A 56,766-nucleotide genomic window follows, 5' to 3' on the forward strand; every position below is an offset into this window, starting at 1 on the left:
CATTGCCACCGCTTACACCGACTCCATCCCTCTGGTAGTGATCAGCGGCCAGACCTCCACCAATTACATCGGTACCGACGCCTTCCAGGAATGCGACACCGTGGGCATCACGCGCCCGGTGGTCAAGCACAACTTCCTGGTCAAGGATGTGCGCGATCTGGCGGCCACCATGAAAAAGGCCTTCCACATCGCCCGCACCGGCCGTCCCGGTCCCGTGGTGGTGGACATCCCCAAGGATGTGTCCTTCAAGAAGGCGACGTACACCGGTTACCCGCAGAGCGTGGAGATGCGCTCCTACAACCCGGTGAAGAAGGGCCACTCCGGTCAGATCCGCAAGGCGCTGCAACTGCTGCTGACCGCCAAGCGCCCCTATATCTATACCGGTGGCGGCGTGTTGCTGGGCAATGCCTGCAACGAGTTGCGCCAGCTGGTGGACCTGCTGGGCTACCCCGTCACCCACACCCTGCTGGGCCTGGGGGCTTATCCGGCCAGCGACCGCAAGTTCCTGGGCATGCTGGGCATGCACGGCACCATCGAAGCCAACAACGCCATGCAGAACTGCGATGTGCTGCTGGCCGTGGGCGCCCGCTTCGATGACCGCGTGATTGGCAATCCCAAGCACTTCATGTCGGTGGAGCGCAAGATCATCCACATCGACATCGATCCTTCCTCCATTTCCAAGCGCGTGAAGGTGGATGTGCCCATCGTGGGCGACGTCAAGGATGTGCTGACCGAACTGATCGCCATGATCCGCGAAGGTGTTGCCAAGCCCGATGCGGCGGCCCTGGGACAGTGGTGGAGCACCATCGAAGGCTGGCGCGACCGCGACTGCCTGAAGTACGACCGTGGCAATGGCAACGTCATCAAGCCCCAGTACGTGGTGGAAACGCTGTGGAACCTGACCAAGGATGCCGACGCCTACATCACCTCCGATGTGGGGCAGCACCAGATGTGGGCTGCACAGTACTACCGCTTTGACGAGCCGCGCCGCTGGATCAACTCCGGTGGCCTGGGCACCATGGGGGTGGGCCTGCCCTACGCCATGGGCATCAAGCTGGCCAAGCCCGAATCCGAGGTGTTCTGCATCACCGGCGAAGGCTCGATCCAGATGAACATCCAGGAGCTGGCCACCTGCTTCCAGTACAACACGCCGGTGGTCATCTGTGCGCTGAACAACCGTTTCCTGGGCATGGTGCGCCAGTGGCAGGAGATCGAATACTCCGGTCGCTACAGCCACAGCTACATGGATTCGCTGCCCGACTTCGTCAAGCTGGCCGAGGCCTATGGCCACCGCGGCATGCTGATCGAAGATCCGGCCCAGGTCGAATCCGCGCTGCAGGAAGCGCGCCGCATCGTGCGTGAAGAGGGCAAGACCGTGTTCCTGGACTTCCGCACCGATCCGACGGAAAACGTCTTCCCCATGGTCCAGGCCGGCAAGGGCATCACCGAGATGCTGCTGGGCGCCGACGACCTGTAAGCCCTGCTCCGGAAAACCGGGTGGCTGCACACGCAGCGCCGGTTCCTGGAGGATGGCAGCGTGCCGCTACGGCAAGCCACTTTTTATTGACGAATCTATTGTCCGCCAAGCCTGGCACTTACCGGTGTCGGGGGAGGGCGGCGAAAAGAGGAATCTGGACCTATGAAACACATCATTGCCGTGCTGCTCGAAAACGAGCCCGGAGCCCTGTCGCGCGTGGTCGGCCTGTTCTCGGCCCGCGGCTACAACATCGAATCCCTGACCGTGGCGCCGACGGAAGATCCGTCGCTGTCGCGCATGACCATCCAGACCACCGGGTCGGACGACGTCATCGAGCAGATCACCAAGCACCTGAACCGCCTGATCGAGGTGGTGAAGGTGGTCGATCTGACCGAAGGCGCCTACACCGAGCGCGAGCTGATGATGGTCAAGGTGCGCGCCGTGGGCAAGGAGCGCGAAGAGATGAAGCGCATGGCCGACATTTTCCGTGGCCGCATCATCGACGTCACCGAAAAAAGCTACACCGTGGAGCTGACCGGCGACCAGTCGAAGAACGATGCCTTCCTGCAGGCCATCGACCGCACCGCCATTCTGGAAACCGTGCGCACCGGTGCCAGCGGCATCGGCCGCGGCGAACGCATCTTGCGCGTCTAAACCCTGTATTCCTGTATCTGTGGAGCGCTGCTGACGCGGCCATGACCGGGTTGTAAGCCTGGTCGTACACAATCCCCTTTTTTCGACCCAACACCTACCCCAACAAGCAACTGGAGCCAACCATGAAAGTTTTCTACGACAAAGACTGTGATCTGAGCCTGATCAAGGGCAAGACCGTGGCCATCATCGGCTATGGCAGCCAAGGCCATGCACATGCGCAAAACCTGAACGAATCCGGCGTGAACGTCGTGGTCGGTCTGCGCAAGGGCGGCGCCTCCTGGGACAAGGTCGGCAAGGCCGGCCTGAAGGTCATGGAAGTCAACGACGCCGTGAAGGCCGCTGACGTGGTCATGATCCTGCTGCCCGACGAGAACATCCCCGAGGTGTACAAGAACAACGTCGAGCCCAACATCAAGCAAGGCGCCATCCTGGCGTTCGCCCACGGCTTCAACGTGCACTACAACCAGGTGGTGCCCCGTGCCGACCTGGACGTGATCATGGTCGCCCCCAAGGGCCCAGGCCACACCGTGCGCTCCGAATACCTGAAGGGTGGCGGCGTGCCTTCCCTGATCGCCATCTACCAGGACAAGTCCGGCAAGGCCCGTGACGTGGCCCTGTCCTATGCCATGGCCAACGGCGGCGGCAAGGGTGGCATCATCGAAACCAACTTCAAGGAAGAAACCGAGACCGACCTGTTCGGCGAGCAGGCCGTGCTGTGCGGCGGCGCGGTGGAGTTGGTGAAGATGGGCTTCGAAACCCTGACCGAAGCCGGCTACGCCCCCGAAATGGCGTACTTCGAATGCCTGCACGAGCTGAAGCTGATCGTCGACCTGATGTACGAAGGCGGCATCGCCAACATGAACTACTCCATCTCGAACAATGCCGAGTATGGTGAGTACGTGACCGGCCCCGAAGTCATCAACGAAGAATCCCGCAAGGCCATGCGCAACGCCCTCAAGCGCATCCAGAGCGGTGAATACGCCAAGATGTTCATCAGCGAAGGCCGTCTGAACTATCCTTCGATGACCGCACGCCGTCGCCAGAACGCAGACCATGCCATCGAGCAGGTCGGTGGTCAGCTGCGTTCCATGATGCCTTGGATCTCCAAGAACAAGCTGGTCGACCAGTCCAAGAACTGATCGCGCTGCACCCGCCTGCTGCCGCAAGGCAGCGGGCGATCCGGTGCACGGCCAAGCCACCTGCAAAGGTGGCTTTTTTTATGCGTATGGCAGGCTGCGGCCATGGGCTGCTGCGGGCTGCCGCAGCACGGGTACACTGCACTCCGTCGCGCGCTGCCACAGGCATGCGCCTAAAATACTATGGTTTTGATAGCTGCCCGTGAAAGCGGTTGTGGCGTAGGAGATCAGTTTGATGCAAAACGAGAACGAATCCGGCGACGCCGTGGCCGTCAAGCCGCGCAGGCTGCGCAAGGGTATTTATGTGCTGCCCAACCTGTTTACGCTGGCTGCGCTGTTTGGAGGCTTTTATGCCATCGTCATGGCCATGAACAACCAGTTCGAATTGGCGGCCGTGGGCGTGTTCTGCGCCATGGTGCTGGACAGCCTGGACGGCCGCGTGGCGCGCATGACGCACACGCAAAGCGCGTTTGGCGAGCAGATGGATTCGCTGTCCGACATGGTGTCCTTCGGCGCTGCACCGGCGCTGATCGCCTATGAGTGGGCGCTGCGCCCGCTCGGCCGCTGGGGCTGGATTGCGGCCTTTGTGTACTGCGCCTGTGCGGCGCTGCGCCTGGCGCGCTTCAACGTGAACACGGGTGTGGTCGACAAGCGCTACTTCCAGGGCATGCCATCGCCTGCTGCCGCGGCCCTGGTGGCGGGTTTCATCTGGCTGACCAGTGCGCTGATGGTGTCGCACCGCGATGTGCCCATCTTCGGTGAGGTGATTTCCTGGTTTGGCGGCTACCCCACGGACCGCGCCGACCTGTCGTGGATCATGTTCGCCATCACCCTGTTCGCCGGCCTGACCATGGTCACCAACATTCCCTACTACAGCTTCAAGGACATCGGCGGCGCCAAGAGCGTGCCGTTTGTGAGTCTGGTGGTGGTGGCCTTGCTGATCGGGGTGGTCAGCATCGAGCCTGCCACCATGCTGTTCCTGATCTTCGTGGGCTACTCGATCTCCGGCTATGTGATCTACGTCTGGCGCCGCTCGCAGGGCCACCAGGTCAGCATCGTCTCCACGTCCAAGGACGAACCGGACGAGCGCGGTCTGCACCAGGATGATTGATCGTTACCAAAAAAATGCGGCTGTGCCGTGCCAGTTGTGCTAAAGTGACTCGCATGCAAAACCTGTCGCTAGCTCTACTAATCTTCATGTCCAACGGGCAGAGCCAGTAGCGCGCGCGTACAACCACCTACTTCCACGGCCCGTCAGCACCAGCGACGGGCCGTTTTGTTTTTTGAAGTCGCTGGGAAGCAGGCCACTTTTCTTGAGTCACTAAAGAAAGATCTCTTCGATGTTGCAGAATCCCGCCACCAAATACCGCCCCTTCGCTCCCGTGCGCTTGACCGGCCGCACATGGCCTGATGCGGTGATCTCCAAGCCACCGGTCTGGTGCAGCGTGGACCTGCGTGATGGCAACCAGGCGCTGATTGAGCCCATGGACATCGAACGCAAGATCCGCATGTTCGAACAGCTGGTGAAAATCGGCTTCAAGGAAATCGAAGTGGGCTTCCCTTCGGCTTCGCAGATCGAATTCGACTTCATGCGCAAGCTCATCGAGGAAAACCGCATCCCCGATGACGTCACCGTGCAGGTGCTGACCCAGGCGCGTGAACACCTGGTGCGCCGCACCTTTGAAGCGCTGGAAGGCGTGCCCCGTGCCATCGTCCACCTCTACAACGCCACGGCCCCCGTGATGCGCCGTGTGGTGCTGAACATGAGCGAAGACGAAATCGTCGAACTGGCCACCACCAATGCGCAGATGTTCTCGGACATTGCCGCCACCTACCCCCAGACGAAGTGGACCTTCCAGTACTCGCCCGAGATGTATTCGGACACCGAGCTGGAATTCTCCAAGCGCGTGATCGATGCCGTGACCGCCGTGTGGAAGCCCACACCGCAGAACAAGTGCATCATCAACCTGCCGACCACGGTAGAGCACTCCACGCCCAATATCTTTGCCGACATGGTGGAGTGGACGCACCGCCACATCGAGCGCCGCGACAGCGTGGTGCTGTCGGTACACCCGCACAATGACCGCGGTACCGGCACCGCCACGGCGGAACTGGCCCTGATGGCGGGTGCGGATCGCCTGGAAGGCTGCCTGTTCGGCAATGGCGAGCGCACCGGCAACCTGGACGTGGTGAATGTGGCCCTGAATATGTACATCCAGGGTGTGAACCCGGGGCTGGATTTCTCCGACATCGACGGCATCCGCGCCACGGTGGAGCACTGCAACCAGCTTCCCGTGCACCCACGCCACCCGTATGTGGGCGATCTGGTCTACACCTCGTTCTCGGGCTCGCACCAGGATGCCATCAAGAAAGCGTTCGCCGCATACCGGGATGGCGAGATCTGGGACATGCCTTATCTGCCCATCGACCCCAAGGACCTGGGCCGCAGCTACGAAGCCGTGATCCGCGTGAACAGCCAGTCGGGCAAGGGCGGCATCGCTTACCTGCTCGAAAGCGAATACGGCCTGCAATTGCCCCGCCGCCTGCAGATCGAATTCAGCCAGGTGGTGCAGCGCGAGATGGACGCTTCGGGCAAGGAACTCACCGCTGCCGACCTGTGGTCGCTGTTCCAGCGTGAATACGGTCTGGGCGATTTCCGTACCCCCCAGTACCGGCTGCAGGAAGACGATGGTGTGGTGACCCTGTCGGCCGCTATGGACTGGGAAGGCCAGCGCCTGGAGCTGGAAGGTGAAGGCACCGGCCCGATCGATGCCTTTGTGCAGGCACTGAGCAATGCCGTGGGCCGTTCCGTGCGCGTGCTGAACTACAGCGAACACGCTGTGGGTGAGGGTGCCAATGCCCAGGCCATTGCCTATGTGGAAGTGCGGGTGGATGACTCCGAGGTGGTGCACGGCGTGGGCAAGGATGCCAACATTGTTTCCGCCTCGATCCGCGCCATTCTGTCGGGCCTGCGCCGTGCCCCCCAAGGGCAGCCTGTGGCCGCCTGATCCTGTTGAGATGGGCCCCGGACGGAGGGAATGGCCAGTGGTCTATAACCCTCTGTCAAGCCCTGCCATTTTTGCCTGGCAGGGCTTTTTTACGTGGGCAACCAGTCTGTATGCGAAGTGTGCGCTTCGGTTTTACAAAAAAACAGGATGCAAAAATTTGTACCAAGAATATAATTTGATAAACGTCATGCGGACTTGAGTGCAAGTTACTGATTTACTTGTATTTTTGCGCTGCAGCATCCCAATTTCTTAGCCGCCTGGAGCATTGAATGCATCCCCCCAGCCGATCCGCACACGGCCGTATTGCCCAAGCACTGGCTTTTCTCACCATTTCCTGTGCGTTGTCCGTACAGGCGGCCCCCAGCAAACAGCCTGCCAAGAAGCAAGTGTCTACTACGGCTTCCAAGCGCGCCGCAGCCAAGGACGAGCCCCGCAAGCGTGTGGTGGTCAAGGTCGAACGCCAGAAGGCCGTGGTGGCCAAAGCTGCTCCGCGTGGCAAGGTCGCCCGCAGCGCCAAGGCCCCGGTGCGTGCCGCTGCCGCGACGGCTGCCGTGGCCACGGCCGCCGCAGTGGCCCGTCCTTCCTTTGGCCAGATTGCCGGCCTGCACATGGTGAACGATCCACTGGACCTGAAGTCCAGTGTGGCCCTGGTGGTGGACCAGGACACCAAGGAAGTGCTGCTGAGCAAGAACGACCATGCGGTGCTGCCCATTGCCTCGCTGACCAAGCTGATGACGGGCTTGCTGATCTCCGAAGCCAAGCTGCCCATGGACGAGCAGATCACCATCACCCAGGATGATGTGGACACCGAAAAGCACAGCAGCTCCCGCCTGCGGGTGGGCACCACGCTGACGCGTGGCGAGATGATGCACCTGGCGCTGATGTCCAGCGAAAACCGCGCTGCCCATGCCCTGGGCCGCAGCTATCCCGGTGGCCTGCAGGCTTTTGTGCGCCAGATGAATGCCAAGGCCAAGCTGCTGGGCATGAACGATACCCGCTATATCGAGCCGACCGGCCTGTCCAGCAGCAACCAGTCCAGTGCCCATGATCTGGCCGTGCTGGTGAATGTGGCCCATGCCGATCCGCTGCTGCGCGAGCTGTCCACGTCGCCCGGTTTCGAGGTGGCGGTGGGCAACCGCATGATGCAGTTCAACAATACCAACCGCCTGGTCAAGAGCGACAACTGGGACATCGGTCTGCAAAAGACCGGTTACATCTCGGAAGCGGGCCGCTGCCTGGTGATGCAGGCCAGGGTCTCGGGGCGCAAGCTGATCATGGTGTTCCTGGATTCGGCCGGCCGTTTCAGCCGCCTGGGCGACGCCGAGCGCGTGCGCAGCTGGGTGGAGTCCATGGGCCCCCACGCAGCACGCACCACCACGGCCGCCCACATCAAGGGCTGAGCCAGGCGCCCGTGCTGCAGTGCACGGGTAGCTCCTCCGAAAAGGGACCGCAAGGTCCCTTTTTTGTGCGCTGCACAACGGTACTGGAGAGCGTTGTGTTGCTGCCCGATTCGGCCTTTACCCCAATCCATGAGGTGGTTGGCTGCTCTTGATTTGGGAGTGTGGGGGCGTTCAAAGGGATGCACAGCCTGCCCGTGCACTTACCACCACCACCCGCAGGTGCGGGCGAGCGTGCGAAAATAGGGCATTAGTGCGCTGCAGGCACACAACCAGACGAACAAGCCGTCCTGCATGCCCATCCCCGGCGTCCGCGCCGGGGCCAACACGGACCGAACATGACAAGCTACAACGCCCCTTTTGAAATTCACGTCCACGGCCAGGTGGTGGTGCGTGCCGATGTCACATTCGAGCAGCTGCAAGAAGCGCTCAAGCCGCTGTGGGCCTATGCCGGCGCACGCTCGCTGACCGATGGCGCCAGCAGTTCCTATGACGAGGAGCCCGGCATCCAGTTCAATGCCAAGGAGCATGTGCTGCAGATGTGCTGGACGGTGTCGGGTGACGAGGATTTCCGCCAGGCGCTGGACGATATGTGCATGGGCCTGAACGAGCTGGCCGAGCAGGGCGCAGCCATCGAGGTGACGTTCTATGACGCCGAGTTCGACGAAGAGGAAGAGGCGCCCGGCACCCAGTCGCGCGACGACTTCGTGATGCTGTTCGTCGGCCCCAACCCGGCCGCCATCATGCAGGTGCAGCGCGATCTGCTGGTGCAGGACGTGATCAACATGATGGAGCGCCACTTTGACGCCAGCGAGCTGGGCGGCGTAGTGGGCGAGATCGACAAGCTGTTCACGCAGCGCTTTGACAGCTTGGTGAACTCGCTGGAGCTAGGCAAGCCACCGCGCGGCCCTGGCAGCGGGGGCGCCGCAGGCGGTCATGGTGGCAACGGCCGCCGTCCGCGCCACCTGCACTGATCTTTCGTTTTTTTGTCTTGGATCCACCGGCTGCATGGCGCCTGTACCAGGTGCCCTACAGCCGGTGGCCGTTTGTGAGATGACCACTTCCGCATTCACTCCCTTGCCCTATCTGTCGGCCTACCCGGCGACGCTGCAGGACCAGGTGCGTGCGTTGATGGCCCAGCCCCAGGGCGTGCGCGACTGGTTGCTGCGCCGGCATCCGCACGCCCACCAGCTGCGTACCGACAAGGCCTTGTATGGCTATGTGGACGATCTGAAGAATGACCATCTGCGCAAGGCCGGCACCATCCACAAGGTGGTGTACGACAACAAGGTGCACATCGTGCGCAATGCACTCGGCACGCACACGCGCCGCTCCGTGGTGCAAGGCAGCCGGTTGAATACCCGCCATGAAATCCGCATCGCCGCGCTGTTCCGCCAGGCTCCCGAGGCCTTTCTGCGCATGATCACCGTGCACGAGTTGGCCCACTTGCGCGAGCTGGACCATGACAAGGCCTTCTACAAGCTGTGCACCTACATGGAGCCGAACTACCACCAGTACGAATTCGAGGTGCGTGTCTATCTCAGCCATGTGGAGGTGGGCGGTGACAAGCTGTGGGGTGGAGAAACCGACCTGGCTTGATCGCAGCCGTTCCAGCACCTGATGCCGCGGTGCATGCCGCAGTCCGGGCTGGCGCCATGGACGGCGTGGCGTGTGGGGCCTGCTGCAGGCCATCGACAGCCTGAATCTTCACTACAGGCGTGTGCCCTCCGCCGGCAGGGCCATCACTCAGCGCGTCGGCAGGGGCTGCGTATGCAGCGGCACATCGACCGTGCGGCAGCAGTGGGCCGGCAGGTCCAGCCAGCGCAGGGCAGCGGACTGCAGTGCACCCAGCTGGCCGGTGGTCATCAGCTGGATCTGCGCGGGGCCGGCCAGTGCATCGGGGTGGGCGCTGGCCGGCCCCGGTGCCAGCGTGCCGGCCTGGGCCAGGATGCGGCGGGTCTGCCGTGCCACGGGGGCGCCGGTGTCCACCAGCTGCACCTCGGGCCCCAGCAGGGCGCGCAGATCGTCCTTGGCAAAGATGTAATGGGTACAGCCCAGCACCAGGGTGTCGATCTGCCCGGTCTTGACGCCAAAGGTGCCGAGGGCGCCGGTGTAGCGCGCGCACAGGGCTCTGATCTCGGTGGCGCTGGCATCTTCGGGGGGCGGTGCTTCCGTGCTCACTTCGATCGCGCGGGCCAGACCGTCGCAGGCCTGCACATGGAACTGGGCGCGGCCGCCGTGTTCGGCCACTAGGCGGGCAAAGCGCTGGCTGTTGACGGTGCCGCGCGTGGCGATCACCCCCACCTGGTGGGTCTGGCTGGACAGCGAGGCGGGCTTGAGGGCCGGCTCCACCCCAATCAACGGCAGATCGGGCATTTCGGCGCGCAGCAGCTCCACCGCAGCCGCCGTGGCGGTGTTGCAGGCTATCACCAGCGCCTTGATGCCGTAATGCCGCCGCATGTGCTGCGCCACGGTGCGGGTGCGGGCGATGACAAAGGCATCGCCGCGCTCGCCGTAGGGGGCATTGCCGCTGTCGGCCAGGTAGACGAACTGTTCGTGGGGCAGCTCATGGCGCAAGGCCTGCAGCACGCTGAGGCCGCCAATGCCGCTGTCGAACACACCGATGGGGGCGGGGGAGGTGGAAAGCGGGGAGGAGACCATGGTGGGGGACGGTGTGCGTGGCGTTCGGAACACGGCAGTATGCACGCTTGCCGAGGGGGATGAAGACAAGGCTGGCCCATGGGCCGGTGCGCAGGGCGGACTATGTCTGGCCTGCGGGTGGTGAGTGGGTGCTGGCGTGCGCTTACCGCGGACCGCTGCCCGGTGCCTGCAGCCGGTACAGCACATGGGTGCGCAGCGGGTGGCCTATCGCCAGGGCCGGGTGTTCGAACGTGGCGGCATCGCGCTGCATGCCCAGGCGTTGCATCAGCGCCTGCGAGCGCTGGTTGCCGATGGTGGTGAAGGCCACCACCTCGGGCAGGTGCAATGGGCCAAAGGCAAAGTCCAGTACGGCGCGGGCGGCCTCAGCGGCCAGGCCTTGGCCCCACCAGGGGCGGGCCAGGCGCCAGCCGATTTCCACGCAGGGCGCAAAAGGCAGGTCTGCGCTGGGAACGTTCAGTCCCACAAAACCGATGAACTGGCGCGTCTCCAGGTGCTCGACGGCCCAGAAGCCCCAACCCTGGCGCGCGATGCGCCGGTTGATCTCATCGGCCAGGGCATTGCTTTGCGCGGTGCTCAAAGGGGAAGGAAAGTGGCGCATCACCTCGGCATCGGCCGTCAGCGCCGCAAAGGCCGGCCAGTCAGCCGGTTGCCAGGGGCGCAGCCGCAGGCGTGCGGTCAGCAGGACCTGGGGCTGTTGGGCAAAGCGGGCAGTGTGCGGTGGCATGGGGCAAGGCTTACGTCGGGGTGTCGGGATCGTCTGGCACGCTGGCGCCGCAGCTGGGGCAGAACTGGTGCTGGTGGTCGACGGCATGGCCGAGAGGGCACTGGCGCAGCCGCAGCAGGTGCGGCATGCGCCAGGCGGAATAGAAGATGCACAGCGCCACGGCATAGAACAGCATGCCATGGCCGGTGAAAGCGCGCAGACTGCCCCATTCGGATGTCTTGTCCTTTGCAATGCTGACAAAGAAGTTGGCAAAGGCATAGGCGAACAGCAGGCCAATGGCGACACGCATCCACAACGGGCAGCCCGCCAGCACCCGCTGCCACGAAAACTGCTTGCGCCCACCGGGGCTGATGCGCTGGGCAATCAGCACCGCCGGAACCCAGGCCGCAAACATGCCGCCGATCAGCAACTTTGCATGTTCCCGGGCCAGGGGCTGGAGCAGCCCGGGCATGTGGCCTGTCCAGGCGGCCAGGTGCAGGGAAAAGCTCAGTACCAAGCCGGTGGCGGACAAGGCCATCAAGGGCCACAGAAAAACATGCATGGAACAGTGAGAGGACAAACGGGTTGGGATGGTGCCGGCAGTGCTGCCATTGCCGCCAGCGCGGTCTGCGCGGCCGGCATGCGCCCGAAAAAGATCAAAACAGGTGGAGCGTCCGAGTATGCGGCATGACGCTCCACGCCACATGCATGTGGCTGCGGCCTAGGGAGCGCTGTCGGGGTGTTCCGGTGCGTGCAGCCGCACGGCATAGACATAGTCCCCCAGGGCGGTGCGGCGGCTGAGCACCATGGCGGGCAGCGGCCCTTCGGGCAACTGGTCGAATGCATCGCTGTCCACGCAGAACTCGAACAGCCAGAAACGGGTGTCGGCCAGCTGCAGCTGGTGGTGGCAGCTGCGGCGGCCGGAGCCACGCTTTTTCTGAACCTGTGTGCTGCGGCTGGCTTCCTCACCGGTCCAGCGGGTCAGCAGCATAGGGGCCGTCATGGCCAGATCCAGCCACAGCACCAACAGAAAGAATCCCACACACAACGGGGCCATGGTCCAGCGCTTGACGGGGCTGTAGCTGAGCCAAGGGCCCGCAGGCGTCCACAGACCTAGCCGGAACCAGTACCACAGCAGACCGCATGCCGCGCTGGTGCACAGCACGGCCAGCAGCAAGGCGGTGCGCGACCAGCCGGAGGCGGGCACAAAGCTGCGCGAGAAAATGGGGATGAGGGCACTGAGCATCACCAGCAGGAACACACCGATCAGCCATCTCTGCCGCGTGGGGGTTCCGGGGGCCCAGAGTCCGTGTCTCATGCCAAAAATGCCTCTCTATGCTGTGCGCTACCAAGCAGATGCTATGGTTTTATTATCCAGCAGCCAAGGCCCAGACCCGGCGCTCGCCCGCCTGAACAGGGGGCGTGCGCCACTGAGGAATGGACCGAGTCGGAACAGCGGGGAAGCCGCAGCGGTGCACAGCCATGTCGGAAGGCGCTCAGGAACCTCGGTATGACCTGCGAGATCAGCATGACCTGCATGGGTGCATCAGATCACGATGCCGTGCTTGTCCATCAGTCGGTACAGCGTCATGCGCGATACGCCCAGATCGCGCGCCGCCTGGGTGATGTTGTGGCCGGCTTTGGTCAGCGTGCTCTGGATGATTTCACGCTCTGCCTGGGTGCGGGCATTTTCCAGGCCAATGCCCACCAGCGGTTCCGGGGTGGACAGGCCCAGATCGGCGGCACTGATCCAGCGGCTGTCGCTCATCACCACCGCGCGCTGCACGCGGTTGTACAGCTCCCGCACATTGCCGGGCCAGTCGTACGCCGCCATGGCGGCCAGTGCGTTCTGGGCAAACCCATGCAGGCGGGTGCTGCTGTGGCCACCGCACAGCGCAAAAAAATGCTGGGCCAGCACCACCACATCTTCCCTCCGTGCGCGCAGCGGTGGCACATCGATGGGCAGCACATTCAGGCGGTAGAACAGGTCTTCCCGAAAGCGCCCCTGGCTCACCGCATGCTGCAACTGCACATGGGTGGCGGCCACCACGCGGGCGTCCACCGCCACGCTGTTCAAGCCTCCCACGCGGTAGATGCTGCGTTCCTGCAGGAAGCGCAACAGATTGGCTTGCAGCTCCAGCGACAGATCACCGATCTCGTCCAGAAACAGGGTGCCGCCATGGGCCGCTTCGATCAGCCCCTGCTTGCGGGCCGTGGCTCCGGTGAAGGCCCCTTTTTCGTAGCCAAACAGTTCGGACTGGATCAAGGAGGGGGCAATGGCCGCGCAGTTCACCGCCACAAAGGGGGCGGTGCAGCGGTCGGAGCTGTCGTGGATGGCACGTGCTGCAAGCTCCTTGCCACTGCCGCTTTCGCCGCTGATCAGCACCGGTGCATGGTTGGCGGCCACCTTGCGCAGCTTGAGGCGCAGCTGTGCCAGCACGGCGCTGTGGCCGACCATTCCCAGCGTGGCTTCCCCGGCGGCGGGCGTGGATGGTGCTTGCAGGCTGCGCCGCAGCTCGCTGCGGCGGTACAGGTAGTCCAGCACGCGGGCCACTTCGGTCCAGTTGGGGGGCGTCAGCTGGTAGTCGAAAAAGCTCTCCAGCAGCAGGGTGCGCAACGCGGCCGATTCCAGTGCGCTGGCATCGCACAAGGCCACCCATTCCAGCGGCTGCAGGCGCTGGATGCTGGTGACGGCCGATTCCAGATGCGTCCAGGACAGCGGGCCATGCCCTGTGCTGCTGCCGGTGTGCGGGCCGAGCAGCAGCAGCCCCGCCTGGATGGGCTGCTGCGCCAGCGCCTGCCGGGCATCGGACGCATTGCTGACCCAGACAGCCTCCCATCCCAGATGGTGCAGTGCACACAGCAGCGGGGACGGGTCGGGCAGTCCCCAGGTCAGGGTAAGAACTTTTTTAACCTGCATGCTCCATCACTTAAAACGACATGGGCACGCGTACGCTCAGGGACAGGTCGGGGGTGTCGCGGGTCAGGCCTGCGCCCACCGATACATTGATCGTGGTGCGTGGGCTGTAGCGGTAGGAATAGCCCAGCAGCAGCGAGGCCAGCTGGATGCGCACGGCATTGGCCAGGGCTGTGCCGTTTTGCTTGGTGCGGCCCACGGTGTTCAGCTCCACCCCCAGGCTGAAGGACGAGCGATCATTGAGCGCCAGGCCCATGCCGAAGTTGATGCCCAGCACATCGCCGGGCTTGACCGAACCGATGTATTCCTTCTCGCCATTGAGCACGGTGCGCGAGACGCCGCTGCGCCCGAAGTTGTGCGTGTAGCTGACGCTGCCGAAGAACACGGCGGGGTCCGATGGCAGCAGCCAGGTCAGGCTGGTCTGCAGGGAGTTGAAGCCGGAGCCCGTGGGCAGCTCCAGCGGCATGCCGGTACCGGTGGTGTTGCCGATGCAGCGGGTGACGCAGTCGGTCACTACATCGAAGGGGTCTTTGCCGGTGCGGGTCTTGAAGCGCAGGCCGGCGATCAGATAGGGCTTGTTGGCCTGCGGTTCGTTCAACTGGTAGCGCAGTGCCAGTTCCACGTCGCCGATGGCGTTGCCACGGTTGCTGAACGCGCGTTCCGACGCGGAGCCGGTGAAGATTTCGCGGCTGATGGAGTCATCGCGCCGCGACACATAGGGGATGCGGATTTCGCCTTCCAGGCGCTTGGTCAGACCGAAGCGGCCCGTCAGCGCCATGGTCAGCGTATTGCGTTTGACTTCACGCACATCGACCAGGCCAATCAGCAGAGCGGGAATCACGGTATAGCCCACCAACGCCACCCGGTTGCTGGAGGAGTAGCCGTATTGGACCGAGGGCTCCAGCACGTAGTGGCCGGGTTGGGTCAGGATGCCGGGCTGCTCGAAGATCTGGGCCACCTGCAGCGGCGCTTCTGGCTCCGGTGGCGCAGTGCCCACCCGCACGGCGCGGCCCCCGGGATCGGGTGGTGCCATGCCGACGGCGGCGGTGGCGGCAGGTACCGCATTGGCTGCCGATGGCGACCGGTAACCGCCCTCGGCGACCGCGGTGGCGCCGCCTTGCTGGGCCTGCATCTGGCGCTGCAGCTCATCGTGCTGGGAAACTTGTGTGTCCAGTCGTTCGCGCAAGGCCTGGATTTCCTGTGCCTGTGCCTCCAGCCGTGACTGCAGCAACTGCACCTGCTGCGTCAGTGTCGGAGCACGTGTCGGTGCAGGCGCGCGGCTTTTGGTGGCACGTGGTTTGCTGAAGTTTTCAGACGTGGAGGATGCCGGTGCATCGGTGCTTTGTGCCAGGGTGTATCCCGGCGCCAGACTCAGCAGCGGCAGCAGACATGCCGCACCGTAGATGCGCGGTTTCAGCGCGGAATGCAGGCTCGGCATGGATTGTCTCCTCGGTACGCAATCGACTTGCTCGGATGCCTTGTGCAGCGGCCACCGCCTTTTCCGTCCAGGCATTTCGAAGGCAGTGTGGAAGACGTCCCGACAAGCGGCAAGCTGCCTGCTGCAAGCGAACGTAACGGGTGTTCAGGAAATCTTTGCATGCTGCACCGCGGTGTCGCAGCCGTGCAGCACCGGGGCCTGGCGAGGGCTCCTGAGAAGCGCAATTTCGGGCCCAGCGCAGGTCGGATGTCACATGCACGTGACGGTGTGGTTTATGTGATTTTCCTATCGATATGGCGTATCCATAAAGGGAAATGCATGGGCTGAATGCGGGCCGTGCGGGGTGCTGTGCCATGCCATTGGCATGCAGGAAAAGTCGGGTGGCTGGCATGCCATGTCACACCCATGTGACAGACCGGAACGGTGGTGCGCGCCCTTGTGGAAGGCTGTTGTGGGTGCGGGAATCTTCTACAACCAGAAACAAAAAAGATCGAACCTGCATCAGGCTATACAAGCAATTTCAGCGCAGTGAGTACTGGCATAGAAGCTGCTAAGCGACCTTCGATCTGCGCCTGCGCAAATCACTCCTAGTCGGTTTTCATTCCTTTTTCCCTATTTCGGAGGACGTATGCAAAAGACACTTATGGCCACTGCTGTGGCTGTGCTGCTGGGTGCCAGCGGCGCGGTCATGGCCAACACCACGGATCAGGATACGGTGCTGGGCAACAACACATCGAACAGCACGATGAATGAGGACTACTCCAGCACCACCAACACCGCAACCACCACCACCACCACGCGCACTCCAGACAACAGCATCAACAAGAACTCCGGCGCTGCCACCGCCAGTGCTGCGCGTTCTGTCGCGCTGAACAACGGCGCCACCGGCAACTTCAGCAACGCGTTCAATGTCACCACGGCCGTGGCCAGCAGCAACCTGACCGGCTATGTGTCCGGCAATGCCATCAGCAATATCGGCAACTGGGCGACCAATGCAGGCAATGCCAATGGCGGTACCGGCAACGGCGGCACAGGTGGTGCGGGCTCCGGAGGAACGGCAGCCGGTAACGGCCAGGGCGGCTCCGGCGGTACCGGCAACGGTGCGGTGGGTGCCACGGGCGGCAGTGCGTCCAACGGCAGCAGCTCCGCAGGCGCCGCCAACAACCAGGGTGCGAGAGCCGGCAACGGTGCTTCGGGCAATGGCGGCGGAGCAGGCGGCGCCAACAGCGGCGGTCCCGCTTCCACCACGACCACAGCCGGTGCTGGCGGCGGCGGTGCTGGCAGCAGCGCTGGCGCCACGGGTGGCAGCGGTGGCCTGTTGGGTACGGGTGGTGCGGCCGACAACTCCAGTGGTGCAGCATCGGGTGGCGCAGGCTCGGCCACGGCCGGTGGCGGCTCGCCCATCAGCACCGGTGGGGAAGGCACCCGTACTGCAGGCAGCGGTAGCGGTGGTGCCGGTGGCAGCGCCACCAATGGCAGTGCGACCTCGGGCAGTGCCAGCAATGGCTCGGCCACCGCAGGCAACGGCGGCAATGGCGGCAACGGCACGGGCGGCACAGGTGGTGCAGGCAGCGCCACCAACACCGCCCATGGCGGCACCGGCGGCACCGGCGCAGGCGGCTCCGGCGGCGCAGGCGGCACCAACCGCGTGAACGCCGGCACCTTCAGCATGGCCAACACCATGACCAGCGTCGGCCAGTCGGCCGCCGGCATCATGATCGCCAGCCAGAACAGCGGTCTGTCTTCCATGGTGCAGCAAAGTGTGAACGTCCAGGCCAATCTGGCCGTGGGTCGTTAACGCGCAGCGGCTGCAACCCCCTGAGATGGCCTGGCGGCCATTTCAGGGGCGTGTTGCGGCAGTTCGACACTCTGTCCCCAGTGAAAGGAGCCGCCATGTGGGTCTCGATTTCGCACCGGTGCTGGCCATGGGTCTGCAGCCTGCTGCTGTATGGAGTGACGGCATTGCCCGCAGGGGCAGAGCCTTTGGCGGTCGTGGGTGCGTCCGCCGCGGAGTCGGCGTTCGGCACGCCCGTGCCAGCCAGCCAGCTGGCCGATGCGCGCGGTGGATCTTTTCACACCGAAAACCAGATGACATTGACCGGGACCACCAGTGGCAACAGTGCCCAGAACGTGATCACCGGCAGCAACGCCATCGAAGCCGGTTCCTTCGATCAGATGACCGGCCTGCCGGTGGTGATCCAGAACTCGGGCGCCAATGTGCTGATCCAGAACGCCGTCATCGTCAATTTGCAAATGCAGTGAACCGCGCGCACTGCGCTTTCATTACCGGGGGAGCTTGCCATGCCCGCACCATCCTCGTTGTTCTTCCTGGCCATGCTGCGCGCGGGGCAGCAGGCGCCGGGTTTTCGCGGCTTCCGCCGGGGGCTGGGGCTGGCTTGCGGCCTGATTGCCGCAGGGACGGCGCAGGCGGCCGAGCCTGCCGTCGCTGCGCCTGCTGACGCCGGCCAGGGCTACGCCTACTTTGCATCGCTGGGCCAAGGCAGCGTGCGCCTGCCCATCACCAGTTTGCGGGATGGCCGCCTGGCCCGCACACTGATCCAGCAGTACGACTTCAGCTGTGGCTCGGCGGCCCTGGCCACCTTGCTGACCCACCATTACGGCATGGCCACCACCGAGCAGGCGGTGTTCGAGTACATGTTTGCGACGGGAGACCAGGCCAAGATTCAGAAGGAAGGCTTTTCGCTGCTGGACATGAAGCGCTATCTGGCGCAATGGGGCATGCAGGCCGATGGCTTTGCCCTGGGGCTGGAAAAGCTGGCCGAAGCGCGTACGCCGGCCATTGTGCTGATCAATGAAAACGGCTACCAGCACTTCGTGGTGGTCAAGGGGCTGGAAAAAGACCGTGTGCTGCTGGGCGACCCCGCCCAGGGGACGCGCGCCATGTCGCGCACGCAGTTTGACGCCGTGTGGCCCAGTCGCCTGCTGTTCGTGATCCACAACCGGATCGGCCAGGGTCAGTTCAATCTGGCGCAGGACTGGCAGGTGGCGCCGCGCAGTCCGCTGGCGCAGGGCCTCAGCCGCGACAGCCTGAGCGCCATCACCTTGCCCAAGCATGGCGTGGGAGACTTCTGATGTCCCTCCAACACCTTCCTGCATGGTGCGTGGCCAGCTTGGTGCTGGCGGCGGCCGCACCTGCGCTGCCGGCCCAGGAAATTCCGGAAACCACGGTGCGGGCATCTGCCGGGCCCTCCAGGGCGGGAGAGCAGATCTGGCACACGGTGCCCGACGCGCAGCTGGAACGCATGCGGGGCGGTTTCGATGTGGGCGGCGGGCTGATGGTCTCGCTGGGCATCCAGCAAGCCACCTACATCAACGGCCAGCTGGTGACCCAGACCGCGATCTCGCTGACCCAGCTGAACCAGCTCACCTCCGCCCAGGCCGCCACCTTGCGCGAGCGGTTGAATACCTTGACGGTGGTGCAAAACGGCCCTGGTAACCGTTTTGGCGCGATCCAGAGCCCGGCCGATGGCAGTGCGCTGGTCAGCCAGATTGCTGGAGCGGGAGCGGGGACGGTGATCCAGAACAGCCTGAGCGGCCAGCGCATCCAGCAGCTGACCACCATCGATGCGAGCTCCAACGGCATGGGGTTGCTGCGTGCTGGCCAGTGGCAGCAGACGCTGCGTGACAGCATGGGGGCAGTGGGCGGCATGCGCTGAGGGTACTGATGGCACCGGAGCTGCGCGCGCCCGGTGCTGGCCGGGTCCGTGCCATGTACAAGGTCCTGCCTTCCTGCCCGCAAGCCGCGTCTGGCATCAGGTCCGCAGGCAGGCCAGGGGGTATCGCTACGCCTGCTCGGCGTTGCCGCTCGCCACCGGTGTGCACAGCTCCACCAGCGTGCCGTCCGGACAGCGCACATAGGACACGGTCTGCCCCCAGGGCTTGGCTGTGGGCGGCGACAGTTCAGCGGCACCTGCGGTCAGGGCCTGTGCATGGGCGCCCGCCACATCGGCCGTGACCAGCGCAATTTCAAACCCCAGGGGCTGAGGGGACGAGTGGGCTGCCACATGGCCGCCCGGGAAGTTGCTGTCCCCGAGCGCATGGGCGGCAAAGGCCAGGGTGGTGGCGCCGGTGTCCAGCTCGCCATAGGTGCCGGAATCGTGCACAAAGCGCAGGCGCAGGCCGAAGGCCCGCTGCCAGAAATCGAGTGAGGTGGCCACATCGGGCACGTAGATGATGGTGTATCCCAGCTGCATGGTGTGTTCCTGCATGGTGTGGTCGTTGTGCCCCGGTTCAGTGGGGGCCGAATGCCACATGGTAGGCGACCTCGCCCGATGCCTTGCTGTTCCCGAAAGCCAGCACCTGGAAGTAGGGCGCGGGGACGCCGGAAAAAACGCACTCTGCACGGTGGGCAAAGCCAAAGCGGCCGTAGTAGGCAGGCTCTCCCAGCACCACGCAGCCGGCAGCACCCCGGGCACGCAGCAGCTCCAGCCCTTGCTGCACCAGGGCAGAGCCTACTCCCTGGCCTTGGTGCCGGGGCGCGACCGCGATCGGTCCCATGCCGTACCAGCCCGCACTGCCGTCCGAAAAAGTGACCGGCGAAAAGGCCGCATGACCGATCATCTGCCCATTCTGCTCTGCCACCAGCGACAGCGTGAGCGCCCCCGCCGCGCGCAGGCGCGCAATGATCAGGTGCTCGGTCTGGTCGCTGTGCGGGTGGTGCTGGAACGCGGCACGGGTGATGCGGTCGATGGCGTCCACATCAGCGGCAGTTTCGGAGCGGATGGAAAAACGGGGCATGGCAAAACGCAAGGCAATGAATGCGGTGGAGCGTGGCAGAGAACCAAGCGTGCATTGTGCCGCCCAGCAGGGGGCGGCGGCTCAGAGAAAGCCGATCCAGCGGCCCGCCAGCACCATGGCCAGCCACAGCAGCAACGACAGGGCTGCACGGCAGCGCACCGCCGCGGAGGGCGCCGCAGCGTGCTGCGCGCGGGCCGACCAGCCGACCGCCCCATGCTGCCAGGCGATATTGCCCAGGGCCAGCACCAGCAAGGCCAGCTTGCATTGGAAAGCGGTGTTGAAGGCGTAATCCACCGGGCGCACGCTGAACAGCCACAGACCGGTCAGCAGCGCCAGCGCCAGGCCCAGGGCGGCCATGGGCTGCAATACCGGCCGCAATGCAGCCAAGGGCACCTGGCGCCACAGCCCCAGCAGGCGCAGATCCAGCGGCACGATGGCGCCCACCAGCAAGCCCAGGCCCAGGATGTGGGCGGCATTCATCCACAGATAGGCCGTGCCAGATGCCTGCAGCCAGCGTGCGCCAGGCCACAGGGACAGCGCCTCCAGGACCTGCAGCAATGCCGGGGGCATGGGGGCTCAGTCCTGGATGCGCTCGGGGTACATGTCGTAGTTTTTACCCCCTACGGTGATGCGCACGGCTTTCATGTGCAGTGCCTGGGCATCCTTGCTGCGGTTGCCGCGCACGGTGATGGCGTCGCCGACCTGTGCCGTGTTGCCGGTAAAACCCGAGCGCTCGGTCTGCGACGGATTGCCCAGGTCCACCTGCCAGCGCCCGCCATCGGCTGCCTGGACGGTCAGCACAGGGTGGGGCGGCGCCATGGAAATGCGTGCAATCTGGCCTTGCAGCGTCATCTGTTCGCCTTCGGCCCAGGACCAGCCATGGTGTGCCTGGGCCGTGACTGTGCCCAGCAGCAGCGCAGTGGCCGCGGCCAGGCGGGACAGGGGCTGCAGGTGGCGCTGCGGTCCGGTGTCGTGGGGCAATGGGGTCATCGGAGCCTCCTTGCAGACGGTAGGGTGAGCGAGCGGGGGCACGGACTGCGCCGTGCGGGGGATGGGTCAGCTTGCGTGCATTTCCTCCGCCTCACACAAGGCCTTGAGCCGTTGCAGCGCGCGCGGGTAGGTGTCGTGCATGTATTGCACATAGTCGGCCACGGTGTCCACTTCCACCCGCAACTCGGTGCCGCCGGCAGGCAGATCACGCAGGTGGAAGTTCTCGTAGGCCGGAGCCCAGGCCAGTACCTGGGGACTGTGCGTGTCGTCCACACCCTGGCGGATCTCGCCCAGATGGCGGATGGACAGCAGGGTGCCTTCGCGCCGCTCGGCAATTTCGGAGGTCATGCCGTCGCCGCTGGGCGCCAGGAAACGGATTCTGGCGCCTTGCTCCCATGAACCTTCGTAGGTGGAGCCTTCGCAGAAGGCGGACGTCCAGTCGCGGTAGCCGTCTGGTGACTGCATGGTCAGCCACACCCTGCTGCGCGGGGCGGCGATGGTCACCGCAAAGTACAGGCGTTGTGTCATGGCAGCGGTCCTCCGGTTTGCAGGATGGCTCCATGGTAGAGCGCCTGCGGCACCGGCACATCCCTCATGCCTGCTGGCGGTACGGGTTTGCTGCAGTGCGGCGCCATGCTGGAAAACCATGTGCAGACATTCCCGCAGGCCAGCCCCAGAGGCCCTGGTGACAGGGCCGTGCGCCCGAATAATGGCTGCCGCACTTTTTCCTTTCACATCTGGCGGAGGCGACATGGCGGTGGACTTTGCAACGGGAATACGGGGGAGCTACGGTGGTGGGCTGGTGGTGACGGCCATGGGCCTGCTGCTGGCAGGTTGCGGCACGGCGCCGCCGCAGTTGCCGGCCCAGCCGCTGGCATGCAGCGCCTTGCAAGGCAAGCAGGTGCCGGCCGGGCAGATCGGCTTGGCCACCCAGGGCGCGCAGGTCACCCAGGCGCAGGAGGTGGCAGCAGCCGGGGAGGGCGCTGCCGCCGTGGGGGCCTATTGCAAGCTGCTGGTGGACATCCGTCCGGTGGACCCGGCGGCCCCCATGATCAAGGCGCAGTTCAATCTGCCGCAGCAATGGAACGGCAAGGCGTTGATGGGCGGCGGCGGCGGGTACAACGGCACCATCCCCAGCATGACAGGCAACTACGCGGCCGGACCGGCGCGCACGCCGGTGCCGCTGGCCCAGGGCTATGCCACTTTTTCCAGCGATTCCGGTCACCAGGCCGGGGCCACCACCAGCCGCGACGGCAGCTTCGGCACCAACGACGAGGCGGTGCGCAACTTCAGCGGCGATGCCCTGAAGAAGACCCGCGATGTGGCGGCCCAGCTCATTGGCTGGCACTACGGCAAGCTGCCTGCGCGCTGGTATTTCGTGGGCGGCTCCACCGGCGGGCGTGAAGCCCTGGCCGTGGCACAGCGCTGGCCCAAGGATTTTGATGGCGTGATCGCCTGGTACCCGGCCTGGAACGCTGCGGCACTGGATTTGCAGTTTGGCCGTATCACCCGCGCCCTGGCCCAGCCCGGGGCCTATCCCAGTCAGGCACAGCGTGCGCAGCTCTTGCGTGCTGCGCTCCAGACCTGCGACAAGCTCGACGGGGTCGAGGATGGCGTGGTGTCCAACGTGGCCGCCTGCAACCGCCAGTTCGACCCGGCCACCGCCCTGGTGGATGGCAAGCCGCTGCGTTGTGAAGGCGGGCGCGCTGCGGGCGACCACTGCCTGGCCGATGCGCAGATCGCGGCGCTGAAGGTGATGGACAGCCCCATCACCTTCAGCCGTCCGCTGGGCAGCGGCGAGACACAGTATCCCGGCTTCAACCTCTGGGGGGCCGATCTGGGCCTGGCGCGTGGCACGCCGCAAGCGCCCTCCATCACGCTGCTGGCGCTGGGTACCGGCCAGCCTGGCAGTCCGATGCCGCTGACGGCGCCCTATCACAGCGTGTTCTGGGACCAGTGGGTGCGCTTCTTCGTCACGCGCGATGCGCAGTTCAACAGCCTGACGCTGGATCCGCAGGCCCCCGGCCCGTGGCAGGCGCGCATCGATGCCTTGACCCGGCTGCAGGACATCAACCGCACGGACCTGTCCGCCTTCCGCGCACGCGGTGGCAAGCTGCTGATGGCACACGGCACGGCCGATGTGCTGGTCAGCACCCGGGCCACGCAGCAGTACTACCAGCGCATGGTGCAGAGCATGGGCCGGGCGGCGGTGCGCGACTTTGCCCGCTACTACGAGGTGCCGGGGTATGGCCACGCGGTCAGCGGGATCTACAATGCCGCATGGGACAGTCTGGCGGTGCTGGATGCCTGGGTCGCACAGGGCCAGGCCCCGCAGGCGCAGGTGGTGGAAGACACCGTGGGGCTGCCGGGCCGCACCCGTCCGCTGTGCGAATACCCCGGTTGGCCACGCTACAACGGCAGCGGCGATGTGAACACCGCCGCCAACTTTCGCTGCGTGAGCGAATAGGCACTTCTCCCACCTCCGCACCACCTCCGGCGACGGTGGTGCGGGCCCGGCCATCAGCCTTTGCGGAACACCAGCGTGCGGTTGTTGGCCGGCATGGCATGGTCCTGCACCAGCTCCAGCCCATGGAGGCTGCCCAGTGCCTGCAGGGCTTCCTGGTCGCGGATGCCGCTGGCGGCGTCGCGCTGGCGCAGCCAGGCATCGAAAGCGCGGTTGCTGTCGCTGGTGAACTGGCCGCCGTAGTTGAACGGGCCATAGACGGCGAACACGCCGCCCGTGGGGAGATGGGCGCCCACCAGCGCGAACATGCGCTCCACCAGCGGCCAGGCCACGATGTGGCAGGTGTTGCTGGTGAACACCGCGTCGAATGCACCGTCGGCTGTCTGCGGCCAGGAGCTGCTGTGCAGATCAAAGGCCAGCGGCGCACGCAGATTGGCGGCGGGCTGGGTGGCATGCCAGGCAAGGATGCCCGCATGGTGCTCGGGCAGGTCGCTGGTCTGCCACACCAGCTGCGGCAGGCGGGGAGCCATGTACACGCTGTGCTGACCGGTGCCCGAGCCGATTTCCAGCACCTGCCGCCGATCGGCAAAGGCCTGCTCCAGCACCGCCAGAATGGGCGCCTGGTTGTTGGCGCAGGCCTGGGAGAAAGGGCGCTCGGCGGGCGTGTCGGGGTGGGGAGTGAACGGATGCATGCGGGAGAGAGAGGCGGGGTGTCGGGAAGAGACATTGTCCGTGCCAAAACGCCTGGGCGACCGATGGCCCTATGACGCTGTGGCCCTGTCGTCCTGCCGCATAAGTGTGCCGGGGCCGTATACAGATGCAGTGCATGGAGCGCGCACGACCGGTTTCCTGTCCGCGTATCCAAGCGGACATGGCTGCAGTCCTGGCTGCGACGGGCCATGCCATGGCCGCAGCAGAGCCCTGGCAGCCTTCAGCCGCCGCGCACCATCTGCAGGATCTTGGCGGTGTTCAGCCCGCGTGCGGTTTCCTGCATCTGGGGCAGGTAATGTGCCTGCAGCTGGCGGCCATCGCGCATCACATGCTGGTAGGCGCTCTTCAGCATCTCGGTGCTCAGGGTGCGGCCGCCGGCGTAATACTGGTTGGACACATGGCCCAGGGCGTAGGTGCTGGCAAAGCTCATGCCGCTGCTCACGGCCTGTTTGCCCAGGCTGCCGAAGATGCCTTTGCCGGCCTTGCCCAGCAGGCCGCCCAGCAGCTTGCGACCGGCCTCTTCCAGGTACTGCGAGGTCAGACCCACGCCCAGCGCCGCCAGCAGGTCCTTGATGTGGCCCTTGTCCAGCTCGTAGCCGTAGCTCTGGCCTATCTGGTAGACCAGCCGCATCTGCAGCGGAATGATGGCCAGGGTCGACAGGTTTTCCGGCAGCAACTCGATGGCGCCGTTCAGGATGGCGGCTTTCAGAATCTTGCTGTCCATCTCGGTGGCGGACAGGTTCCCGGGACGGCGCTGTGCCGCCGAACACAGCGGGTCTACCGCCGTGGGGTGGGGCACCGGTTCCTGCGAGGGCAGGGTGTCCACGTCAGGCAGTTGTGCATTCAGCGGGGCGTCCGCCACGGACTGGGCCTGGCTGTCGAAGCTGCTGGCGGCACCCGCATAGCCGGCCACTGCGGTGGCTGCATTGCTGGCGTTGCCGGTGCCGCTGGCGCCCATGCCCCATGCCTGGCGCAGCTGGGCCAGAAAGTCCTGCTCCTTGGCGCTGGTGTGGCCATCGGCCTCGCACACGCAGACCGCCATTTCATAGGCCAACTGGCGCGCTTCGGGGGTGGAGAGCTGGGCCAGCACAGCGGGCAGCTGCACACGGCGCAGCAGCACATCCTGGTACAGGCCGGGCAGGTTCACCTGCTGGTCACCGGCCAGACCTTCGGCCACCTGGCGGATCTGTTCGCGCTCGCGATCGTGCTTCTCGCCATCGGCGAAGGATGCCAGAAGGCAGATGGTCAGGGTGGCGCGAATGTCTTCAGAGGTCATGGTGTTCCCAGGTAGGTGAAGGGGTCCAGATGGGAGTGCTGCGCAGGCAGCTGGTTCCGTGCACGCCAAGGCGCTGTCTGAAAAGACAGCTGCCTGTGCACGTGCAAGGCATGGGAGCGGCCTGTTGGTGATGAATTCTGGTGGGCCGTGGCGACCAAGGTCGGATCCGTAGATGCTGCCGCTGGTCGCCGTTCAAATCAGTTTACGTGCGCAGCAGGCAGTTTGAAAAGCGCATGCAGATATTCAGTCCCTACCGCTGGGTATCTGTGCGGCCACTTCGGCCTGCCAGCGGTCCAGGTTCTGTTCGTTGGCGGGGACCACCACGGCCTGCAAGGCTGCGGCCACTTCCGCACTGTCAAACACCTGCTCCCAGTCCACACGGGTGCCGGGCTGACCGTCAGTCCTTTGCTCTGTCAGCGTGATGGTCAGGCGGAAATGCGGGTGGTTCAGGTGGCGGATGACCACGCGCTCGGGGGCGTCCACGGTCTCGAACACCGATTCGTTGGCGTAGTGCCTGCCGTCCGGCCCGTGCATGGTGAAGCGCCACATGCCACCGCTCTCGACCTCGCATTCGGCAAAGGTGTTGTGGAACCCGGCTGGTCCCCACCAGCGGGCCAACCGGACGGGATCGGCCAGGGCGGCAAACACGGTGTCGGGCGCAGCGGCAAAGTGCCGGTGGGTGTGAAAGCGGGTCATATCGCACTCCTGGTGGCGGGCGAGACTGCGGCCATGGCCGCGCTGCGCGCAGGGGATGGCCCTATGGGAGCACCGCCGGGGCCAATCGGCAAGAGGTGGCCCATTTCCAGCAGGGTTTTCTGACTGTCCTGAGTCCGACGGTCGGCGAAGCCCGCAAGCCTGGGCCTGCCGTCAGGCTTCGGCCTCGGCCTGTGCAGGAGTGTGGTCGGCAGGGCACCACTCCGTTCCAGGCAGGACATCCATCAGCAGGAACTGGCCGGGCTGGCTCTGGTGGCGGTCGATCTGCGGCACCAGACGCTGGAAATGCTCGGTGGCGCAGTGTGTGTCCAGCGCCGCGCGGTCGGGCCAGGTTTCGATGAAGGTGAAATGCCCCGGATCCTTCTGGTCTACAAACAACTCGTAGGACAGGCACAGCGGCTCCTGCCTGGTTTTCTCCACCAGCTCGCGGTACAGCGGCAGCACGGTGGCAATGTGTTCCGGGCGGATGAAGTCTTGGGCAATCACTTTGAGCATGGGGCGGGGTTCCTGGTGGGGCGGGGAGCGCATTGGCGGTGGCAGCGTGCTGCGCCATGCCCTCCTACATGCTGCTGAAGCTATCACACCCGGGTGGGCACGCTGGAGGGCCTTCAGCGATGCGGCAAGGGGACCGGCCACCATGCCATGCGGAGCAGAAGTCTCTATGTGCCAGCCTCAGCGGGGGCCGCCTGCCTGCAGCCGCCATCGCTACCACCACAGCATCAGCACCGCTATGGCGGGCCACCACGTCCCCGGTTCCAGTGCTGTACCCACAAAAAGGCCCACTGTCGGTCAGCGGGCCGGTGGTGCCAGCGCGGTCAGTGCATCTGCTCATGGAGCGGTGGCGGGGCTTCGGTGCCCAGCTGGCGCTTGTTGCATTTGCTCTGCTGCTGGCTGTATTTGGCCTCGTGCAAGGGCTGTCCCATCTGCAAAGGCCAGGGGGACTGGCTGGGCAGCTGCTCCGGGCGCAAACCGGTCATTGCAGCGGCTTCCGTCCCTGCCAGGGTGCTAGCGCTGTTGCTGGGGTTGCTGCTTGGAGGGTTGCCCGGGCTGCTGTTGCCCGGGAGATTGCTGCTGTTGCTGCTTCTCCTTGGGCTGGCCCGGTTGTTGGCCGGGTTGTTGCGGCTGCTGGTTCACTTGGTTCTGCGGGTTGTGCTGCTGTTGCATGGCAAAAAGCTCCTTCAGTGGTGAACGACAGGCCGGGGTGGCCTGTCTGACAGATCGGGGCGAGCTGTCTGGTGCCACCTTCGCCGCATTTGGAAGCCACTTTGTAAGCGTGGGGCTTACATGTTTTCCCTTGGGCCCCCGAGGGGGAACTGGCGCTGTGCTCTGTCCCCGAATGGAACGTTTTTTTACGCAATCACACAATGATGTCGTTCAAGGTGGAGGCAAGGAGGTTTTTCATGCCCTTGCATCTGTCTGCCGCTGCGCCCGCCATGCCCAACCCGCACATCCCGAACGAGCCCCTGCTACCGCCGGATCCGGACAAGGTTCCGGGCCGTCCCGAGCCCGTGGCGCCGCCTGCACCGATTGACCCACTGGTCACCGCGCCGCCGATCCGGTTGCCGCCGCAGCCGGTGCCTCCATCGCCATCAACCAGCCAAGGAGCACGCCATGCCACGCGGTGACAAGTCGGCCTATACCGACAAGCAAAAGCGCCAGGCCCGCCACATCGAGGAAAGCTACGAGGAACGCGGTGTGGATCCTGACAAGGCGGCCGAAATTGCCTGGGCCACGGTGAACAAGGAAACCGGCGGTGGCAAGCTGTCGGGCTCCGGCCGGGGCCACCCGGTGGACCGCGTCTCTGCCCGCAAGGGCGGGCGCATCGGCGGTGCCGCATCCGCGGCGCGCACGCCCGAAGAGCGGTCGGCTTCGGCCAGGAAGGCGGCGGCAACGCGCAAGCGCAATGCCGAGGCCAAACGGGCCGCTTCGGCCAAATAGCGCGATCCAAGTCGCTCAAGCGCCGCATCAGGGCCGCATCAGGGCCGCATCAGGGCCGCATCAGGGCCGCAGAATGCGCATTCCCCATGTCATCTGGCTGAGGGTTTCCGCATTTCTCCCGTGAAGAGATGGCGGGCGATTTTTTCGGGTGGACGAGACCGTTGAAAGGTGTGGGCGGGCACCCAATAAAAAACCGCCCGAAGGCGGTTCTTTATGCAGGCAGCAGCGGGGCGGTTACGCACCGGCCACTTCAATGCCCTTGAATTCGCCGGTGGCAATCTTTTCCTTCCAGACTGCAGGGCCGGTGATGTGGGCGCTGGTGCCGCCGGCATCCACGGCCACCGTGACGGGCATGTCGACCACGTCGAATTCGTAGATGGCTTCCATGCCCAGGTCTTCAAAGCCCACCACCTTGGCGTGCTTGATGGCCTTGGAGACCAGGTAGGCGGCGCCGCCCACGGCCATCAGGTAAGCGCTCTTGTGCTTCTTGATGGCTTCGATGGCCACGGGGCCGCGCTCGGACTTGCCGATCATCGAGATCAGGCCGGTCTGCGACAGCATCATCTCGGTGAACTTGTCCATGCGGGTGGCGGTGGTGGGGCCTGCCGGGCCGACCACTTCGTCGCGCACGGGGTCCACGGGGCCGACGTAGTAGATCACGCGGTTGGTGAAGTCCACGGGCAGCTTTTCGCCCTTGGCCAGCATGTCCTGGATGCGCTTGTGCGCGGCGTCACGGCCGGTGAGCATCTTGCCGTTGAGCAAGATGGTGTCGCCGGGCTTCCAGCTGGCGACTTCTTCCTTGGTCAGGGTGTTCAGGTCCACGCGCTTGGACTTGTTGTAGTCGGGTGCCCAGTCGATCTTGGGCCAGCTGTCCAGCGAAGGCGCGTCCAGGTACACCGGGCCGGAGCCGTCCATCACGAAGTGGGCGTGGCGGGTGGCAGCGCAGTTCGGGATCATAGCCACGGGCTTGGAGGCCGCGTGCGTGGGGTACATATTGATCTTGACGTCCAGCACCGTGGTCAGGCCGCCCAGGCCTTGGGCGCCGATGCCCAGGGCATTGATCTTTTCGAACAGCTCCAGACGCAGCTTTTCCACGTCATCCAGCTCTGCACCGCTGGCAGCCTTGGCCTGCAGCTCGTACATGTTCAGGTCTTCCATCAGGCTTTCCTTGGCCAGCAAGACGGCTTTTTCTGCCGTGCCGCCAATGCCGATGCCGATCATGCCGGGAGGGCACCAGCCTGCGCCCATGGTGGGGATGGTCTTGAGCACCCATTCCACCAGGTCGTCGCTGGGGTTCATCATGATCATCTTGGACTTGTTCTCGGAGCCGCCGCCCTTGGCGGCCACGGTCACGTCCACCTTGTCGCCGGGCACGATCTGCACATTGATCACGGCGGGGGTGTTGTCCTTGGTGTTCTTGCGCTTGAAGTGGGGGTCGGCCACCACGGACGCACGCAGCGTGTTGTCGGGGTGGTTGTAGCCACGGCGCACGCCTTCGTTGATGGCGTCTTCCAGGCCCATGGTGAAGCCTTCCCACTTGACGTCCATGCCCACCTTCAGGAACACGTTGACGATGCCGGTGTCCTGGCAGATGGGGCGCTGGCCGGTGGCGGCCATCTTGGAGTTGGTCAGGATCTGTGCCATCGCATCCTTGGCCGCAGGGCTTTGCTCACGCTCGTAGGCGCGGGCCAGATGCTGGATGAAATCCGGCGTGTGGTAGTAGCTGATGTACTGGAGGGCACCTGCGATCGAGTCGATCAGGTCCTGCTGGCGGATGGAGGTCGTCATCGTGAAGCTTCTCTGTTATGGGTGCGCAGGGGCTGCGCTCGGAAAACCTGCTGATTATCCGCGCTAAGCCCTCGGGCTGTAGGCCAAAGCCGACAAGTCTTATAGAGGACTTGGGGCGCGCCGCAGCTTACTGCAAGCCGCTGTCCGGGTGCTGACCATGGGGTTCTGGGGACTTTCAAAAACCATAGCTTCTTTCGCGCTTGCATATTGGGAAAGAAACCGATCCGACCACCTGTGCAGGATGGAGGTGCCCGATGTGCTGCGGTGCGGTACACCATGCCGATGAGAATGGCTGTCATTGCCTGGGTTAGCATGGCGGTCTGCTTTTTTGCTGGCATGCATGCGCAGGCCAGTGTGTTTTGCGGCCAACCGTAGCCAGATCGCCTCCAGCCAGCTGCGCCGCCTTGTTTGCCTTCAAGGAGTCCCAAAATGACAAGCACTTCCACCTCCGGCCAGGCCACGCGCCAGGAAAAAGACACCTTCGGCCCCATCGACGTTCCGGCCGACAGGCTCTGGGGGGCCCAGACCCAGCGTTCGCTGCAGAACTTCGACATCAGCGGCGAACAGCAGCCGCGCGAGATCATTGCCGCGCTGGCGCAGGTGAAGAAGGCATCGGCCACGGTGAACCATGCCCTGGGTCTGCTGGATGCCAAGAAGTCCCAGGCCATCAACGTCGCCGCCGATGAGGTGCTGGCCGGCCAGCACCCGGGCGAATTCCCGCTGGTGGTGTGGCAGACCGGCTCGGGCACGCAGACCAATATGAACGTCAACGAGGTGCTGGCCAACCGCGCCAGCGAGCTGCTGGGCGGCGAGCGTGGCGAGTCGCGCCTGGTGCACCCGAATGACGACGTGAACAAAAGCCAGTCCAGCAACGACGTCTATCCCACGGCCATGCATGTGGCGGCGGTCACTGCCATCGAGCAGAAGCTGCTGCCGGCCATTGCCAAGCTGCGCACCACACTGCAGGCCAAGAGCGAGGCGTTTGCCGACATCGTGAAGATCGGCCGTACCCATCTGCAGGACGCCACGCCGCTGACGCTGGGCCAGGAGATCTCCGGTTGGGTGGCCCAGCTGGCTCACAGCGAAAAGCATGTGCGCGCCGCGCTGCCCCATCTGTACGAGCTGGCGCTGGGCGGCACGGCTGTGGGCACGGGCCTGAATGCGCCCAAGGGCTATGCCGAAGGGGTGGCGGCCGAGCTGGCCAAGCTGACCGGCTACCCGTTCGTCACCTCGCCCAACAAGTTCGAATCGCTGGCATCGTGCGACGGGCTGGTGCACGCCCATGGCGCGCTCAAGACTTTGGCCGCCAGCATGGTGAAGATTGCCAACGATGTGCGCTGGCTGGCCAGCGGCCCCCGCAGCGGCCTGGGCGAACTGTCGATTCCCGAGAACGAACCGGGCTCCTCGATCATGCCCGGCAAGGTCAACCCCACGCAGTCCGAAGCCGTGACCATGCTGGGCGCCCAGGTGTTCGGCAACGATGTGGCCATCAACTTTGGCGGTGCCAGCGGCAACTTCGAGCTGAACGTGTTTCGCCCGCTGGTGGCGCACAACTTCCTGCAGAGCGTGCGCCTGCTGGCCGATGGCATGGTCAGCTTCAATGACCACTGCGCCGTGGGGATCGAGCCCAACCGCGAACGCATTGCCGAGCTGGTCAGCCGCTCTCTGATGCTGGTGACGGCACTCAATACCCATATCGGCTACGACAAGGCGGCCTACATCGCCAAGAAGGCGCACAAAGAGGGTTCGAGCCTGCGCGACGCTGCCATTGCCAGCGGCCATGTGACGGCCGAGCAGTTTGACCAGTGGGTGGTGGCCAAGGACATGGTGGGCAATCTGTAAGCCTGTTTCGGTCCCTGTGCTTTCGGTCTGGTGTTCCCAGGCCGTAAATTCCGTACCCCGCTGCCGTTGGGGTTGCAGGTGCCGGGCAGCTCAGGGGGTTGCAGTCTGCTCCCCAGCTGGAAGCCGATGGCTTCCAGTGTGTGGTTTCGCACAGGATGCTGCGTATGCGAAGCGGGCGCAGCCACTGGAGTGCGTTGTGGGCACCTTGACCAGCAGACCTGCCAGCGCCATGAAAAAAAGCACCCTGCAGGGTGCTTTTTTGTGGACGGTACGTGCGGTGGTGCCGGCTGCTTACATGCCCAGCGATTTGAGCAGGGCCTCGGTATCGGCGTCGGTGGAAGAAGGCGTCGTGGCGGTCGCAGCAGCCGTGGCGGCGGAGGCACCGGCGGCGGCAGGACTGGCTGCAGGCGCGCCGGCTGCGGCCATGATGGCATCGGCGTCGATCTCGGCTTCGGGCACAAAGTCGCGCAGGGTGATGAATTCGGTGCGGTCCACCGCCAGCTCCAGATAGAAGATGTTGTTGGCGGCGGTGTAGAAGGTGACGCGGCGCGCCTCGGGGTTGTCGAGGTTGGCGTCCACGCTCAGCTGCACCTGCTTGTTCAGCACCAGCATCTTGGGCTGGTTCTGGGTGATGTGGGTCTGCAGCTCGCGGCGCACCTTGCCGGTGAAGTCACCCACCACCTGGTTCATCAGCTCGCCCATCACGTTGCTGACTTCGTCCGAGGTGTAGCTGGTGGCCAGGTCGCTTTCGGACAGGCCCATGTTCAGCAGGTAGTTGCGGTACAGCTCCATGGCCGACGCGGCGGACAGGTTGATGATGACCAGACCGGAGAAGCCGCCGTCAAACAGCACAAAGCAGCCGATGTCGGGCTTGAGGTAGGTCTTCTGGATACGCTGCACCACGCCGGAGTATTGCACCTGGCTGTTAGTGGCCACGTTCAGCACGCGGGTGACGGAATTGCACAGGCTGAGCAACAGCTCCTCGGTGCCTTGGACGACGTTGGGATTCTCTTGGCTCATGGGGGTGCCTGTTCAGGAAATAGCACGATTATGGATGCAACAGTTGGTCACAAGTGTGTTGGACCGTGCGGCAGCGCGATCGTGCAGCCAGCGGCCCGGTCCGAACCGCATGGCAAGGCGGGTGGTGCCGCACTGCGGCAGCGCGCGGCCATGGGCGTTGCCCGGCTGCGCCGGGTGTTCCGCAGCATTGTCGGCGCGCTATTTTTTGAGTAGCTTTTCGGCCAATAACCGTGCGTGCAACAAGCCCAAAGGCGTTGAATGCATGACTGCCCGCAAGGGGTATTGGCGCTGCAGTTTCGCCCTGCCTGGCCAGGGGCTCTGCTAACGTGCGGGCATGAAGTACATGTACAACCATGGACAGGAGGCATCCATGTCGCATTCCCTGTGGCGCGTGGCCGGCTGTGTGCTGGCTGTGGCCAGTCTGGCGGGCTGTTCCACCGTCTCGCAAAAATGGTCGCAATGGCGCGGCACTAGCAGCACCCCGGCTGCGGCGCAGCAGCCCGGCGTTCTGCAGCCCAGCACGGAAACGGGCCGCTGGCAGGGCGTCTACAGCTATGAAGCCGACAGTGGCCGATTCCTGGACTGCAAGACCGGGCAGACCGTGCCGGTGCTGATGGAGGGCGATAACGCGCTGCTGGAGAATGCCTATATGGCGTCGCGCAATGGTCCCAACACCGCCATGCTGGCCAGTGTGGATGGCCGCATCGTCGAACGCCCCTCTGCCGATCCGGTGATGGCCCAGCAGGGCAAGAAAGAGCTGGCGCTGCGCGTGGAGCGTTTTGTGTCGCTGTCCAGCGCCACGTCCTGCGCCGGGGACAAGGCCAAGAACCTGGGTGTGCCCGTACCGGTGGCGGCAGCCGCTGCGGCCGGGCAGGGTGGAGCCAAGCCCGCCGCGGCAGAGCAGGCCACGGTGTCGCTGGACAATACCTACTGGAAGCTGCTGACCTTGAACGGCAAGGCCGTGCCCCGCCTGGACAAGGAAGCGCACATCATCCTGCAGCAGCAAGGCCGGCTGGTGGGCTCGGGCGGCTGCAACCGCCTGATGGGCCGCTGGAAGCAGGACGGCCAGCAGCTGCAGTTCGGTCAGGTGGCCGGCACCCGCATGGCCTGCAAGGGCGCGGCGTCCAGCACCGAATCGGCCATGCTGAAAATGCTGGGCCAGGTGGCCAGCTGGCGCATCCACGGTGACCAACTGGAATTGCTGGATGCCAAGGGCAAGCTGCTGGCGCAGCTGCAGGCCGTGGCCTTGCGCTGAGGCACAGCGGTCAACACACCACCATCCATGCAAAGCGGCCCCGCAGGGGCCGCTTTTTTATGCTCGTTTCTTTTTTTGGTGCAGCGCAGTTGCCCGGAACTGCGTTTATTCCGGCAGATTGCCCAGCGGGCGGCCCAGGTACTTTTCCGAGATGGCGTTCAGCGTGCCATCGGCCTTGGCGGTGCGCAGGATCACGTTCACCTGGTCCAGCAGGGCGGTGTTGCCCTTGGCCACGCCGATGAAGCAGGGCACATCGGTCAGCAGCAGCTTGTATTCGGCACCCAGCTTGGGGTTGCGCTGCATGGTCAGCCCGGCCACGGCCGCACTGTGGGCCAGCACCTGGCTCTGGCCGGTCACGAACGAGGCGATGGTGGCGGTGTCGTCCTCAAAGCGCTTGATCTGTGCACCGGCAGGGGCCAGCTTGGTCAGCGCATCGTCCTGGAGCGAGCCGCGCGTGACCGACACGGTCTTGCCGGCCAGATCGCCAAACTGCTTGATCGCCAGGCTCTTGTTGGCATACAGGCCCGAGAAGAACGGGGCGTAGGAGATGGTGAAGTCCACCACTTTCTCGCGCTCGGGGTTCTTGCCCATGGAGGAGATGATCAGGTCCACCTTGCCGGCCTGCAGCGCGGGAATGCGTGCAGGCGAGGTGACGGTGACGATGTTGAGCTTGACGCCCAGCTGCTTGGCGATCAGCTCGGCCGTGGCCACGTCCGAGCCCTGGGGCTTCATGCTGGCGTCGATATAGCCATAGGGTGGGTAATCGGTCTGGATGCCGACGTTCAGGACTTTGTGGGCCTGGATGTCGGCCAGCGTGGCGGCCTGGGCGGTCAGACCGCAGAGGCTGGACAGGCCCAGGGCGGCCAGAGAAGACAACAGGGTGCGGCGGGGCAGGAAATGCAACATGAAAAGCTCCGGGGAGTGAAACCAATGCCCGGTGCTGCATCGTGGTGCAGGCGACCGGGTCCACCGGCAGTGAATGCATAGACCGTGCCCGCTCGCACAAAAAACCGGCCGCAGGGGCCGGTGGATGGATGTGCGCCATGTGCAGGCGCTTGCTGTGCGGACTTCAGCGGGCCGCGTCGCGTGCCTGCTGCAGCCAGCCGTCGAACTGCTTTTGGTGCGCCTTGATCCAGCCTGTGGTGTGGCGCTCGATGTCGGCTGCCTTGCCTTGCCCCTGGCTCATCATGTAGTTCTGGGCATTGATGTCGGCCACGGACAGCTGCATCACGGCAAACAGCTTGGCAGCGGCGGGGTTCTTTTCCGCCCAGGCCTTGTTGGCCACGATCTGCTGGTTGTTGGCGATGAAGCCGTAGTTCTTGCCATTGGCCAGCTTGGTGTCGGTGCCGGCCTGCTCACCGGGCATGGCCGAGAAAGGCACTTGCAGCCAGACCACGTCCTTGCCGGGCTTGAGCACATTGCTCACCCAGTACGGTGTCCAGGTGTAGTAGAGGATGGGCTTGCCGGCCTTGTAGCGGGTGATGGTGTCGGCCATCAGCGCGGCGTAGGTGCCCTGCTTGTGCGTGACCGTGTCGCGCAGCTTGTAGGCGGAAAGCTGGTGTTCGATCATGGCCTCGCAGCCCCAGCCGGGGGTGCAGCCGGTCAGGTCGGCCTTGCCGTCACCGTCGGTGTCGAACAGCTTGGCAATCTCTGGGTCCTTGAGCTGGCCCAGGTTGGTGATCTGGTGGGCGTCGGCCGTCTTCTTGTCGATCAGGTAGCCCTGGGCGGCGTTGGCCGAGAACACGCCCTGGCGGTAGAGCTTGGCGTCACCACCGGCATTCTTGTAGTAGTCGGCATGCAGAGGGTTCCAGTGGTTGGCCATGAAGGTGGCGTCGCCATTGGCCAGGGCGATATGGGCCGTGGGGTATTCCACTTCCTTCACGGGCTGCACGTCATAGCCCAGTTGTTCCAGGGCTTTGATGACCAGCAGGGTCTGGAAGGTTTCTTCGGCGATGGAGCTTTTCAGCGGCTGGACTTTCACGCCCTTGCCGGGCAGGTCGGCGCTGTCGGCCGCCAGGGCCATGCTGCCAGCCATGGCCATGCCTGCGGCCACGGCGCAGGCACGTTGCCAGGCCGAGCGGGGGGCGTTGGCGGTGGGGAGGGTCTGTGTATCGGGGGTGTATGCAGTGTGCAACGTCATCCTTGGTGTTCCTTTTTTGGTTGGTGTGGTGTCTGGGGGAGGTGCCTGGGCCGTGCCAGGCTGCCGGCCTTGCACGGCACAGCGGTCGTGCAGGCCATCAGCGAAGGGGCTGGCCTTCAGCTGGCAGATGGCTGGGGCGGCAGCGGAGTGGGCTGCGCCTGTGCAGTGGATGCTGCAGCCGCAGTCGGCGTTGCTGGCGCTGTGGCTGCTGTCGGCACTGCCGCAGGGGCCGGACGCAGCATGCGCACCACCATGCCTGCCGGGCCCGTCTGCCACCAGCGGGCGCTGCCGCGTGTGTTTTCACCCATGGCCTGGGTCAGACGGTCCAGCACGATGGCCAGCAGCACAATGCCCAGGCCGCCCACGGTGGCCAGGCCCATGTCCAGGCGGCCGATACCGCGCAGCACCATCTGGCCCAGACCGCCGACGGCGATCATGGAGGCGATGACCACCATGGACAGCGACAGCATCAGCGCCTGGTTGATGCCGGTCATGATGGACGGCATGGCCAGCGGCAGCTGCACTTTCCACAGCAGCTGCAAGGGCGAGGCGCCGTAGGCGCGGCTGGCTTCGATCAGGTCCGGACGCACCTGGCGGATGCCCAGATTGGTCAGGCGGATCAGCGGCGGCAGCGCGAACACGATGGTCACGATCACCCCCGGCACATTGCCGATGCCGAACAGCATCACCACCGGCACCAGATACACAAAGGCCGGCGTCGTCTGCATGGCGTCCAGCACCGGGCGCATCCAGCGCTGGGCGCGGTCGCTGCTGGCCAGCACGATGCCCATCGGCAGGCCGATGACCACGCAGAACAGCAGCGAGGTCAGCACCAGGGCCAGGGTCACCATGGCTTCGGACCAGATGCCCAGTGCCGCGACGATCAGCAGCGAGATGGCCGAGCCGACGGCCAGCTTGCGGCTGGCGAACTGCCAGGACAGCAGGGCAATCAGCAGCACGAGCACCGGCATGGGCACGGCCAGCAAGGTGTCGGTCACGCCGTTGAGGGTGGCATCGATGGGGGTGCGCACCGCCTGGAAGAAGGGGCGGAAATGCTCGACCACCCAGCCCAGGCCGTCATTGATGGCGTCCTGCACTGGCAGGCCTTCGGTGGTGATCTGGTGCCACAGGGCCGTCAGGCCGCTCTGGCTGCTGTCATCCACCGGGGTGGATGTGGCCGGGGTGCTGAGCCAGTCCATGCCGGCGTCGGGCGCACCGGCGCTGCCGCCCCAGGGGTCGGTGCCGGCATCGGTGGCGTTGGCCGTGGGCGCATCGGCCTGCACGCTGCTGGCTGCCCAGGGATCGTCGACCGCGGCATCGGCGGACGGGGTGTGCATCGGATTCGGGGCGTCCTGTGCGGTGCTGGCGGCCCAGGGATCGTCCTGCACCGGGGTGGTGGTGTGCAAATCGTTCATGCGGCATCTCCGGTCTGGTTATGGACAGGCGCGGCAGGCTGGGCATGCGGCGCCACGGCGGGTTCCGCCGCATGCACGGGGAACTTCGGATTCAGCTGGATGGGCGGCACTTCGATCTGGGGCGGCGGCACGGGCGGGGTGTCGCGGTCCAGGAACTTGAGCATGGTGGTGCGACTGACCACACCGAGGAAGCTGCCGTCCTCGTCCACCACGGGCAGCGGGAAAGGCACGGCCGCCACCGGGCCGAACAGATCGGCCACCGGTGTGCTGCTGGCCAGCGGCACGGCGTTGGGGATGAAGGCGTGCTGCAGTGCGCGCATGCCGGGCTGGCCTTGCAGCGCATCCCGCAGGGACTGTGAAGAGACCACGCCCAGGTAGCGCTTGCGGCTGTTGACCACATAGGCGTGGTCGCGGTCGGAGTCCTCGATCAGGCGCAGCGCGGCGCGGCAGCCGCGGTCGCTGTGCTCGGAGATGATGGTCATGGCCTGGCGGGCGATGTCGGCAGCCTTGAAGACCGAGGCCGCATCCACGCCGCGCACAAAGTTGCGCACGTAATCGTTGGCCGGGCTGCGCAGGATTTCATCGGGCGTGCCCACCTGCACCACCTGGCCATCCTTCATGATGGCGATGCGGTCGCCAATGCGCATGGCTTCATCCAGGTCGTGCGAGATGAAGACCACGGTGCGCCGCTTGATCTGCTGCAGGCGCAGGATTTCGGACTGCATCTCGGTGCGGATGATGGGGTCCAGGGCGGAGAACGCCTCGTCCATCAGCAGGATGCTGGGGTCGGATGCCAGGGCACGGGCCAGGCCCACACGCTGCTGCATGCCGCCCGACAGGGCATCGGGGTAGCTGGCACCCCAGGCGCCCAGGCCGACCTGCTCCAGCGCTTCCTGGGCGGCTTTTTGGCGCGTGGGCTTGTCCACGCCGGCCAGTTCCAGGCCGAAGGCGGTGTTGTCCAGCACCGTCATGTGGGGCATCAGCGCGAACGACTGGAACACCATGGAGATGTCCTTGCGGCGCAGGGCGCGCAGGTCGCGGTCGTTGAGCTGGTTGATGTCCTGGCCATCCACCACGATCTGGCCGCTGGTGGGCTCGATCAGTCGGTTGAGCAGGCGCACCAGCGTGGACTTGCCCGAGCCGGACAGGCCCATGATGACAAAGACCTCGCCGGCCTCGATGGTGAAGTGGGCGTCGAACACGCCGATGGACTGGCCGGTGCGCTGCAGGATGTCTTGTTTCGACAGCCCCTGCTGCACCAGGTCGAGCGCAGCCTGCGGCTGGTCGCCGAAGACTTTGAACACATGCTCGATGCGGATTTGTTTGGCCACTGGTTTCTCTCCCTCATTGGTTTTGGAGGTTGAACACAGTGCAGCCGCGCCATGGGCATGCCCATGGCGGCCTACACGCGAAGCCGGAAAACGTGGGGCCCGATGCACTGGCGCAGCGGGGAACACCCGTTGCGCCACATTGAAGGGCAGGTATGGCAGGGCCCGCATGGCACGCGAGGGTGCGCAAGGGCCGCAGGAGCGAGGGAGGAAGTCAACGGTCAGACCGCCGGTTGCTTTCCCTCGGAGCGGGTGGCGGCGCAAGGCCGAAAGCCACCCGGATGAAAGTCCGTGCATCAGGGCCGGAGTCCGGCCTGTGGCGGCATCGCGTTGCGTGGCAACGGTGCGCGCCAGAGTCAATCCACCCGCAAAAGGGATGGATTACCTGCATGGCAGGTTGTTAATGAAGCCTTTATTCTAACTATTCGTTATGTTGCTGTCAATGATTTTTTTGCGTTGCAGCATTCGCGGGGCTGGCAACGGCGGGCTTCATGCTTTCTCCCGCTGGCAACGGAGCGGAAAAAGCAGCAACCCCGGAACCTTGCGGTAGCCGGGGTTGCATGCGGGCAAAAACGCCCCGATGGGCGCTTTGCAGAGGGGACTCAGTGGGCGCTGCGGCTGGCGTGGCTGCTGTGGATCAGCTTGTCGGTGAAGGCAATGGCCAGGGCGCTGAGCAGGAAGACCACATGGATGATGGTCTGCCACATCAGCACCTGCACTTCATAGTTGCCGGCGTTGATGAAGCTCTTGAGCAGGTGGATGGAGCTGATGCCGATGATGGACAGGGCCAGCTTGACCTTGAGCACCGAGGCGTTCACATGGTCCAGCCACTCGGGCTGGTCGGGGTGGCTGTCCAGGCCCAGTCGGCTGACAAAGGTTTCGTAGCCGCCGACGATCACCATGATCAGCAGGTTGGAGATCATCACCACGTCGATCAGGGCCAGCACCACCAGCATGATGACGGTCTCGTTCAGGCCGGTAATGGTGGCTTCGGGTTTGTAGCCGATGTTGGTGATCAGTGCCTGCAGCGCTTCCTGGCTGCCGAAGGCGGCTTCCACCAGGTGCAGCAGCTCGATCAGGAAGTGCCAGACATAGACACCCTGGGCTGCGATCAAGCCCAGGTACAGCGGCAGCTGCAGCCAGCGGCTGGCAAAGATCAGGGCTGGCAGGGGACGCAGGGCCACGGGCGTGGACGAGGGGGGGGAGGCAGGAGACTCGGATTTCGGGTCAGCGTGGGCCATGGTGGGTCAGAGGATGGTTGAAGGAAACCGTAGCAGCGAAGCGCTGCTGGGCGGGCATTGTATGCGGCGGCATTGTGGAAACCCGAGGGGGAAGGCAGGGCTTTTTGCGGGCTACAGTGGGAGATAGACGGCGAGTCAGTGGTATGTAAGTGCCCGACACGACAGTACGCCGCAAACAAACCCTACAAGTGCAAGGAGACTCAGCCATGAACGCACCGACCAACGCCATCGAATCCGTGCTGGTGGAAAACCGCGTCTTTCCCCCATCCGATGCGACCCAGAAGGCAGCCCGTGTGTCCGGCATGGCCGCTTACGAAGCCCTGTGTGCCGAAGCGGACAAGGACTATGAAGGTTATTGGGCCCGCCTGGCCCGTGAAAACGTGGTGTGGACCAAGCCCTTCACCCAGGTGCTGGACCAGAGCAATGCCCCGTTCTTCAAATGGTTTGCCGACGGCGAACTGAATGCCAGCGCCAACTGCCTGGACAAGCACATCGGCACGCCGGTCGAAAATAAGACCGCCATCATCTTTGAAGCCGACGGCGGCGAGGTCACCAAGGTCACCTACAAGGAACTGCTGGCCCGCGTGAGCCAGTTCGCCAACGCGCTCAAGGCCCGTGGCGTGCAAAAGGGCGACCGTGTGCTGATCTACATGCCCATGACCATCGAAGGCGTGGTGGCCATGCAGGCCTGCGCGCGCATCGGTGCCACGCACTCGGTGGTGTTCGGCGGCTTCTCGGCCAAGGCGGTGCAGGAACGTATCGTGGACGTGGGCGCCAGCGCGGTGGTCACGGCCAACTACCAGATGCGTGGTGGCAAGGAGCTGCCGCTGAAGGCCATCGTCGACGACGCGCTGGCGCTGGGCGGCTGCGATGCGGTCAAGACGGTGCTGGTGTACGAACGCACACCCACGGCATGCGCCATGGTGGCCGGCCGTGACATCACCTTCACCGAAGCGCTGGCAGGCCAGTCGACCGAATGTCCGGCCGTGCCGGTGAATGCCGAGCACCCGCTGTTCATCCTCTACACCAGCGGCTCCACCGGCAAGCCCAAGGGCGTGCAGCACAGCACCGGTGGCTACATGCTGTGGGCGCGCCAGACGGTGAACTGGACCTTCGACATGAAGGACAGCGATGTGTTCTGGTGCACGGCCGACATCGGCTGGATCACCGGCCATACCTATGTGGCCTACGGCCCGCTGTCGGCGGGTGCCACGCAGATCGTGTTCGAAGGCGTGCCGACCTTCCCGAACGCCGGCCGCTTCTGGCAGATGATCGAGCGCCATGGCTGCACGGTGTTCTACACCGCGCCCACGGCCATCCGTTCGCTGATCAAGGCCGCGGATTCCGACGAGAAGGTGCACCCCAAGAACTGGAACCTGTCGTCGCTGCGTATCCTGGGCAGCGTGGGCGAGCCCATCAACCCCGAAGCCTGGATGTGGTACTACAAGCACATTGGTGGCGAGCGCTGCCCGATCGTGGACACCTTCTGGCAGACCGAAAACGGCGGCCACATGATCACGCCTCTGCCTGGTGCCACCCCGCTGGTGCCCGGTTCGTGCACCTTGCCGCTGCCCGGCATCACCGCGGCCATCGTCGATGAATCCGGCAACGACATGCCCAACGGCGCCGGCGGCATCCTGGTGGTCAAGAAGCCCTGGCCGTCGATGATCCGCAACATCTGGGGTGACCCCGAGCGCTTCAAGAAAAGCTACTTCCCCGAAGAGCTCAAGGGCTACTACCTGGCCGGTGACGGCGCCGTGCGCAGCGAAGACCGCGGCTACTTCCGCATCACCGGCCGCATCGACGATGTGCTGAACGTCTCCGGCCACCGCATGGGCACGATGGAAATCGAATCCGCGCTGGTATCCAAGACCGATCTGGTGGCGGAAGCCGCTGTGGTGGGCCGCCCGGACGACCTGACCGGCGAAGCCATCTGCGCCTTCGTGGTGCTCAAGCGCCCGGTGCCGACCGGCGAAGAAGCCAAGGCCCTGGCCAACGAACTGCGCAACTGGGTGGCCAAGGAAATCGGCCCCATCGCCAAGCCCAAGGACATCCGCTTTGGCGAGAACCTGCCCAAGACCCGCAGCGGCAAGATCATGCGCCGTCTGCTGCGCTCCATCGCCAAGGGCGAGGCCATCACCCAGGACACCAGCACGCTGGAAAACCCTGCGATCCTGGAGCAGCTGGCCAAGACCAACTGATTCAGAACGCCGCGCAACGCGGACACCGGGTGCTCTGCGACAGCTGCGGCCCTGATGCTTCGGATGCGGTACCGCCGCACCCGTTTATGCCACCGCCACAAGCGGTGGCTTTTTTCTGGGCTGGCGCAAACAAGCGCCAATGTGGCGCGGGACAGGGGCCATTCCTACCTGGGCTGAATCCAAGATGCGTTACAAATGCGGCGAAGGGCAGGCAGTAGTGCCACGCCCGCTGACCGGACCTTGGAGATTTTCATGAAAGCAAGAACCGCTTTGCTGACCTTGATCGTGCTGCTGATCGTGTTCCTGGCCACGATGAACTGGCAGGCGCTGAACCAATCCACGCCCGTCTCGTTGGGCTTCACTGCGGTGGAGGCCCCGCTGGGCCTGATCATGCTGTGCCTGACGGCGCTGCTGGCCATCTTCTTTGTGGCCTACGTGGTCACGCTGCAGGGTTCGGTGCTGATGGAGACGCGCCGGCACAACAAGGAAATGCTGGCCCAGCGCGAGCTGGCCGACAAGGCCGAGGCCTCGCGCTTCACCGAGCTGCGCACGGTGCTGGAGCTGCGCCACCAGGAAGCGCAGCAGCAACTGCTCAACCGCCTGGATGCGCTGGAAGAGCAGTTCAAGGCCCGCGCCCAGGAAAGTGACAATTCCACCGCCGCCTATGTCGGCCAGCTGGAGCAGCAGCTGCGCGCCGGCGTGGCCGCCGACTGGGGCAGCGGCAAGGGCCATGCGGCCAAACCGGCCGAAGGCCGCGCCGATCCGTTGCTCTGATGACGGTGCTGCTGCAGCCGGGCCCGCGCCCGGTGCGCAGGCAGCGACGGTGGCGCAGGGGACGCATGCGCCAGGTAAAAAAGAAAAAAGCCGCTGGGCACAGGCCAGGCGGCTTTTTTGGTGGGCCGAGGTCGCGCGGCCCTGCGGCGGGTGCCCGCGCGGTGCGGGATTACTTCAAGTTCAGAATCCAGGCCGCCAGCTTCTTGGCATCGGCTTCGCTGACCTGGGTGTTGGCAGGCATGGGTACGGGGCCCCAGACGCCGCTGCCACCCTTGACGATCTTGGCCGCCAGCTTGTCCGCAGCGTCCTTCTGGCCGGCGTACTTGCCGGCCACGTCCTTGTAGGAGGGGCCCACCAGCTTCTTGTCCACGGCATGGCAGGCCATGCAGTTCTTGGACTGGGCCAGCGCCAGATCGGCCATGGCCGGGGCGGCAACGGACAGGGTCAGGGCCAGGGTGATCAGAACACGCTTCATAGCTACTTTTTCCTCGAGGGCTTTGGCAGAAGTGGGGGAAACAGGGTCGGATTGTAGGCCCGGCCGCAGGCGGGTGCGCATTCCCTGCAAGCGGGTGGATGCCATGGGGTTATTGGGGTTGGCAGGGCGGTGGCGCCGGTACGCACCAGAAGGCTGATATCGCGTTTTGCGATGGCTGGCTCGGTCGCCAGCAGGGATTTGCGCCTGCGCCTTCGCGGGGTGGCTGGGTGATAATCTGCGGTGATCCTGCGTGGGATGGACGGTGGCAAACCGGCCGCTGCACGCAGGCCTGCAGACCTTTGCTACAACGACATTCCCCATGCCCGCATACCGTTCCAAAACCTCCACCGGCGGCCGCAACATGGCAGGTGCGCGCGCCTTGTGGCGTGCCACAGGCATGAAAGATGGCGACTTCGAAAAGCCCATCATCGCCATTGCCAACTCCTTCACCCAGTTCGTGCCCGGCCACGTGCACCTGAAGGACATGGGGCAGCTGGTGGCGCGCGAGATTGAAAAGGCCGGCGGCGTGGCCAAGGAATTCAACACCATCGCCGTGGACGATGGCATCGCCATGGGCCATGACGGCATGCTGTATTCGCTGCCCAGCCGTGACCTGATTGCCGATTCGGTCGAATACATGGTGAACGCCCACTGCGCCGATGCGCTGGTGTGCATCTCCAACTGCGACAAGATCACCCCCGGCATGCTGATGGCCGCCATGCGCCTGAACATCCCGGTGATCTTTGTCTCCGGCGGGCCCATGGAAGCGGGCAAGACCAAGCTGGCGAATCCCGAGACCAAGACCATCGAGTTCAAGAAGCTGGATCTGGTGGACGCCATGGTGATCGCCGCCGACCAGCGCTATTCCGACGCCGAGGTAGCAGAGGTGGAGCGATCGGCCTGCCCGACCTGCGGTTCCTGCTCGGGCATGTTCACCGCCAACTCCATGAACTGCCTGACCGAGGCGCTGGGCCTGTCCCTGCCCGGCAACGGCACTGTGGTGGCCACGCACGCCGACCGTGAAGCGCTGTTCCTGCGCGCCGGTCGCCGCATTGTGGAGCTGGCCCGCCAGCACTACGAGCAGGACGATGCATCGGTGCTGCCGCGTGCCGTGGGCTTCAAGGCCTTCGAGAACGCTATCACGCTGGACATCGCCATGGGCGGGTCCACCAACACCATCCTGCACCTGCTGGCGATTGCCAAGGAAGCCGATATCGACTTCACCATGGCCGACATCGACCGCCTTTCGCGCGTCGTGCCCCAGCTGTGCAAGGTCGCACCCAACACGCCCAAGTACCACATCGAAGACGTGCACCGCGCCGGCGGCATCATGGCCATCCTGGGTGAGCTGGACCGTGCTGGCAAGCTGCATACCGATGTGCCTACCGTGCATGCCAAGACGCTGAAGGAAGCGCTGGACCAGTGGGACATCGTGCGCACGCAGGATGAGGCCGTGCGCCACTTCTACATGGCTGGCCCGGCCGGCATTCCCACGCAGGTGGCTTTCAGCCAGAGCACCCGTTGGCCCAGCCTGGACCTGGACCGTGCCGAGGGCTGCATCCGCAGCTATGAGCATGCGTTCAGCAAGGAGGGCGGCCTGGCGGTGCTGACCGGCAACATCGCCCTGAATGGCTGCGTGGTGAAGTCCGCCGGGGTGGATGAATCCATTCTGGTGTTTGAAGGCACGGCCCATGTGGTCGAGTCGCAGGACGAAGCCGTGGAAAACATCCTGGCCGACAAGGTCCAGGCCGGCGATGTGGTGATCGTGCGCTATGAAGGCCCCAAGGGCGGCCCCGGCATGCAGGAGATGCTGTACCCCACCAGCTACCTCAAGTCCAAGGGCCTGGGCAAGGCCTGCGCGCTGCTGACGGACGGACGTTTCTCTGGCGGTACCTCGGGTCTGTCCATCGGCCACTGCTCGCCCGAAGCCGCCGCTGGCGGCGCCATCGGCCTGGTGCAGAACGGCGACAAGATCCGCATCGACATTCCCAACCGCACCATCAATGCGCTGGTCAGCGATGAAGAACTGGCCCGCCGCCGCGAAGTGCAGAACGCCAAGGGCTGGAAGCCCGTCAAGCCGCGTCCGCGCAAGATCTCAGCCGCACTGAAGGCCTACGCCATGCTGGTCACCAGCGCGGATACCGGCGCCGTGCGCGACCTGTCGCTGCTGGACGATTGAGCGACGGGTATTGCGGGCTGCATCTGCTGCATCTACCAAGGGCAGGGCTGTGAAATCCTTCAGGCAGGAGCCCACGCAGCGCGCTTGATGTGCGCAGGCACCCGCCACGCCCGCCAGAAAAAACTGCCCCATCCTGTGGATGTGGGCGGTTTTTTCATGTGCAGCCAGGACCACAGGCACAAGGCATGCGGCGTGCGCTTCTTGAGCGCAGCACTGGCCGTTGCTGCGGACAGCGCTTCCGGGTTCCGGGCTTGCCTGGCGAGGTGGCTGGGCCTCTTTGGCTCCAGCTGGGCATGCCATCCCGGAGCCTGGAAGGCGCAGCGCAAGCCGTGCCCCGGTACTGTTCCCCGACGGGCGACCTGTGCCGGGGGGCTCCTGATGCTGCACCATGGATGAACAAGGGATCTTCCTGGGACCTGGAAGCGCATGCATGCCGGTGTCCGGGTTGTACAGAGCCATCTTCGTTCGTCAGAGGCCCTATGAAACCGACCTGGTCACAGCGGCTGCGCAAGAGCTTCCAATCCCTGGGGCCCGGGCTGATCACCGGGGCTGCCGACGACGACCCCAGCGGTATTGCCACCTACTCCCAGGCCGGGGCGCAGTTCGGCTTCTCCATGCTCTGGAGCATGGTCTTCACCTTGCCGCTGATGGCGGCCATCCAGATCATCAGCGCGCGCATCGGCTATGTGACGCGCCGTGGTCTGGTGGCCAATATCGGACAGGCCTATCCCCGCTGGGTGCTGGTGTCCACGGTCACACTGCTGGTCGGTGCCAACACCCTGAACATTGCCGCCGATCTGGCGGCCATGGCCGAGGCATTGCGGCTTCTGCTGGGTGGTTCGGCCCATGTCTATGTCGTCAGCTTCGGGATGCTGTGCCTGCTGCTGCAGGTGTTTCTGCCTTACCGCCTGTATGTGCGCGGGCTGAAATGGCTGACGCTGGCCTTGCTCGCCTATGTGGCGGTGGCATTGACCATTCCCCTGAACTGGGGCGACGTGCTGCGCGCGGTGGTGTATCCGCGCTTGACGCTCAGCAACGAAGTGCTGTTGATGGTGGTCGCGCTATTTGGCACCACCATCAGCCCCTATCTGTTTTTCTGGCAGGCGGCACAGGAGATGGAAGACCTGCGCGGCGGCCCGGTGCATTCGCTGCAGGAGGTCCGGCACCATCTGCGCCGGATCAAGTTCGACACCATCCTGGGGATGACGTTCTCGAACCTGATTGCTTTCTTTGTCATCCTGAGCACGGCCGCCACCTTGCATGCGGCAGGACTCACCCATATCGAAACGTCCGCGCAGGCCGCCGAAGCGTTGCGGCCGGTGGCCGGCGACCTCACATTTTTGCTGTTCAGCCTGGGCATCATCGGTACCGGCATGCTGGCGGTGCCGGTGCTGGCAGGGTCTGCCGCGTATGCCGTTGCAGAGGCCTTCCGGTGGGAAGGCACCTTGAGCGCGTGCCTGGGGCAGGGAGAGGGCCGTGGTTTCTACGGGGTGATCGCATTTGCCACATTCGGCGGCGTGGTGCTGTGCTTCACCCCGACAGACCCTGTGAAAGAGCTGTTCTGGGCGGCGGTGCTCAACGGGGTGATAGCGGTGCCCATCATGGTGGTGATGATGCTGCTGGCCACCCGGCGGGACACCATGGGCGCGCACACCATAGGCCACCGTCTGCGTGCCTTGGGGTGGCTGGCCACGGCGGCCATGGCGGCCACCGTGGTGGCCATGCTGGTCACGCTGTGATGGCCTGGCGCGGATGGTGAAGACGGGGAGGCCTGCGGCGCGCCGGGCTCATGGCTCCCAGCGCCCGGCCACGTTCTTCAGCAGGGTGTTGATGGCCGCCAGGCGCCGGTTCTGCACGCTGATCAGACTGTTCTGTGCGCTCAACACCGTGGTCTGTGCCGACAGCACATTCAGATAGGCCACGGTACCGGCCTTGTACTGGTTGTTGGCCACGTCCAGCGCCTTTTGCGCGGCGACCACGGCTTCGGTCTGCACCTGCTGTTCCTGGGCCAGGTGGGTGGCGGCCACCAGGTTGTCTTCCACCTCCTGCAGCGCCGTCAGCACGGTCTGCTTGTAGCTGGCACCTGCCAGATCCAGCGCTGCGCGGGCCGACTCCACGGCAGCCGAGCGGGCGCCGCCGTCGAACAGGCTCACTGCCATGGCCGGACCCAGCGACCAGAACAGATTGGGGGCACTGAGCAGGTGCGACAGCGTGCTGCTGCGATAGCCGCCTGCCGCCGACAGCGTGAGCGCCGGAAAGTAGGCGGAACGCGCCACGCCCACCTGGGCATTGGCCGCGGCCACGCGGCGTTCCGCCGCCGCAATGTCGGGGCGCTGCTCCAGCAGGGTGGAGGCCAGCATGCCCGGCACCTGCGGCGCAGCCGGCAGCTGCCCGGTGACGGGCAGGCTGAACTGGGCGGGCGCCAGGCCCAGCAACGCGGCCAATGCATGCCCGTACTGGGCGCGTGTGGTCCGGGCCTCCAGCAACTGGGCCTGGGTGCTCTTGTACTGTGATTCGGCCTGGGCCACGTCGGCCGACGATGCCACGCCTGCGCGGTAGCGGTTCTGTGTCAGCTGCCAGCTTTGCAGGTAAGCCTGCAGGCTGTCCTGCAGCACCTGCATCTGGGCTTCGGCCGCGCGCAGCGCGATATAGGTTTGTGCCACGGTCGCCTGGCTGGACAGGCGCGCGGCGGACAGATCGTCCTGGCTGGCCTGGGCGCTCAGCTGGTCGGCCGCCACCTGGCCGGACAGCCGCCCCCACAGATCCAGCTCCCAGCTGGCGCTCAGACCGAGCGAGTAGCTGTTGTTGATGCCGGCACTGCCACCGTTGCCGTTGCCCGTGCTGCCGCCTGCACGGGCCCGGCCGGCGCTGCCCGATGCGCCCAGCGTCGGCAGCAGGCCGGCCCGGCTGCTGGCCACCGCGGCCTGGGCGGCACGCAGCCGGGCCACGGCCTGTTCCACGCCGGGGCTGCCGGCGGCAGCCTGCTCCTGCAGCCGGTTCAGCGTGGCATCGCCATACAACGACCACCAGGAGGTGGGCACGGCAGCCGCAGCATCGCCTGGCGTGGCGCCATGGCGGGCGGGCTGCCACACCCCCCATTCGGCGGCAGAGGGTGTGGCTTCCTTGAAGGTGGCAGGCACATCCAGCGCCGGGCGTTGGTAGGTGGGTGCCATGGAGCAGCCGGTCAACCCCAGCACCAGGACTGCCGCAACGGGCCAGGGCGATTTCAGATCAGCGAACGGATTCAGCGCGCGCCATGGCATTGGCAGGCCCTTTTGATGCATAGCTTCGGTCCAGACAATCATGCAGGTGTTCCGGGTGTGGCAGTCACATTCCCCTGGCGCTGCCAGGTGCGCAGCCAGCGGGTGCGCACACGGTCCAGCAGCACATAGACCACGGGTGTGGTGTAGAGCGTGAGCAACTGGCTGACCAGCAGGCCGCCCACAATGGCAATGCCCAGCGGCTGGCGCAGCTCAGCCCCGTCACCCCGGCCCAGCGCCAGCGGCAGCGCCCCGAAGATGGCGGCCATGGTGGTCATCAGAATGGGGCGCAGCCGCAGGTTGCAGGCACGGTAGATGGCCTGTGCGGCCGTGGTGTGACCGGCTTTCTCGCGCTCCAGCGCGAAGTCGATCATCATGATGGCGTTCTTCTTGACCAGGCCGATCAGCAGGATCACGCCGATGAAGGCGATCAGGGAGAACTCGGTCTTGCACAGCATCAGCGCCAGCAGCGCGCCCACGCCGGCCGATGGCAGGGTGGAGAGGATGGTCAGCGGGTGGACCAGGTTTTCATAGAGGATGCCCAGCACCAGATAGATGGTGAGGATGGCCGCCAGAATCAGCAGCGGCTGCCCTGCCAGCGCTTGCTGGAAAGCGCCCGCCGTGCCGCTGAAGCTGCCGCGCATGGACACCGGCATGCCCAGGTCCGCCATGGCCTGGCGGATGGCGTCATTGGCCTGCGACAGCGAGACCCCGGGCGGCAGGCTGTAGCTGATGGTGCTGGCCGGTGTGCCGCCTTCGTGGCTGACCGTCAGCGGGGTGTTGGTGGTGGTGATGCGGGCAAACGCTGTCAGCGGCACCTGCTCGCCACGGCTGTTGACGAAGAAGAAGCCGCGCAGCGTCTCCGGGCTCTGCAGGAACTGGGGGGCCGCCTCCATCACCACACGGTACTGGTTGAGCGGGTTGTAGATCACTCCCACCTGGCGCTGGCCGAAGGCGTCGTTCAGGGTGTTGTCGATCTGCGCCACCGTCAGCCCCAGGCGGGTGGCCTGGTCGCGGTCGATCACCAGCGTGGTCTGCAGGCCGTAGTCCTGCACGTCGCTGTTCACATCGGTGAGCTCCGGCAGGGTGGACAGCACCTGGCGGATGCGCGGCTCCCAGGTGCGCAATTCGGCGTTGTCGTCGGCCTGCAGCGTGAAATCGTAGGAGGCCATGCTCTGGCGGCCGCCGATGCGGACATCCTGCTGTGCGACCATGAACAGGCGCGCACCGGGCTCGTTCTTGAGCTTGTCGCGCAGGCGGTTGATGACCTCGTCGCTGGACACCTTGCGCTCGGACAGCGGCTTGAGCGACATGAAGATGTTGGCGGCATTGCGCTGCCCGCCGCCGGTGACGCCGGTCACGTATTCCACCGCCGGGTCCTGCTGCACGATGGCCAGAAAGCGCTGGATGCGCCGCTCCATGGCCTGGAAGGAGGTGGACTGGTCGGCGCGGATGAAGCCCATCACCCGCCCCGTGTCCTGCTGGGGCATGAAGCCCTTGTCGATGGCCACATACAGGTAGACGTTCAGCCCGATGACCGCCAGCAGCACCAGCAGCACCAGGGGCTGGCGGCGCAGGCTCCATGCCAGGGTGCGGCGATAGCCGGCGGTGAGCGCGATTTCCCCCCGGCCGATGGCCGCCGAGATGCGCTGCCAGAAGCCTTGCCAGCGTTGCCGCCAGGCACTGCGCTGCCCCTTGCGCGCCTGCAGCCGGGCCTGCTGTGCCGGTGTGCGCAGCAATGCCGCGCACATCATGGGCGTGGTCGTCAGCGACACCACCATGGACACCAGAATCGCCGCGGACATGACCACCGCGAACTCCCGGAAGAAGCGCCCCACGATGCCGCCCATGAACAGAATGGGCACGAACACCGCAATCAGCGACAGGCTCATGGACACCACGGTGAAACCGATTTCCCGGGCACCCTGCAGGGCCGCCTGCAAGGCCGACTTGCCCCGCTCCATGTGGCGCATCACGTTCTCCAGCACCACGATGGCATCGTCCACCACAAAGCCCGTGGCCACCGTCAGGGCCATCAGCGACAGATTGTCCAGCGTGTAGCCGCACAGGTACATGATGCCGAACGTGCCCATCAGCGAGGCCGGCACGGCCACGGCGGGAATCAGTGTGGCCCGCCCGTTGCGCAGGAACAGGAACACCACCAGGATCACCAGGGCCACCGAGATGGCCAGCGCGCGCTCCACCTCCACCACGGAGGCCCGCAGCGTGGGGGTGCGGTCGGAGACGATGGTCATGTCGATGGCTGCCGGAATGGATGCCTGCAGCTGCGGCAGCAGGGCACGCACCCTGTCCACGGCTTCCAGGATGTTGGCGTCCGGCTGTTTGAAGATCTGCAGCAGGATGGCGGGCTTGCCGTTGGCCACGCCGAAGTTGCGCACGTCCTGCACCGAGTCACTGACCTCGGCCACATCCTGCAGCCGCACGGCATAGCCGTTGTTCCAGCTGAGCACCAGCGGCGCATAGTCGGCCGCCTTGGACGCCTGGTCGTTGGTGCCCACCTGCCAGTAATGGTCCTCGCGCTCCACCGCCCCCAGGGGCCGGTTGGCGTTGGTGCTGGTGATGGCGGTGCGCACCTGCTCCAGCGAAATGCCGTTGGCCGCCAGGCGCACCGGGTCCAGTTCCACCCGCACGGCGGGCAGGGCACCGCCGCTGATGCTGGCCTGGCCCACGCCTTCGACCTGGGAGAGCTTCTGCGCCAGCACAGTGGAGGCGGCGTCATACATCTGCCCACGGGTGAGGCTGGAAGAGGTCAGCGCCAGGATCAGGATGGGCGCATCGGCCGGGTTGACCTTGCGGTAGGTCGGGTTGCTGGGCATGCCCGAAGGCAGCAGGGTGCGCGCCGCGTTGATGGCGGCTTGCACGTCGCGCGCGGCGCTGTCCACGGTGCGCGACAGATCGAACTGCAGGGTGATGCGGGTGCTGCCCAGGCTGGAGCTGGACGTCATTTCATTGACGCCGGCAATTGATCCCAGCGCCCGCTCCAGCGGCGTCGCCACGGTGGCCGCCATGGTGTCCGGCGCGGCCCCGGGCAGGCTGGCCGTGACCGAGATGGTGGGGTAGTCCACCTGCGGCAGCGGCGCCACAGGCAGCAGGAAATAGGCCACGCCACCCAGCAGGGCCATGCCGATGGTCAGCAGCATGGTAGCAATCGGGCGGAAGATGAAGGGGGTGGACAGGCTCATGTCTCCTCCCGGGCGCACATCTGGCGCGGCCGACACGGCGGAAGTGGCTGGCAGAGGGGCTCAGGCATGGCCGTCCTCCTGCACATCGGCTTCGCTGCGCGGCAGGTGCTGGACCGCCGGCAGGCCATGGCGCACGCGCCAGCGCTCGGCCCAGCCCTCGAACGTGAGGTAGATCACCGGCGTGGTGAACAGCGTCAGCAACTGGCTGAGCAGCAGCCCGCCCACCAGCGTGACCCCCAGGGGGTGGCGCAGCTCGCTGCCCACCCCGGTGCCGATCATCAGCGGCAGCGCGCCCAGCAGGGCCGCCAGGGTGGTCATCAGAATCGGACGGAAGCGCAGCAGACAGGCCTGGTGGATGGCGGCCCGCGCGCCCATGCCGCCCTCGCGCTGGGCTTCCAGCGCAAAGTCGATCATCATGATGGCGTTCTTCTTGACGATGCCGATCAGCAGCACGATGCCAATGATGGCGATGATGTCCAGGTCCAGCCCGGACACCAGCAGGGCCAGCAGCGCACCCACCCCCGCCGACGGCAGCGTGGACAGGATGGTGATGGGATGGATGGTGCTCTCATACAGCACGCCCAGCACGATGTACATGGTCACCACGGCCGCCAGCACCAGCAGCAGCGTGTTGGACAGCGAGGCCTGGAAGGCCAGTGCCGCCCCCTGGAACTGCGCATCCACCGAGAGCGGCAGCTGCCCGCGCGTGCGCAGGGACTGGATTTCCTGCTGCGCAGCCTCCACCGCATGGCCCAGCGACACGCCGGGCGCCGTATTGAAGGAAATGGTGGCGGCCGGCAGCTGGCCGACGTGGTTGACGGCCAGGGCCATGGGGCGCTCGCGCACCGTGGCCACCGAGGTGAGTGGCACCGGCTTGCCGGCGCTGGAGGCCACATGGATGGACTGCAGTGCCTCCGGGCCCAGCTTGAACTGGGGCGCTACTTCCAGCACCACCCGGTATTGGTTGGACTGGGTGAAGATGGTGGAGATCAGCCGCTGGCCGAATGCGTTGTAGAGCGCCGTGTCCACGGCGGCAACGGTCACCCCCAGCCGGCTGGCCTGGGCGCGGTCAATTTCCACATAGGCCTGGCGCCCCTGATTCTGCAGGTCGCTGCCCACATCCAGCAGCTGCGGCAGCTGGCGCAGCCGCTCCACCAGGGCCTGGGTGCTGGTTTCCAGCTGGGGCATATCGGGCGAGGACAGCAGCAGCTGGTACTGGGTGCGCGCCTGCCGGTCTTCGATCGTCAGGTCCTGCACTGGCTGGGCATACAGGCGGATGCCGGGCACCTGGGCGGCGGCATCGCTCAGGCGCCGCAGCACGGTGGGCATGGCGTCGCGCTGGCCGTGGGCCACCAGGTCGATCTGGATGCGCCCGGTGTTGAGCGTGGTGTTGCTGCCATCCACGCCGATGAAGGAGGACACGCTTTGCACGGCCGGATCCTTCAGCAGCTGTGCGGCCAGGGCCTGCTGGCGCTCGGCCATGGCCGCAAACGAGATGGACTGGTCGGCTTCGGTGGTGGCCGCAATGGTGCCGGTGTCCTGGTCGGGAAAAAAGCCCTTGGGCACGGCAAAGTACAGCAGCACCGTGATCGCCAGCGTGGCCAGGAAGACCAGCCAGGTCAGGGCACGGTGGTCCAGCACCCAGTCCAGCCAGCGGCCGTAGCGGACGATGACGCCATCGAACCACCGGGCCACGGCGTCTGCCGTGCGGCCCCAGGCAGTGCGTGCCGGCGCCGGGACACTGCTGGCTTCAGCCTGCGGCTGGTGGTGCAGCAGCCGCGCGCACAGCATGGGGGTCAGCGTGAGCGACACCACCGCCGAGATCAGGATGGCCACCGCCATGGTGATGGCGAATTCATGGAACAGACGGCCGACCACATCCCCCATGAACAGCAGCGGAATCAGCACCGCGATCAGCGAAATCGTCAGCGAGATGATGGTGAAACCGATCTGCTTGGCGCCCTTGAGCGCGGCCTGCATCGGTGGCTCGCCTTTTTCCACGAAACGGGCGATGTTCTCGATCATCACGATGGCATCGTCCACCACAAAGCCGGTGGAGATGGTCAGGGCCATCAACGTGAGGTTGTTGATGGAAAAGCCCGCCAAGTACATCACGCCGAAGGTGCCGATCAGCGACAGCGGCACCGCCACACTGGGGATGAGCGTGGCCGAGGCGCTGCGCAGGAACAGAAAGATCACCATCACCACCAGGGAGATGGACAGCGCCAGTTCCCACTGCATGTCCTCCACCGAGGCCCGGATGGTGACCGTGCGGTCCGTGAGAATGTGCACATCCAGCGAGGCTGGCAGCGTTTCCTTCAGCTGGGGCAGCAAGGCCTTGATGGCGTCCACCGTGTCGATCACGTTCGCCCCCGGCTGGCGGCGGATGTTGAGAATCACCGCCGCGCTGGCGCCCTGTGCCGGCGTGCCGGCCCAGGCGGCCAGGCGCGTGTTCTCGGCGTCGTCCACCGTCTGCGCCACATCGGCCAGGCGAATGGGGTTGCCGTTCTTGAAGGCGATCAGCAGGTTGCGGTATTCGGAGGCGGACTGCAGCTGGTCATTGGCGTCGATGGTGGAGGCGCGATAGGGGCCATCAAACCCGCCCTTGGCGGCCTTGACGTTGGCCGCAGCAATGGCGGTGCGCACATCGTCCAGCGTCATGCCGTAACTGGCCAGGGCCGTCGGGTTGGCCTGGATGCGCACAGCCGGCCGGCGCCCGCCGGCAATGGCCACCAGACCCACGCCCTTGACCTGGGACAGCTTGGGTGCCAGACGGTTTTCCACCAGGTCGTTGACGCGGATCACCGGCAGCGAAGGCGAGGTGATGGCCAGCGTTAGCACCGGCGCATCGGCCGGGTTGACCTTGCTGTAGAGCGGGGGCATGGGCAGGTCGCCGGGCAGCAGATTGGCCCCGGCATTGATGGCGGCCTGCACCTGCTGCTCGGCCACATCCATGGACATGTCCAGCGAGAAGCGCAGGTTGATGACGGATGCGCCCCCCGAGCTGGTGGACGACATCTGGTCCAGTCCCGGCATCTGACCGAACTGGCGCTCCAGCGGTGCCGTGACATTGGACGTCATCACGTCCGGGCTGGCGCCGGGGTAGAGCGTGGTGACCTGGATGGTGGGGTAGTCCACCTCCGGCAGGGCCGAGATGGGCAGCAGCCGGTAGGCCAGGATGCCGGAGATCAGCACCGCCACCATCAGGAGCGAGGTGGCGATAGGCCGCAGAATGAAGAGGCGGGAGAGGTTCATGGTGGCCGAAGACGCCTGTGGCGTGTGTGTCTGGTGCAGGTCCGTTCACATACGACCGTGTCAACGGCCACCGCCGGCACCGGCCGCCGCATTGCCTGTGCCTGCTGCGGAGGCCCCCGCTGGCGCGGTGGCGCCCGGCTGGCCGGCGGGCGCCAATCCTGGGGCTGGGGCTGGGGCTGGGGCACCTCCACCGCCATTTGCGGAATTGCCCCGTTCGGCGCGCAGCTTCTGGAAGAAGGCCTTGCGCTCCTCGGGGCTCATCTTGGCCACCTGTTCACGCTGCGCGGGCGTCAGATTGCGCATGCTGCGCGGCTGGCTGGCGGCGTCCTGCACGGCCTGGTCCACCTGCTGCACCTTGCCTGCAGCGATCACCGTGACGGGTGCGCCTTCGCGCAGGCGGTCGATGCCATCGGTGACCACCTGGTCGCCCGGCTGCAGCTCGCCCTGCACGCTGACGCGATCGCCATCGGTCACCCCGACCTTGATCTTGCGCTGCGTGACCGTGTGGTCGGCCTGCACCAGATACACATAGTTGTTCTGCACGGCCGTGGCGGGCACGGTCAGCACCTGTTCCAGCCGGTTGACCTGCAGCCGTACATTGACGAACTGGTTGGCAAACAGGCCGCCTTCGGCATTGGCGAACGCTGCCTTGGCCTTGACGGTGCCGGTGGTGGTGTCAATGGCGTTGTCCAGCGCATTCAGCCGGCCTTTGCCCAGCAGCTGCTTTTGCTCACGGTCCCACAGTTCGACCGGCAGCTCGGTGCCTTGGGCCAGTTGCAGTGCCAGGGTGTTGACATGGGCCTCGGGGATGGCGAACACGGCGTCAATCGGCCGCACCTGGGTGATGGTGACCAGCCCGTTGGCGTCCGACGGGTTCACCACATTGCCCAGATCTGCCTGGCGCAGACCCAGCCTGCCCGCAATGGGGGCCGTCACCTTGGTGTAGCTGAGCTGCAGTCTGGCGGCGTCCACCTGTCCCTGGTCTGCCGCCACCGTGCCTTGCAACTGTCGCACCAGTGCGGCCTGGGTATCGACCTGCTGGCTGGCAATCGAATCCTGGGCGAGCAGTGCCTGGTAGCGCTGCAGATCCAGCAGGGCATTCTTGAGCTGGGCCTGGTCGCGCTGCAATGCGCCCTGGACCTGGCCCA

General features: G+C 65.2%; 50 protein-coding genes (2 of these 50 only partly in view). 21 read left to right on the plus strand and 29 right to left on the minus strand.

Features of this window, described 5'->3' with window-relative positions; genetic code table 11:
- The 8 genes from KW830_RS17315 to KW830_RS17350 all read left to right on the plus strand — a co-directional run.
- Positions 1-1,477, plus strand: the 3' portion of a protein-coding gene (locus tag KW830_RS17315) for an acetolactate synthase 3 catalytic subunit (protein ID WP_218333859.1). 311 nt of this gene lie to the left of the window's left edge; only the last 1,477 of its 1,788 coding nucleotides appear in the window; its start codon lies off the left edge, out of view; its stop codon occupies positions 1,475-1,477.
- 162 nt (positions 1,478-1,639) lie between these two features.
- Positions 1,640-2,131, plus strand: coding sequence for an acetolactate synthase small subunit (ilvN, locus tag KW830_RS17320; RefSeq protein WP_066535634.1), 492 nt, complete (start codon positions 1,640-1,642; stop codon positions 2,129-2,131).
- A 122-nt stretch (positions 2,132-2,253) separates the two neighbouring features.
- Positions 2,254-3,270 carry a ketol-acid reductoisomerase gene (ilvC, locus tag KW830_RS17325; protein WP_066535630.1) on the plus strand — a complete coding sequence of 339 codons (1,017 nt, stop codon included), beginning with the start codon at positions 2,254-2,256 and terminating at the stop codon, positions 3,268-3,270.
- A gap of 232 nt (positions 3,271-3,502) precedes the next feature.
- Positions 3,503-4,378 (plus strand): CDP-diacylglycerol--serine O-phosphatidyltransferase, encoded by an 876-nt coding sequence (pssA, locus tag KW830_RS17330; RefSeq protein WP_066535628.1) that lies wholly within the window; start codon positions 3,503-3,505, stop codon positions 4,376-4,378.
- Between the two features lie 229 nt (positions 4,379-4,607).
- Positions 4,608-6,275, plus strand: coding sequence for a 2-isopropylmalate synthase (gene leuA, locus KW830_RS17335; RefSeq protein ID WP_066535620.1), 1,668 nt, complete (start codon positions 4,608-4,610; stop codon positions 6,273-6,275).
- A gap of 269 nt (positions 6,276-6,544) precedes the next feature.
- Positions 6,545-7,675: a D-alanyl-D-alanine endopeptidase gene (gene pbpG, locus KW830_RS17340; RefSeq protein WP_066535617.1), complete on the plus strand. Its 1,131-nt coding sequence runs from the start codon at positions 6,545-6,547 to the stop codon at positions 7,673-7,675.
- A 335-nt stretch (positions 7,676-8,010) separates the two neighbouring features.
- On the plus strand, positions 8,011-8,646 hold the full coding sequence (locus tag KW830_RS17345; protein WP_066535611.1) for a DUF6806 family protein: 636 nt from the start codon (positions 8,011-8,013) through the stop codon (positions 8,644-8,646).
- A 79-nt stretch (positions 8,647-8,725) separates the two neighbouring features.
- The gene (locus tag KW830_RS17350) at positions 8,726-9,271 is read left to right on the plus strand and encodes a M48 family metallopeptidase (protein WP_066535606.1); all 546 of its coding nucleotides are present in this window, start codon (positions 8,726-8,728) and stop codon (positions 9,269-9,271) included.
- 147 nt (positions 9,272-9,418) lie between these two features.
- On the opposite strand, the gene murI is transcribed toward KW830_RS17350, so the two are convergent.
- The 6 genes from murI to KW830_RS17380 all read right to left on the minus strand — a co-directional run bounded on the left by murI (position 9,419) and on the right by KW830_RS17380 (position 15,391).
- Positions 9,419-10,333 carry a glutamate racemase gene (murI, locus tag KW830_RS17355; RefSeq protein ID WP_218333860.1) on the minus strand — a complete coding sequence of 305 codons (915 nt, stop codon included), beginning with the start codon at positions 10,331-10,333 and terminating at the stop codon, positions 9,419-9,421.
- Between the two features lie 142 nt (positions 10,334-10,475).
- Complete coding sequence (locus KW830_RS17360; RefSeq protein WP_066535602.1) at positions 10,476-11,057, minus strand: GNAT family N-acetyltransferase; 582 nt, start codon at positions 11,055-11,057, stop codon at positions 10,476-10,478.
- Between the two features lie 10 nt (positions 11,058-11,067).
- Positions 11,068-11,598: a hypothetical protein gene (locus KW830_RS17365; RefSeq protein WP_225608561.1), complete on the minus strand. Its 531-nt coding sequence runs from the start codon at positions 11,596-11,598 to the stop codon at positions 11,068-11,070.
- 159 nt (positions 11,599-11,757) lie between these two features.
- Positions 11,758-12,354 carry a hypothetical protein gene (locus KW830_RS17370; RefSeq protein ID WP_218333861.1) on the minus strand — a complete coding sequence of 199 codons (597 nt, stop codon included), beginning with the start codon at positions 12,352-12,354 and terminating at the stop codon, positions 11,758-11,760.
- 228 nt (positions 12,355-12,582) lie between these two features.
- Positions 12,583-13,956 (minus strand): sigma-54-dependent Fis family transcriptional regulator, encoded by a 1,374-nt coding sequence (locus KW830_RS17375; RefSeq protein WP_218333862.1) that lies wholly within the window; start codon positions 13,954-13,956, stop codon positions 12,583-12,585.
- A 10-nt stretch (positions 13,957-13,966) separates the two neighbouring features.
- Positions 13,967-15,391, minus strand: a complete 1,425-nt coding sequence (locus KW830_RS17380) for an acetate kinase (protein ID WP_218333863.1) — start codon at positions 15,389-15,391, stop codon at positions 13,967-13,969.
- Between the two features lie 628 nt (positions 15,392-16,019).
- Between KW830_RS17380 and KW830_RS17385 the strand changes: the two genes are divergently transcribed.
- The 4 genes from KW830_RS17385 to KW830_RS17400 all read left to right on the plus strand — a co-directional run bounded on the left by KW830_RS17385 (position 16,020) and on the right by KW830_RS17400 (position 19,068).
- The gene (locus tag KW830_RS17385; protein WP_083520395.1) at positions 16,020-17,189 is read left to right on the plus strand and encodes a hypothetical protein; all 1,170 of its coding nucleotides are present in this window, start codon (positions 16,020-16,022) and stop codon (positions 17,187-17,189) included.
- Positions 17,190-17,284: 95 nt separating this feature from the next.
- On the plus strand, positions 17,285-17,653 hold the full coding sequence (locus KW830_RS17390) for a hypothetical protein (protein WP_225608562.1): 369 nt from the start codon (positions 17,285-17,287) through the stop codon (positions 17,651-17,653).
- 72 nt (positions 17,654-17,725) lie between these two features.
- On the plus strand, positions 17,726-18,484 hold the full coding sequence (locus KW830_RS17395; RefSeq protein ID WP_083520415.1) for a C39 family peptidase: 759 nt from the start codon (positions 17,726-17,728) through the stop codon (positions 18,482-18,484).
- A complete protein-coding gene (locus KW830_RS17400; protein ID WP_218333864.1) occupies positions 18,484-19,068 on the plus strand; it encodes a hypothetical protein in 585 nt (194 codons plus the stop codon). Before KW830_RS17395 ends, KW830_RS17400 begins: the two co-directional genes overlap by 1 nt.
- A gap of 126 nt (positions 19,069-19,194) precedes the next feature.
- Here KW830_RS17400 and KW830_RS17405 read toward each other — a convergent pair whose 3' ends face one another.
- The 5 genes from KW830_RS17405 to KW830_RS17425 all read right to left on the minus strand — a co-directional run bounded on the left by KW830_RS17405 (position 19,195) and on the right by KW830_RS17425 (position 21,667).
- Positions 19,195-19,605 (minus strand): VOC family protein, encoded by a 411-nt coding sequence (locus KW830_RS17405; protein ID WP_218333865.1) that lies wholly within the window; start codon positions 19,603-19,605, stop codon positions 19,195-19,197.
- A gap of 37 nt (positions 19,606-19,642) precedes the next feature.
- Complete coding sequence (locus KW830_RS17410) at positions 19,643-20,149, minus strand: GNAT family N-acetyltransferase (protein WP_218333866.1); 507 nt, start codon at positions 20,147-20,149, stop codon at positions 19,643-19,645.
- A gap of 81 nt (positions 20,150-20,230) precedes the next feature.
- Positions 20,231-20,719 carry a DUF2214 domain-containing protein gene (locus KW830_RS17415; protein WP_218333867.1) on the minus strand — a complete coding sequence of 163 codons (489 nt, stop codon included), beginning with the start codon at positions 20,717-20,719 and terminating at the stop codon, positions 20,231-20,233.
- A 6-nt stretch (positions 20,720-20,725) separates the two neighbouring features.
- Positions 20,726-21,139 carry a DUF6152 family protein gene (locus KW830_RS17420; protein WP_255578749.1) on the minus strand — a complete coding sequence of 138 codons (414 nt, stop codon included), beginning with the start codon at positions 21,137-21,139 and terminating at the stop codon, positions 20,726-20,728.
- A 66-nt stretch (positions 21,140-21,205) separates the two neighbouring features.
- Complete coding sequence (locus tag KW830_RS17425; RefSeq protein ID WP_218333868.1) at positions 21,206-21,667, minus strand: SRPBCC domain-containing protein; 462 nt, start codon at positions 21,665-21,667, stop codon at positions 21,206-21,208.
- A gap of 223 nt (positions 21,668-21,890) precedes the next feature.
- On the opposite strand from KW830_RS17425, the gene KW830_RS17430 reads away from it, so the two are divergent.
- On the plus strand, positions 21,891-23,606 hold the full coding sequence (locus KW830_RS17430; protein ID WP_218333869.1) for a tannase/feruloyl esterase family alpha/beta hydrolase: 1,716 nt from the start codon (positions 21,891-21,893) through the stop codon (positions 23,604-23,606).
- Positions 23,607-23,659: 53 nt separating this feature from the next.
- Here KW830_RS17430 and KW830_RS17435 read toward each other — a convergent pair whose 3' ends face one another.
- The 6 genes from KW830_RS17435 to KW830_RS17460 all read right to left on the minus strand — a co-directional run bounded on the left by KW830_RS17435 (position 23,660) and on the right by KW830_RS17460 (position 27,468).
- Positions 23,660-24,295, minus strand: coding sequence for a DUF938 domain-containing protein (locus KW830_RS17435; protein ID WP_192332982.1), 636 nt, complete (start codon positions 24,293-24,295; stop codon positions 23,660-23,662).
- 239 nt (positions 24,296-24,534) lie between these two features.
- Positions 24,535-25,590: a TerB family tellurite resistance protein gene (locus KW830_RS17440; RefSeq protein WP_218333870.1), complete on the minus strand. Its 1,056-nt coding sequence runs from the start codon at positions 25,588-25,590 to the stop codon at positions 24,535-24,537.
- A 243-nt stretch (positions 25,591-25,833) separates the two neighbouring features.
- Positions 25,834-26,286, minus strand: coding sequence for an SRPBCC domain-containing protein (locus KW830_RS17445; RefSeq protein WP_218333871.1), 453 nt, complete (start codon positions 26,284-26,286; stop codon positions 25,834-25,836).
- Between the two features lie 171 nt (positions 26,287-26,457).
- Positions 26,458-26,799 (minus strand): putative quinol monooxygenase, encoded by a 342-nt coding sequence (locus tag KW830_RS17450; RefSeq protein WP_066536200.1) that lies wholly within the window; start codon positions 26,797-26,799, stop codon positions 26,458-26,460.
- Positions 26,800-27,119: 320 nt separating this feature from the next.
- Positions 27,120-27,281, minus strand: a complete 162-nt coding sequence (locus KW830_RS17455; protein ID WP_172591833.1) for a hypothetical protein — start codon at positions 27,279-27,281, stop codon at positions 27,120-27,122.
- A gap of 28 nt (positions 27,282-27,309) precedes the next feature.
- The gene (locus KW830_RS17460; RefSeq protein WP_083520394.1) at positions 27,310-27,468 is read right to left on the minus strand and encodes a transcription initiation factor TFIID subunit D10; all 159 of its coding nucleotides are present in this window, start codon (positions 27,466-27,468) and stop codon (positions 27,310-27,312) included.
- Positions 27,469-27,704: 236 nt separating this feature from the next.
- On the opposite strand from KW830_RS17460, the gene KW830_RS17465 reads away from it, so the two are divergent.
- Positions 27,705-27,929 carry a hypothetical protein gene (locus KW830_RS17465; protein WP_083520414.1) on the plus strand — a complete coding sequence of 75 codons (225 nt, stop codon included), beginning with the start codon at positions 27,705-27,707 and terminating at the stop codon, positions 27,927-27,929.
- A complete protein-coding gene (locus tag KW830_RS17470) occupies positions 27,916-28,242 on the plus strand; it encodes a plasmid stabilization protein (RefSeq protein ID WP_218333872.1) in 327 nt (108 codons plus the stop codon). The genes KW830_RS17465 and KW830_RS17470 overlap by 14 nt, the downstream gene beginning before the upstream one ends.
- 234 nt (positions 28,243-28,476) lie before the next feature.
- Here the strand turns inward: KW830_RS17470 and KW830_RS17475 are convergent, their stop codons facing one another.
- On the minus strand, positions 28,477-30,030 hold the full coding sequence (locus tag KW830_RS17475) for a fumarate hydratase (RefSeq protein WP_066535540.1): 1,554 nt from the start codon (positions 30,028-30,030) through the stop codon (positions 28,477-28,479).
- Between the two features lie 429 nt (positions 30,031-30,459).
- On the opposite strand from KW830_RS17475, the gene fumC reads away from it, so the two are divergent.
- The gene (gene fumC / locus KW830_RS17480; protein WP_218333873.1) at positions 30,460-31,872 is read left to right on the plus strand and encodes a class II fumarate hydratase; all 1,413 of its coding nucleotides are present in this window, start codon (positions 30,460-30,462) and stop codon (positions 31,870-31,872) included.
- 291 nt (positions 31,873-32,163) lie between these two features.
- Here the strand turns inward: fumC and KW830_RS17485 are convergent, their stop codons facing one another.
- The gene (locus tag KW830_RS17485) at positions 32,164-32,892 is read right to left on the minus strand and encodes a DUF3334 family protein (protein ID WP_066535537.1); all 729 of its coding nucleotides are present in this window, start codon (positions 32,890-32,892) and stop codon (positions 32,164-32,166) included.
- Positions 32,893-33,262: 370 nt separating this feature from the next.
- Between KW830_RS17485 and KW830_RS17490 the strand changes: the two genes are divergently transcribed.
- Positions 33,263-34,147 carry an META domain-containing protein gene (locus tag KW830_RS17490; protein ID WP_218333874.1) on the plus strand — a complete coding sequence of 295 codons (885 nt, stop codon included), beginning with the start codon at positions 33,263-33,265 and terminating at the stop codon, positions 34,145-34,147.
- A gap of 105 nt (positions 34,148-34,252) precedes the next feature.
- On the opposite strand, the gene KW830_RS17495 is transcribed toward KW830_RS17490, so the two are convergent.
- From KW830_RS17495 to KW830_RS17515, 5 genes are all read right to left on the minus strand, one after another.
- Positions 34,253-35,053 carry a transporter substrate-binding domain-containing protein gene (locus tag KW830_RS17495; RefSeq protein ID WP_066535531.1) on the minus strand — a complete coding sequence of 267 codons (801 nt, stop codon included), beginning with the start codon at positions 35,051-35,053 and terminating at the stop codon, positions 34,253-34,255.
- A gap of 163 nt (positions 35,054-35,216) precedes the next feature.
- Complete coding sequence (gene proX, locus KW830_RS17500; RefSeq protein WP_225608601.1) at positions 35,217-36,188, minus strand: glycine betaine/L-proline ABC transporter substrate-binding protein ProX; 972 nt, start codon at positions 36,186-36,188, stop codon at positions 35,217-35,219.
- A 215-nt stretch (positions 36,189-36,403) separates the two neighbouring features.
- On the minus strand, positions 36,404-37,702 hold the full coding sequence (gene proW / locus KW830_RS17505) for a glycine betaine/L-proline ABC transporter permease ProW (protein ID WP_192332984.1): 1,299 nt from the start codon (positions 37,700-37,702) through the stop codon (positions 36,404-36,406).
- On the minus strand, positions 37,699-39,033 hold the full coding sequence (gene proV / locus KW830_RS17510) for a glycine betaine/L-proline ABC transporter ATP-binding protein ProV (RefSeq protein WP_192332987.1): 1,335 nt from the start codon (positions 39,031-39,033) through the stop codon (positions 37,699-37,701). The genes proW and proV overlap by 4 nt, the downstream gene beginning before the upstream one ends.
- 599 nt (positions 39,034-39,632) lie before the next feature.
- Positions 39,633-40,271, minus strand: a complete 639-nt coding sequence (locus tag KW830_RS17515; protein WP_218333875.1) for a TIGR00645 family protein — start codon at positions 40,269-40,271, stop codon at positions 39,633-39,635.
- Between the two features lie 206 nt (positions 40,272-40,477).
- On the opposite strand from KW830_RS17515, the gene acs reads away from it, so the two are divergent.
- A complete protein-coding gene (gene acs / locus KW830_RS17520) occupies positions 40,478-42,472 on the plus strand; it encodes an acetate--CoA ligase (protein ID WP_218333876.1) in 1,995 nt (664 codons plus the stop codon).
- 252 nt (positions 42,473-42,724) lie between these two features.
- A complete protein-coding gene (locus KW830_RS17525) occupies positions 42,725-43,246 on the plus strand; it encodes a LapA family protein (protein ID WP_255578766.1) in 522 nt (173 codons plus the stop codon).
- A gap of 169 nt (positions 43,247-43,415) precedes the next feature.
- Here KW830_RS17525 and KW830_RS17530 read toward each other — a convergent pair whose 3' ends face one another.
- Positions 43,416-43,721, minus strand: a complete 306-nt coding sequence (locus tag KW830_RS17530; RefSeq protein ID WP_218333877.1) for a c-type cytochrome — start codon at positions 43,719-43,721, stop codon at positions 43,416-43,418.
- 319 nt (positions 43,722-44,040) lie between these two features.
- Here KW830_RS17530 and ilvD point away from each other — a divergent pair, with 319 nt between their 5' ends.
- On the plus strand, positions 44,041-45,900 hold the full coding sequence (gene ilvD / locus KW830_RS17535; protein WP_218333878.1) for a dihydroxy-acid dehydratase: 1,860 nt from the start codon (positions 44,041-44,043) through the stop codon (positions 45,898-45,900).
- A gap of 479 nt (positions 45,901-46,379) precedes the next feature.
- The gene (locus KW830_RS17540; RefSeq protein ID WP_218333879.1) at positions 46,380-47,639 is read left to right on the plus strand and encodes an NRAMP family divalent metal transporter; all 1,260 of its coding nucleotides are present in this window, start codon (positions 46,380-46,382) and stop codon (positions 47,637-47,639) included.
- 48 nt (positions 47,640-47,687) lie between these two features.
- Here KW830_RS17540 and KW830_RS17545 read toward each other — a convergent pair whose 3' ends face one another.
- The 4 genes in view from KW830_RS17545 to KW830_RS17560 are tightly spaced (at most 60 nt apart) and all read right to left on the minus strand, a layout consistent with a single transcriptional unit that may run on beyond the window.
- Positions 47,688-49,163 carry an efflux transporter outer membrane subunit gene (locus tag KW830_RS17545; RefSeq protein ID WP_218333880.1) on the minus strand — a complete coding sequence of 492 codons (1,476 nt, stop codon included), beginning with the start codon at positions 49,161-49,163 and terminating at the stop codon, positions 47,688-47,690.
- A gap of 38 nt (positions 49,164-49,201) precedes the next feature.
- Entirely contained in the window at positions 49,202-52,363 is a 3,162-nt protein-coding gene (locus KW830_RS17550) for a multidrug efflux RND transporter permease subunit (RefSeq protein ID WP_218333881.1), read from the minus strand.
- Between the two features lie 60 nt (positions 52,364-52,423).
- The gene (locus KW830_RS17555; protein WP_218333882.1) at positions 52,424-55,618 is read right to left on the minus strand and encodes a multidrug efflux RND transporter permease subunit; all 3,195 of its coding nucleotides are present in this window, start codon (positions 55,616-55,618) and stop codon (positions 52,424-52,426) included.
- Positions 55,619-55,678: 60 nt separating this feature from the next.
- Positions 55,679-56,766, minus strand: the 3' portion of a protein-coding gene (locus KW830_RS17560) for an efflux RND transporter periplasmic adaptor subunit (RefSeq protein WP_218333883.1). Its footprint extends 409 nt past the window's final position; only the last 1,088 of its 1,497 coding nucleotides appear in the window; its start codon lies beyond the right edge, outside the window; the stop codon is at positions 55,679-55,681.

Source organism: Comamonas sp. CMM03, from assembly GCF_019218715.1.
GTDB lineage: Bacteria > Pseudomonadota > Gammaproteobacteria > Burkholderiales > Burkholderiaceae_C > Comamonas > Comamonas terrigena.

Coding starts and splice junctions, on each gene's coding strand:
- ilvN (WP_066535634.1), top strand. CDS start 1,640: ATGAAACACATCATTGCCGTGCTGCTCGAAAACGAGCCCGGAGCCCTG.
- ilvC (WP_066535630.1), top strand. CDS start 2,254: ATGAAAGTTTTCTACGACAAAGACTGTGATCTGAGCCTGATCAAGGGC.
- pssA (WP_066535628.1), top strand. CDS start 3,503: ATGCAAAACGAGAACGAATCCGGCGACGCCGTGGCCGTCAAGCCGCGC.
- leuA (WP_066535620.1), top strand. CDS start 4,608: ATGTTGCAGAATCCCGCCACCAAATACCGCCCCTTCGCTCCCGTGCGC.
- pbpG (WP_066535617.1), top strand. CDS start 6,545: ATGCATCCCCCCAGCCGATCCGCACACGGCCGTATTGCCCAAGCACTG.
- KW830_RS17345 (WP_066535611.1), top strand. CDS start 8,011: ATGACAAGCTACAACGCCCCTTTTGAAATTCACGTCCACGGCCAGGTG.
- KW830_RS17350 (WP_066535606.1), top strand. CDS start 8,726: ATGACCACTTCCGCATTCACTCCCTTGCCCTATCTGTCGGCCTACCCG.
- murI (WP_218333860.1), bottom strand. CDS start 10,333: ATGGTCTCCTCCCCGCTTTCCACCTCCCCCGCCCCCATCGGTGTGTTC.
- KW830_RS17360 (WP_066535602.1), bottom strand. CDS start 11,057: ATGCCACCGCACACTGCCCGCTTTGCCCAACAGCCCCAGGTCCTGCTG.
- KW830_RS17365 (WP_225608561.1), bottom strand. CDS start 11,598: ATGCATGTTTTTCTGTGGCCCTTGATGGCCTTGTCCGCCACCGGCTTG.
- KW830_RS17370 (WP_218333861.1), bottom strand. CDS start 12,354: ATGAGACACGGACTCTGGGCCCCCGGAACCCCCACGCGGCAGAGATGG.
- KW830_RS17375 (WP_218333862.1), bottom strand. CDS start 13,956: ATGCAGGTTAAAAAAGTTCTTACCCTGACCTGGGGACTGCCCGACCCG.
- KW830_RS17380 (WP_218333863.1), bottom strand. CDS start 15,391: ATGCCGAGCCTGCATTCCGCGCTGAAACCGCGCATCTACGGTGCGGCA.
- KW830_RS17385 (WP_083520395.1), top strand. CDS start 16,020: ATGCAAAAGACACTTATGGCCACTGCTGTGGCTGTGCTGCTGGGTGCC.
- KW830_RS17390 (WP_225608562.1), top strand. CDS start 17,285: ATGTGGGTCTCGATTTCGCACCGGTGCTGGCCATGGGTCTGCAGCCTG.
- KW830_RS17395 (WP_083520415.1), top strand. CDS start 17,726: ATGCTGCGCGCGGGGCAGCAGGCGCCGGGTTTTCGCGGCTTCCGCCGG.
- KW830_RS17400 (WP_218333864.1), top strand. CDS start 18,484: ATGTCCCTCCAACACCTTCCTGCATGGTGCGTGGCCAGCTTGGTGCTG.
- KW830_RS17405 (WP_218333865.1), bottom strand. CDS start 19,605: ATGCAGCTGGGATACACCATCATCTACGTGCCCGATGTGGCCACCTCA.
- KW830_RS17410 (WP_218333866.1), bottom strand. CDS start 20,149: ATGCCCCGTTTTTCCATCCGCTCCGAAACTGCCGCTGATGTGGACGCC.
- KW830_RS17415 (WP_218333867.1), bottom strand. CDS start 20,719: ATGCCCCCGGCATTGCTGCAGGTCCTGGAGGCGCTGTCCCTGTGGCCT.
- KW830_RS17420 (WP_255578749.1), bottom strand. CDS start 21,139: ATGACCCCATTGCCCCACGACACCGGACCGCAGCGCCACCTGCAGCCC.
- KW830_RS17425 (WP_218333868.1), bottom strand. CDS start 21,667: ATGACACAACGCCTGTACTTTGCGGTGACCATCGCCGCCCCGCGCAGC.
- KW830_RS17430 (WP_218333869.1), top strand. CDS start 21,891: ATGGCGGTGGACTTTGCAACGGGAATACGGGGGAGCTACGGTGGTGGG.
- KW830_RS17435 (WP_192332982.1), bottom strand. CDS start 24,295: ATGCATCCGTTCACTCCCCACCCCGACACGCCCGCCGAGCGCCCTTTC.
- KW830_RS17440 (WP_218333870.1), bottom strand. CDS start 25,590: ATGACCTCTGAAGACATTCGCGCCACCCTGACCATCTGCCTTCTGGCA.
- KW830_RS17445 (WP_218333871.1), bottom strand. CDS start 26,286: ATGACCCGCTTTCACACCCACCGGCACTTTGCCGCTGCGCCCGACACC.
- KW830_RS17450 (WP_066536200.1), bottom strand. CDS start 26,799: ATGCTCAAAGTGATTGCCCAAGACTTCATCCGCCCGGAACACATTGCC.
- KW830_RS17455 (WP_172591833.1), bottom strand. CDS start 27,281: ATGACCGGTTTGCGCCCGGAGCAGCTGCCCAGCCAGTCCCCCTGGCCT.
- KW830_RS17460 (WP_083520394.1), bottom strand. CDS start 27,468: ATGCAACAGCAGCACAACCCGCAGAACCAAGTGAACCAGCAGCCGCAA.
- KW830_RS17465 (WP_083520414.1), top strand. CDS start 27,705: ATGCCCTTGCATCTGTCTGCCGCTGCGCCCGCCATGCCCAACCCGCAC.
- KW830_RS17470 (WP_218333872.1), top strand. CDS start 27,916: ATGCCACGCGGTGACAAGTCGGCCTATACCGACAAGCAAAAGCGCCAG.
- KW830_RS17475 (WP_066535540.1), bottom strand. CDS start 30,030: ATGACGACCTCCATCCGCCAGCAGGACCTGATCGACTCGATCGCAGGT.
- fumC (WP_218333873.1), top strand. CDS start 30,460: ATGACAAGCACTTCCACCTCCGGCCAGGCCACGCGCCAGGAAAAAGAC.
- KW830_RS17485 (WP_066535537.1), bottom strand. CDS start 32,892: ATGAGCCAAGAGAATCCCAACGTCGTCCAAGGCACCGAGGAGCTGTTG.
- KW830_RS17490 (WP_218333874.1), top strand. CDS start 33,263: ATGTCGCATTCCCTGTGGCGCGTGGCCGGCTGTGTGCTGGCTGTGGCC.
- KW830_RS17495 (WP_066535531.1), bottom strand. CDS start 35,053: ATGTTGCATTTCCTGCCCCGCCGCACCCTGTTGTCTTCTCTGGCCGCC.
- proX (WP_225608601.1), bottom strand. CDS start 36,188: ATGGCCATGGCTGGCAGCATGGCCCTGGCGGCCGACAGCGCCGACCTG.
- proW (WP_192332984.1), bottom strand. CDS start 37,702: ATGAACGATTTGCACACCACCACCCCGGTGCAGGACGATCCCTGGGCC.
- KW830_RS17515 (WP_218333875.1), bottom strand. CDS start 40,271: ATGGCCCACGCTGACCCGAAATCCGAGTCTCCTGCCTCCCCCCCCTCG.
- acs (WP_218333876.1), top strand. CDS start 40,478: ATGAACGCACCGACCAACGCCATCGAATCCGTGCTGGTGGAAAACCGC.
- KW830_RS17525 (WP_255578766.1), top strand. CDS start 42,725: ATGAAAGCAAGAACCGCTTTGCTGACCTTGATCGTGCTGCTGATCGTG.
- KW830_RS17530 (WP_218333877.1), bottom strand. CDS start 43,721: ATGAAGCGTGTTCTGATCACCCTGGCCCTGACCCTGTCCGTTGCCGCC.
- ilvD (WP_218333878.1), top strand. CDS start 44,041: ATGCCCGCATACCGTTCCAAAACCTCCACCGGCGGCCGCAACATGGCA.
- KW830_RS17540 (WP_218333879.1), top strand. CDS start 46,380: ATGAAACCGACCTGGTCACAGCGGCTGCGCAAGAGCTTCCAATCCCTG.
- KW830_RS17545 (WP_218333880.1), bottom strand. CDS start 49,163: ATGCCATGGCGCGCGCTGAATCCGTTCGCTGATCTGAAATCGCCCTGG.
- KW830_RS17550 (WP_218333881.1), bottom strand. CDS start 52,363: ATGAGCCTGTCCACCCCCTTCATCTTCCGCCCGATTGCTACCATGCTG.
- KW830_RS17555 (WP_218333882.1), bottom strand. CDS start 55,618: ATGAACCTCTCCCGCCTCTTCATTCTGCGGCCTATCGCCACCTCGCTC.